We start from the raw sequence: 48,437 nt of genomic DNA, 5'->3' as shown, positions 1-48,437 counted from the left end.
GGCTACGACGATTGATGGGTGTAGCCGATCAGATCGTAGCTTCTAGATTTAGTTCCATCGATTTAAGCAACAAAGCCTACCTTTCCTGTAGGAAATAGGTCGTTTTTACTTTACGGGGATAAATTGATAAGTCTTTTTCTGTCATATGGTTAGACTTTAATAGTGATTTTATTGGGATTTTAGAGGTCGTATACTTTCCAATTATAACGTAAGAAAAATCTGAGTTGGAGTTGAAATTGTTTTTTTTTAATTTAGTTTTGATATCTTTCTATCGTGTTTTATCAGTTACATTAAATAATGCCAATATATAAAATGCAACGAGTTAGTACTTTATAATCAATGTTTAAGAAATTGCTAATTACCATGTATTGAAAACTGGAAAGTTAAACATCAGTTCAAAACACAATGTATGAACTCAGTTAACAAAAATAGTTAATGTTAGTTCGGTTCTTGTTCTGTTCAAACAAATAGGATTAATGGAAATATTATGAAGCTCAATAAATTAGTTTCGATCGTAGGTTCATGTTTATTTACGTCTTCTGTATTAGCAGCATCGGCGAATACCATCACTTTCCAAGGTGAGGTGACAGATGAAACATGTACAGTTTCAGTTAATGGTGAAAATTCTTCTCCAGTTGTGCTTTTGGAAACCGTGCCAAAGTCAGCGCTAGCAAGCAATGGTGACACTGCTGGTGCAACGGAATTTGAGGTCTCTATCTCTGGCTGTACTGGTAATGCTGCGGGTGTGCCAAACATTTCAACAGTGTTTGTCGGCAACCAAGTAACAGGCAACGGTAACCTCGGGAATACGGGCAGTGCGACGAATGTAGAACTGCAAATTTTAGACACGACTGGCTCTGCGATTGACCTCAAAGGCGGCTTTAAAGGTAGCAATGATCTTGCACTTGCCGCTGGCGAGAAAGCAAACAGTGCGACGTACAAAGCTCAGTACTACGCAACAGGTGCATCAACAGCAGGTACAGTAAATGCGTCACTACAGTACGCAGTCTCTTACCAGTAAGTTGTAATTGGAGAGAGGCTCTGTCCTCTCTCCTCGTTGTAAAGTGATGAGGTGATAATGTTTTTACGGTTTTGTGTTGTCTTTATCACGGTAATAATGAGCTTCTTTGCGAATGCCAATATTGTCATGACGGGAAGCCGAATTATATATCCAGAAGGTGAACCGTTCGTTAACGTTTACCTAAAGAACAAAAGCAAAAATGTCTTTATGGTTCAATCTTGGTTTGAGAACGAAGATGGGTCCAAAGCGACACAAAATGATGTGCCATTTGTTGTGTTGCCACCATTGGCGAAAATTGAGCCACAACGGGGTCAAACACTAAGGATAATCAAAGGGGTAGAAAAAGCACTTCCCCAAGATCAAGAATCAGTTTTTTACTTTAACTTCTTACAAATTCCGTCTAATGCCGCCATCGCTGAAGTGGCAGCAAGCAGCAATAAAATTGTGGTAACAGTAAAGCACAAAGTGAAGTTGTTCTACAGACCAAAGCAAGTAGTTAATTACAATAGAAATTGGAAAGAAGACTTTCAAGTTCAGCTCATAAATTATCAAGATGGAATCGCAAAGGTTAGACTTAGTAATAAGCAACCGCTGTATGTATCTTTGTCTGCAAATATGTTCATAGAGCATCTGGGCGAAAAGTGGTTCTCAGAAACTAAAATGATATCACCAAATTCATATCAAGATTTTACGTTCAAAAATGTAAAAGTTAAAAAAGGTGATAAAGCCGACTTGTTAATAACAACGATCAGTGACAAAGGAGCATTAATACCTAAGCGTTATTCCATTCAGTTTTAAATATTAATTTAGCTTTAGTGAGTAATATGTTGTTCGTCAAACGTTCGTATTTTATTTTTTCGCTTATTGCTGTAATGCCTACTTTAGCGAAAGAGCTCGCTTTTGACCCTTCACTATTCCATGGCGATGTGGATATTCAAAAGCACATGTTATCTGGCGATGCATTAAATGGTTACTCGTTTGATGATGGGCACTTAGTTGATTTGTATGTCAATGGCGAAATGGTTCTCCAAGGGAGTGTTGTTTCTTCTCGTTTGAATAAGAGAACTGAGCGCAAAGAGCCTTGTTTTTCTGCCCAACAACTCAAATTGATCGGGCTTAAGTTGGATGACAAAGCGAAAGCAAATCTTGGTTGTCAGCTTTTGTCTGACGTCGCACCAATGGTGAAGTGGAAGTATGACGAATCAAGCTTTCAAATGAATTTGGATATCCCACAAGCGGCGATGGAAAGTAAACCTCGTGGTTACATTGATCCAGAAAAATGGGATGAAGGTATGACGGCGTTGTTTGTGCGCCATAACACGAACTATTACCACAATGAGTACAAACGCGCAGAAGACAGTGATTACCTTTACAGCAACTTAAAAGTTGGGATGAATCTGGGCTTGTGGCAATTTCGTCATGATGGTTACTTTCGCTATTTGGACCATGATACAGAATATACCTCGTTGAATACGTACGTTCAGCGTCCTATTTCTTCAATCCACAGTTCATTGTTGCTTGGCGAGTCGTATACCAATGGCTCCATTTTTGGCAGCTTATCATACAGCGGTATTAAGTTATCAACGGATCAGCGCATGTGGCCGCAAAGCCAGTTGGGTTATGCGCCGGAAGTTCGAGGTGTTGCTGCCACTTATGCTCATGTAGTGATTAAACAGCAAGGCAAAATCATAAAAGAAACCGACGTACCACCCGGCCCTTTCGTTATCAGTGATTTGAACGATACCAAAAGTGATGGTGAGTTAGAGGTGGTCATTCAAGAAGCTGACGGTAGCGTAAGTTCTTTCAACGTACCTTACTCCTCGGTGTCTCTCTCCGTACGCCCTGGACAAATCATCTATAACACGGTTCTCGGTGATGTTAGAGGGTATGAAGACGTTAGCAATTGGTTTGCTGAAGGCTCTATCCAGCAAGGTGTAAACAACCGGATCACGCTTAACTATGGTTTGCGTATGGGGAAAGATTATCAAGCGTATCTGGCTGGTGGTGTCGTTGCGACGCCAATCGGTGCATTTGGCATGAACAGCATCTATTCATTTGCGCGTGTGTATGAGGAAGAAGAATACCAACGTGGGTGGCAAGTCGAGATGAACTATGGCCGCTCGTTTGATACTGGCACCAACTTTTCATTGCTCGCCTACCGTTATTCTTCAGAAAACTACAAAGAGTTGGAAGACGTTTTGGGCTTGAGAAAACAGCGAAAAAACAATAGCGATGAATATCAGTCTCAAACACTCAATCAAAGAAACCGTCTTACTTTGTCTTTGAGCCAATCATTGGAGAAATACGGTACGGTTAACGTTAGTGGTTCTCTAGTGGATTATTACGATGGTGAAGAGAGTATCGATTACCAAGCTACCTACAATAATCATTGGAGAAATGTGTCTTACAATATCAGCGTAGGACGTCAGTTTTATCACGAAGAGTTTGGCGAAGGTGATTATGAAAATACCGTAGCATTGAGTGTGTCACTTCCGTTCGACTTCTATGACCGTTGGTCGACGTTTGGGTTTAACTATACCCATAGTAAATCGAGTGAATCAGCGACGGCCAATGTATCGGGGACGCTCGGTAAAGATGCGCCAGTTTCTTATTCTGCCTACGGGGGGCGAGAAGGGAATAGCAACACTTACGGAGGAAGTTTGTACACTAGAACTCCTTATGGTGGCGTTTCGCTTTCTTCTGCAAATGGCGATGATTACAACCGTGTTTCAGCGGGTATTTCAGGAACGATGCTTGTGCACGATGGCGGTGTCACCCTAGGTCCTTATACCAATGATTCATTTGCTTTAATTGAAGCGAAAGGTGCGAAAGGTGCCAATGTAATGAATGGACAAGGTGCAAGAATCGATGACTCTGGCTACGCGTTATTGCCTTCGTTGATTCCTTATCGTTATACCGATGTGTCCTTGAAAAATAATGGGTTAAGTACTGGTGCGGAAATTAAAACCGGTAGTCGGAAAGTCGTGCCGTATTCTGGTGCCGTCGTAAAAGTGAAGTTTGAAACGTTGAAGGGAAAAGCAGTGCTGATCAATACCGTGCTCGATAAAGGGGGGATTCCTCCAATGGGCGCAGATGCTTTTGATCAGCAAGGGATAAAGATCGGCATGGTTGGGCAAGCTGGTCAGGTGTACGCCCGACTAAAAGAGACCAATAATGAAGTGATTTTACGTTGGGGGGCAGGGAATGAATGCAGCATCAACTATACCCCGCCGAAATCGGACCGAGTACTTCTCTTAACCGAACAAACCTGCATGATGAGGTAATTATGAAATATTCAATATGGAGCCTTTGCCTATCTATCTGGTTTGTGAGCATGTCTGCTTTTGCTACCTGTACAAAGTTGAACACAACGAACCAAGGTTATTTATCAAGCGAGGCAATCAATGCTGGTTATTATGTAAACAATAACTTTACTGGTGCTGCAGATGGGTACTTTGGAAACTATGGTTTACCTGGGGTAATTAATATCAACAGTGGCAGTCTTTTTCAGCCGGATGGCAGCGTTATTGCGACTTCAACGGCTTCGTTTTTAGGCTCAGCAAACCGAACGCCTTATGGCGATAAGCAGGTTTTATTTCGCTGCGACTTAACCGATAAAAACGATCTTTGGGAGTATTACTCAACAAACGGAGACGACAACTATGCTGGACGAAATGAAGTTCCGAGCATTTCAGGAGCATACTATTCTGACTATCGTTATGCCGCCTTTCGTCTGACTAATCTTGCAACAGGTGAGTACTATTCCCGCTATTGGAAAGCGAGAAAGCTTAACCCTGATGACATGTTTCAAGACAGCAATTACATCTATGTACACGCAGGAGTGTTCAGTGATGTCAGCGTAGAAGTCATCAAAGTAACCAGCGGGGCGGGTAATTACGGGTTGAACTATGGTCGTTTTTCTCCCACTCGTAACGGTGTACATGGTTATATTGCATTTAAAGGTGGCGGTCGAAGTTCTGGCTTGACTGTCGGCTGTGACCATGGTGGCGGTTGTTACAGTGGATGGTATGGAGATTATCCGGGGGCATGGGGGTGGGCGAATCAGCTTACGTTTATTCGTGGTGCGTTTTGTCAAGTTTCAGATTACACACCGCACGTACTCTTCCCTACGATGACTGTCGATGCGCTAAATAGTGGTGAATCATCAAGGTTGGCGTTTAGCATCGGTTTACTGTGTGAACTTAATGCTGCATCTGGCACCACATCTAACACAAGTACCAGCCTGACAGCGACACGTCCGATTGCGATCGGCTTATTGGTGAACTCTGCCAACGCAGTCAGTAAAGCTGAGCAACTTGGGCTAAAAACATCTGCGGGCGGTTTAACGTATTTGTTAAGCAATGAATACGGCAATCCAGGCGTAGCTCAGGGGGTCGGGATCAGAATATACGATAACTCTGGGTCTCCAATGAATCTGTTGCCTAGTCGTACGACTGGAACGGGTAATGCTGGCGGATGGTATGGCTTTAAAGAGGTCACACAATTGGAATCATCCAATGCATCTTCTGAATCCTACCGAGGTCACTTTACGGCTTCTCTAGAAAAACTCAGTGGTGAAACTGTTACAGCAGGAACTGTGTATGCCCAAGCGCAAATCATTGTCAGCTTTCAATAAGTTCACTTGGTTACTTCTCAGTATTGTTTTGGTTTTTTCGATGTCTTCTGTTCATGCTGCTGTCGATATAGATCGAACTCGTATTGTCATCAATGCCAATGACTTAGAAAGTGACTTTACCCTCGCGAATTCTGGTGAGGATAACGTACTTCTTCAATTATGGTCGGACAAAGGTGACCTCACTGTTTCTCCATCGGATGAGGAGACACCATTATTCGTTATCCCTCCTATTTTTAAAATGGCGCGGGGAGAAGTGCGATCAGTACGTTTGTTACTGAATCGAGCTGATTTAGATTTTGAGGATCGTGAAAACTTACTTTGGTTAAATATCTTTCAAGTGACGCAGGTATCCGAAGAGGCAATCACTGCCAATACTCAGCAGATTATGTTGCCTTTGAGACTTCGTTTAAAGGTGCTTGTTCGTCCAAAAGGTATCGAAGCCCCAGGAAAAAATGCGTATTCACAACTGCGTTTTGTGCGCGCAGGAGAAGGTTTGAAGGTGGTGAATCCGCTGCCTTGGTTTGCAAATTTTTTATCGATCAAAGTGGGTGATGATATCCATGAAAGAATCACCATCGCACCTTTTTCGAGCGTCAGCTTACCGCTAGGTCAACGTCTAAATTCACAACAAGTATATTTCGACATCATTGGAGATGACGGAAATACAACAAACTATAAAACTACCTTAGTTAATTAGCATTTAAGTGGTGGATTTATGAACTACAACTTTGAAAGGGAGTGTAGTGGTACGGTGAATTTGGCCACCTGATTAAGAGGTGATGTATGATCATCTCGATACTAAAGAAAGTGACATTATGACTAAGCGTGAAAGACGTACTTTTAACTCTGAATTTAAGCTTGAATGCGCTCAGCTGGTCCTTGATGGTTAGGATTCTCAAGGACTTAATCGAAGTAGATGACTCTTTCAGAGGAGCCCGTTTTGATCGACAGGTAGATGCGTGGCGATTTTATAGGCGATTTGGTCGTTCTCTCGCCTGATTTACTTAATTTAAACGGACTTATCCTAGGCTGAGACTGAAGTCGCCGTGATTCACGCATACTCATTCGGCGATGATCTAACAATTCATTATTCTTGGGACTGATGGTAAAGCCAGTAAACACCATTCTCTTTCCACATAACACACTGATACGGGTCATTGTCCGAAAAACCTTTGTACTGTTTGGCATACGTGAGCGGCTCCGCCTGCTTCCGGTTCTTCTTTTTTAACGCTAAGTACACTAGGGGAAGCGTACGTCCTCGTTTTCTGTTGGACAGAAAACCATAGTAACGCACCATTTAAAAATGGTGCTGCAGGATATGGCTCGCGTATCACAATATCATTTCTTCTTGTGTTAACGTTGTTGTTTTGCGCTTCCCGTCTCGATGACTGAGATATTTAAACACAACGGTGTCGCCACTGTAGTGACGTAACCTCGACGTCGATATTGGCAGGCGTTTCTGGTAACGGCTTAGGTGATTCACCGTTTATTTTAGCTTCTGGGTTTTCTTCGCGAAGTGGATGTTTCAGTAACGTTGTTATTGACGCTTTAAGAAGAAGTGCTATTGACGAGAGTCTTGGATGTGATCCGTGTTCGATGTTGATAAATTGACCTCGCCGTACTTTCGTCTGAGTAGTCCGATTAAACACTGACGCCAGTGATGTTTCACATGCTTCTTTTTAAAGTGTATAGGTTGCCAAGTGTTGTGCTTGTCTAAACCACCGCGAGTGACGGATAAATGAATATGCGGGTGCTAGTTTAACCCTCTGCCATAGGTATGAAGTGCGCCGAATAACCCAATCTCTAGTCCGCGCTTTTTTGCTCACTTAAGCAACGTACCTGCTGCGAGTAAGAACCAATCATTAAGCAATGTTGGATTGGCTTCAAAGAGTGGCCCAAGCTCACTCAGCATGGTGAACGTGATGTGTTGATGCTCACAGTCCGGCATGACATCAAGCTGAGTGTTTATCCATTGCTCGGTGGATTTGGTGTTACACGCGAGCATTCGTTCCACGCAAGTGATTTACCATAGGCTGAAAGTCTGAGCATGTTTCCACAGTACCTTTTCCCAAGCACTGTCCTTTTCAAACAGATGTTTTGTGGTTCGCGGAACAAACTCTTTTGGCGTATGTTGGCGACGCTTGCAATGGGAATATTGATCCAAGGGAAGGCCTAAATAGAAGAGAATGATGGTGTAAATAGTCGTCGGGTAAGGGAAGGATAGTGCACTCTGAATGACAATAAAATCAATGAATTATTAACACCCTAGCTCGATGCGTAGCATCGCTATCTTGGTCAAACAGAACAGAAACGTAACTTTTATCCATCTCGCCGACCTTGGTTTGCTAGCGCATCAAGAGACAGCGTTTACAAAACCGATCCTTACCTTTTTCAGCATCTAAAGATCACCGACCAGTCTTATTCGGTACGCAGTAAAGGTGCCGTTATTGGTGTAGATACAGTCCTCTCGTCATTGAGCGAAAAGATCAGTGCCACCGAACTTGGGATGAAGAAGGATGATGGCGTTGAAGCGTTTATATTCAACAACCGTGGTGAAGTGGTCGCGTCCAGCATCAACGTTTTTCACGAAGTAGATATTCCTGATTCATCGCTTTTGGCATTAAGCGAGCAGCAAAAAGCCTTGTTAGATGGCCGTGAGTTTGTGGTTTCGAATCAAAACGACTGGGGACCTTACGACTACACCCAGAGCGGCGAACCAGGTGGTTATGCTGTTGATGTACTCAACCTGGTTTCGCAGAAAACAGGCATGACGTTAGAGTTCGTTAATGGTTTCAGCTCAAGAGAGTTGGAAAAGAAATATCGCAAGGGAGAGATTGATATCCTCCAACCTGTGCTTGGCACACCGCCAGAGTTAGGTGTTAAAAGTGATCCTCTGTTCATAGGGCAGCTTGCGATTGCGACGAAAACTGCCAATCTAATGCCTAAGTCGTTGACGGAATTGGGCGATGACAGTATTGGTGTGGTGGCGGGTTTTGGTATGAAAGAATGGCTACTTGAACGCTATCCGTCACTGAATATTATCGAACAACCGAATCTCGATTTAGCAAAACGAGCGCTGCACATGGGTGACATTCAGTACCTTGTAGACAGTTACTTAACCATGGTTGAGATGAAGCGGTTAGTGAAGCTGACCGATATTCATGTCGGGTTGCTCGACGCGCCACCTTTGGAATTTTCTCTTTTTATGAAGGAGAAAGACAAAGACGTGGTTGCGCTTATCAACCAAGCGATCGCAGCGATTTCACCGGAGCAAAAAGTAGCGTTGCAAGAGAAGTGGTTCAAACCTCATCAATGGAGGGGGAGTTTTGCTCCGTATCCAGAGGTCTACGAGTTGGCGATTCAGAAGGACAAACACGACCTAATGAACAAAGTGACCATTGATGGTGAAAGTCGATTCCTCTACATCACCAAGTTGTATTCGACTCGTGGCACGATCGATTACTTTGCTGTGCTAGTTTCAGAGCAAGTCGTTACTGATGCTGTCACCAGTCGATTATCCAAGGCTATTGCGTTTACCTCTATCGTGATGGTTATTTTATTTCCATTAGCATGGAAGGTTGGCTCACCTATTGTGCGCCCAATTGTTGCGCTGCGAAAAGAGACCATCAAAATCAAAGACCGTCAGTTTGATAAACTCGTCCCGGTAGAAACGCGTATCAAAGAAGTTTCTGACTTGTCTGACTCAGTTACCGAAATGACGCAAGAGATTCAGCATTACGAGCAACAGCAAGAAGAGTTTGTTGAAGCCTTTATTCGCCTTATCGCGCAAGCAATCGATGACAAATCTCCTTATACTGCGGGGCACTGTAATCGTGTTCCAGAAATTGGCTTGATGCTGGCAGAGGCAGTAGAGAAGTGCGACACCGGTAAGTTCAAAGACTTTAAATTCAACAATGACGATGAACGACGTGAATTCCGTATCGCGGCTTGGTTACATGACTGCGGTAAGATCACCACGCCAGAACACATCGTTGATAAAGGCACTAAGTTAGAAGCCAACTACAACCGCATCAATGAAATTCGCACTCGTTTCGAAGTACTAAGGCGAGATGCTGAAGTGGAAATGTGGAAGTCGATATCCACCGGTGAACTGTCAAAAGAAGAAGCGCAAGCCAAGTTCGCTCAACGAGTTGCGCAGTTAGACGAAGACTTCCGATTTGTGGCTAACGCCAACGTAGGTGGTGAGTTCATGAGTGACGATAAGATTGAGCGCATTAAACAAATCGCCCAGCAAACTTGGTTGCGTCACTATGATGATCATCTTGGTCTTTCTCCATTTGAAGAAATGATTAAGCCAAAGTCTGACGTGACACTGCCAGTGGTCGAAAATCTTTTGGCGGATAAGCCCGACCATATTATCGAGCGCGTTCGCCCAATGGAATGTGCACCGGAGCATGGCATTAAGGTGCAAGTGCCAGAACATCAATACAACTTGGGTGAGGTGTACAACCTGACAATTTCGCGCGGGACGTTAACACCAGAGGACCGCTTCAAAATTAACGAGCATATGATTAGTGGTATCAAAATGCTGGGGGCACTGCCATTCCCTCCGGAGTTAAGTAACGTGCCGCGTTATGCTTCAACCCACCATGAGACGCTGAAAGGCACAGGCTATCCACGTCGTTTAAGTGCAGAAGATTTATCAACCCCAGAACGCATCTTGGTGATTGCCGATATTTTTGAAGCGTTAACCGCAGGAGATCGACCTTACAAGAAAGCCAAGCCAGTGAGCGTTGCTGTTGACATCATGTACAAGATGGCACTGGACGAGCATTTGGATATGGACTTGTTCTTGTTGTTCCTAGAGAGCGGGGTCTACCGTGACTATGCCAACAAGTTTATGCCAGCCGAACAGGTTGATGAGGTGGATATTGAGAAGTATCTAAAGTCCAAATCATCAGACGCATAAACCAGAGACCTTAGAGCGTTTAAACCCTACAACTTCAAAGAGTGGTGCATTCGTTGCCACTCTTTTTGTATCAGAACTTGGTAGCGTGTTGGTAAATCAATGTTGCTTGGGGTAGGTAGCAGTTCTGCCGCTTCTTGTAGCGAGAGACCGGCAAAGGGATGTTGATCGTGGCAACTGAGCAAGGTCATTGCTAAGGCATAAAAATCATCGTTCTTACTTGCCTGACCGATACGCAGACAAGGGCGTGTCGCACTGTAGGCTCGGCTAACGGTTGTATGTGAATGCTCTCGATATTTAGCCTCAACTCGAATCACACTGCCAAAGTCGATAAGCCGAACTTGGTTATTTGGCGTCACGATGACGTTATGTGGCTTGATATCGCCATGCAGATAACCCGTTTTGTGTAGATTGAGCAAAGCGAATTCAAGCTTGGTTATTAAATCTTGAGGTAATAAATCAGGTTCTATCGCGTTAAGTGTTTTGCCTTCCAGATATTGACTCATTAACCAGTCGGCGTGGTTTTGCGAGCCATAACCATGAAAGTTTGCCCAGTAATCCGACGCGTATTTGGATAGAAAGTCCGCTTCCGCCATCAAAGCCCGTTTCTCAGCCAAGCTTCGCGCTACCTTGATCGCCACAGTGCCATACAGTTTGTGCTCGCACTGAAAAACGTTTTCGCTCAAAGGCGCTACATAAGTAACGCCACAGGCTCTAAACAGGGTTTGATTGGCGAACGTATTCATCACTAAATGCTCGCAGGTAACACAAAGCCCGCAAAGAAGTTCGGTACGAACGGATTGTTCTGGCCTTGAGTTTTAATCGTCAAGCGAACCTTGTCGCCATTGTAATCAAACTCAAGTTGGGTACTTTGCGAAGAGGTTGAAGTGACGCGCGGCTCAATCAAGCGGAACCATGCCCAACTGCCTTTAAACTGTTCATTGGCAATCGGCGTTGCTTGTTTTTGTAGACGCACCGTTAGTGCATCTTGCGCGACAGAATCACCTTTCCAGCTTTGTTGTGTCCACAGCATTGGACCGTGTTGATAAGTGAAAATCGGTTTTTCAGCCCGAATGGAAAACTCAGTCAATGCCGAGCTCATTTCTGTTGGTTTCATCTGGAATTGAATCGCAACGTTTTTCGGGTCAGCTAAAAACAGGGCAGAGCGAATGTCTTTGGCTTTATCAAACATCAGCCAAATTGCAGGATCTAACGCAAAGCCAGTATTTGGCAGCAAGCCGGACATAAACGGCGCTCGTTGCTCTGTTGAGAAGCCTTTCAACATGGTTTGATAGAAGGTGTCCAACGTGCCATCGGTTTTAAAGAAGGCAGCAACATCTGCCGTGCTTGCGTCGCTGTTGGCACTTTTCTTAAATGGGTAGAAAGCCGCGATGGTGTTTTCATAAGGCTGGTAGACTTCGCTGTTCCACATACTATTAAGGTATTGGTGAGCTAAGTTCATTACCAACTCATTGGTTTGTACTGTCACATAGTCAATCACTTCACCGGATAGCGGTGGTTGGGAATCGGTCAGTGACGCCAACTGCGCGACCGGATTTTGCGCCTTTAAACCTGCAGATAACGTTTCGTAAGCCACTTTGTCTGGCGTGTTAGATTTGTAGAACTGATCGAGCCATTTAGCCGTGTTCGCAAAACCTTCCAGAACGGAATCTATTGGTTTCTTACCCTGATCGTCTGGCGTCACTTGTTTGTGGAAATCATTAAACGTCAGTGTGATTTGGCGAGCGGATTCCTTTTTCTCGTTGTCTTGCGCAGCATTGGCAATCTCTTCATCGGTCTTCTTCTTCGCATCTTTTGGCTCTGGTAGAAGAACCGAAGTGTAGTTGCTGATGGTGGTAAACAGCTTAGACATTGGATTGTTTGAGGCATTGTTGAGCACGTTCAAGCTGGCATTCAACTGCTCAGAACCGGAAATGGTTTTCACCTCGATGCTGTTAATAAAATCGCGCCAGTAATTGATGTAATCGTTCTGATACATGCGTTTTAAATCGTGGCTGATTCTATGCATCTCTAGCGCACTTGGTGCTTGCCCTGCGATGCCCTCATAAGCGGATAACGCTTCGATAAGAAGAGGGGATTCCACCGAAAGATCCAGCTCGTTAAAGCCAGTCGGTGTGTACAAGTAAGGCACGAAGTAACCCACGTAGCCAGGTTTGAATTGGTATATCTGATTGAAGTTGGAGCCAAGTTCTTTACGCACATCGATACGTTTCTCGTACGCATGATCGTTCAAAATGTGTTGGTAGAGTAGCGTCTCGATGTTGGATTGATTGATGACTTGCTTTGCCAACCCTTCAAGCTCTTGATTGGCAGTTGTCGCCACCAAGTGCTGGTTAAACACGTCGTCGAGCAGCACTTTAAGCTGAGCAACGTTGGTTTTGTCTGCTTCGCCTTGGTGCTCTAAGTTTGCTAGGAAATAGCTTTTGAGCTCTTCAATATTGGTACGATTTTTATCAAACAACAGTCGATAGTCATTCAACAGCTCGAGCGTTCTGGCTTGATCTTCCAAGTTCACATACACATACAAGTCGCTCTCAATGGTGTGCGCCATAGAAGGGATCAGCACTTGTTGCAGCTCTTTGGTGTAAGCCGCTTCAACTTCTGGTTTGATGGTCGCATTCGGTAGGAATGGCAATGTATACCAAGGTTCAGGCTCCTGATATAGCGCGTAAATACGATGCATGGTGTACAGGTTTGGAATGTTGCCCACCAGATCTTCTTTACTGTATGGCTGTGCTGCGATCGCTTCTTTGTAACGCTCTAACATGCCATCGGCTTTGGCTTCACGATTGGTTTGATAATCGAAGTCGAGCTTGAGAATCGTCAGTGTACCAATCAATAAACCGAGCCAAATTAGGGTGTAGGCGGTTTGGCTGAACCACAACCAATTCTCTTTATGGCGGTTAACTCCGACTAAAGTGTTTTCATTTAACACGACATGAGACATCAAATGCTGAGCAAACAAGGTTTGTTGAACAGGCATTTGTTGGTGTTGCTGATATTGCTCATTGCCTAGGGACTGATTGACTACGTTCGCCAGTAAATCATGCTGCGCGAAATCACTGCCACTGTGGGTAAAGTAGAAGCCGCGGAAGTTGAGCCCATCTGTGTATTGGTCACCTCGATGCAAACGCTGTAAGAAGTGCCACAAATTCTGTTTAAGCAGACCAAATTGGTATGGCGCACCACAAATGGCATTGCGGAAATCTTGGTTAAGCTGCGCTCCCAACGCATTGCTCATGTTCGAGATTAACTGACCGATGAGGTGGTCGTATTCGTCATTGAACCAATCGGCATCAATGCCACCATGTTTTTGCACTGGGCTGGTGGCGCCGAACACTTCATTGCGTCTCGCTTCATCAAACGCAGAAAAGAACTGACAGAAATCGCTCACTTGGCCCATGTTGGTTAGGACATTGTAGACAGGTAAGTTCAAACCAAATGAACGATTAAATGCTTTGATTTGCGATTTCAATTGGTCGGCTTTTTGTGAAAGTGTTTCACTATTGCCAACTAACTGTTCAATTTCTGTGGTGAGCAACAAGCCGTTAATCGCTTGTCTCGGGCGCCATTTATTGAGGCATTGACACAGTGTTTTTAAGTAAAGCGGTTGTTGATCTTCGCCCATGCTGACGGAAATCAGAATTGAGTGTTCACTGAGCCAAAATAGAATCGGAAACTCAATGTCGTTGCCAAAATCATCCACTTTATAAGCTTCATAACCCATCTGCGTGATGATGCTTTTGTCTTTGCTTGGGTTATCACTGAGTAACAGGTAAATCGGCTGATCGTAACGGCTGGTTAAGCGCTTTTTACGTTTTTGTACGCCGAGCATTTTCTTGAAGTGGAAAGCGAGTAACTTGGAGCGTTTGATAATTAGTGCACGTTCTTGGTCTTGCTCAAGACTCTTTTTCACCTTGCGGTTGATTAACCAAAAGCAAAGCCCAGCAGACAGAAGTGCCACAATGGTTGTCGTGATGACGCCTGTCCACAAGAAATCAGGATACGCAACAAACCAAGTCAGTAAGCCGCCTAAGATTGCCAGAAGCAGAAGGGTAACAAGGCTCCAAATGATTGCCTTTTTTCTTGTCGGTGTATTTGGGTTGTCTTGCGTCATCGTGACTCAACCTCGCTTTGTTTGTTTTTGTTATGCACCACTAAGCCGTTGATGTTGGCATTCTCTCGATACCAATTATTGATGGTTTTAGCTTGTTCTGAGTTGTCACATCGAACGATGACACGAACGTAGGAGTTGATGTTATCCGCAACAGGTTGATAGTTGGATGTCGGCAGTTGGGCGATAAACTTCTCGGCGTTTTTAAGGTTAGAGAAGGTCGCAAGTTGAACTAGCCAATCAGTGTCCGCTGCAGGGCTCGTGACTAGAGCGCTCGTCGTCTCTGGCGTCGAAGTTTTCGCTTGTGGCGTCACGGCTTTTGGTTGGCTCGGCACTGGACGAGGTGGTTGAGTGGTGTTTACCGCGACTTTAATGCCTTTTAAATCGTCGTCAGTGCTGACATAAACGATGTCTTCTGCACGACCAGATTCAATATAGCGCTGGCTGTACTCACCAAGTTGGACAAAATCACGTGCCCGCTGTGGTTTGGTTTTGTTGTACCAGAAATAGGTGAGTGCAACACTCAAACCAATGACCGTTAAGAAAAATAGTGTGGTGACAAGGTAACGTTTCTTGCGCGTAGGCTTACGTGTTTTAGGTACCGAAACCTCAGTATGACAATAGATTCCACTGGCTTGTCGGTACTGACTTAAAATCTGCTCTAAGCGGTAGGTAAAACTCTTTAGCTGTTCGCTGCCTGTTTCGCGGTACTGACCTTTAAACCCGATATTGAGGAACAGGTAAACCACTTCTAATAAGTCGATCAGCTTGTGCGGTTGGCGCGCTGCTTTCTCTGCCACAGTAAAGAAAAGCTCACCACCGTTGCGCATACCAAACAGTTCACTGAGTAAGGTTTTGTTTTCCCACCCACGTTTCTCACCCCAATCGGTGTAGACAATCAACTCATCCAAAACCACGGCATACAGGAAACAGAGCTTGTCGATCACGGCGACTGGGTAGGTCAACTCGGCACCTTTGGTTTTAATTTCATTAATGGAAGCCACCAGTTGATGCCTGAGCGTGGTGATGTCTTCGGGCTCCGGTAAAGTGTTGATCTTGAGTGTGACTGCCAACAACTCAGAACTGATGTTGATCAGCTGATTCTCGGCTTTATCGAAATGATGTAAGAACCCAATATTGGCTTGCGCAGCGTTGACCGAATGCCACTTTACGTCTGGCATGTCGGTGTCTTTACTCACGAAGTCGTTTTCGCTGCTGTCCCAAACTAAGGTATCTTCATCCAAATAGTTCATAACTTACTACCTCAGTGCGTACAGCATCACTTCTAGGTCGCCAACACGTGTATCGACGTGCAGCGCTAGTGCATCGCGGTTTTCAATCATTTCTAACCAATTGCGGTCTGACGTATCCACTTCAAAATACGCTGTGCCTCGTATCGGTTTTAGTTCGCTTGGTGCAACAGGAAGCGGCGTCAGTTGCACGCCGGAAAGAGCATTACGCACAATCTCGACAATCTTGTTATTGCTACTGAGTTTGGCAGCGGCAGGGAACAATTCGTTAAGCTCGGTGCTGCTTATATTGGAACGGACACTGAGAACGAATCGGCGATCGGACAGGTTGTGACCATCTTTTACTAACGTGCGAAGCAAGCGGCGTCGTTCAAACAACGAAGTGTCGAACGCAAACTCAATCACCGAGTCTTGTTGAACCAGCGTGAGCATATTGCGCAGATTCGAAAAAAGCGGATTAAAGCAATCATACAGGCGATGGAAATCTAACGGCTGACACGGTTCTGGAATCGCGGGTGTGGATGCCATGACTTGCGCTTCAAACTTACGTAGCTCCAAATAAAGCTGATGGGTTTGAAACTTTGGATTCGACAACGACAAATCAAACCACGGAAGCCAAGTGTTGAGTGTTTGCAGCCACAGGTAATCCTGCATCATCGACTGTGGACTCTTTTGCCCTTGTCCGGCTTGAATACGTTTGAGCAAGCTGGTGGCGCGGTTGGAGGTGAGGGCATGAATCTCTTTCAAACGTTCAACCAATAACTGTGATGCACCGTAATGCAAACACGCAGGAATAAAGGAGCGGTCTAGCATCACTTCACCTGTTTCGCTGCATTCCAACACTTTGGCGAAAGGAATCAGGGTAAAGCCAGAAGTGTCTTCGCCTTCGAGTTTAATCGCTATATTGAGCTGCGCGACGTCCACTTCAACGCTGGCATTCTCAGAGGTTGAAGTATCAAACACATTGATGGTGCGTGTGAGATAGCGGCTTTGTTCCGATTCATCGTTGGCGTAATCATTATTGCCTTGTAGAGAGACGGGCAGTGCTAAGTAAGCCATTTTCTCAATCGTACCGTGCGGCACATCTCTGGCGACTTCGCGTTTCAGTTCGAAATGCGTGCCATCTGGGAACAAACCCGCGCTAGAAGAGACGGAAAGCTTGCCAATTTTAAGTAGATCGTGATTGATCACTAAGTCGGTCACACCATAGTAAGGGGCATAACCAGCAAGTGTTTCGACGTTTTGTCTGACGTAGTTTTGTGTGTATCTGTCTTGTTGTTGAAAGTGTTGTGGGGCAATGAACATACCTTCTTGCCAAACGACTTTTTTATATGCGTCCACGTGATTTCCCTATCTACTGAATCGAGTTAAAAGACATCCCACCAAGGCGAATCTGGTGTCACGGTTTGCAATGCTGCCTTGTTACCGCTGATCTTTAACTGGATATATTGTTCTTCTTCCTGAGGCGTGGTTGTCACTACCGTCGCCGTGCTTGCATCATATTCGGCAAATTCCACCAATACGCCGATGTACTGGGTGGTTTTATTGATGTCTAAGGTTTGTTTGCTATTGCTGTCTGGCATCACCACAGGCAACACTTGTTTCGATACCAAGTTTGCGCCCAAAAGGCTTACGTCATCGTTGTACAAATCGATAAACGGCAATTGCTTAAACTGTTGGGCATCGGTTAGTTGATACAAGCGCACTACCACGGGATTGGTACTGTTGTTGGCACTTGGGTTAATCGTTTTCTCGGCGCTTACCGCCAGTTGATATTGCGTCACAACCGGTGTTGGGTCAGATGAACATCCCACAAGAGCGAAAGCGAGTAAACTTAGCCAAATCTTCATCAGCTTTCCTCGCTTTGCTTTTGCATGTTTTCCATAAACATCGCTTTGAACTGGCGACGAAAATCACCGTTGTCTTGTCGATGTTGGAAATGTTTGCGGTAGATTTTCCAATACTTCTTGTCTTTGTTACTGAACAGTCCGCCAGACACAAATTCGCTAAATTGATTCTCTAGTTGGTTCGGAGCGAATTCATTGAGGAACTGATCGAGCGTTTTGTCCAACGCATCAAACAAAGCATCATGTGCAAGCGGTGGGTTGCGAAGGTATTGCTGATTCTTCTCGGTAATCGTGATCAGCTTTTTGATGGAGGCTTCCAGCTCTGACGTTGGAAGATGGTCGCTCGGAAGATACTCAATCTCCGTAGACCGTTCCATTGCTTGCTGCTGTTTCGATACTTCATCCACTTCAAAGTGGTCCGCCAGTTTGTCATCGTCGATGTCTTCAAACGGGTCAGAGGAGAAGGGGTCATCGCTCATTACACTTTGGTGAGAGTAATGAACTTCCGATTTCACGGGTTCGACGATGTCACCTTCATCGAGAAAATCGACATTGTCTTCCAGTTGCAGGTCGAACTTGGTCGCAAAGAGGTCATCGGATTGCTCTTCGACAGGCGCTTTGCTCGACGTGAGTGTTGATACCAACATCGAATAGCTTTCGATCTTTAAAATGTCGCCATCGTTGAGTGGGTAATCTTTGTCTCTCACCATAGCTTTATCGTTAAGGCGAGCCGGGTTCTTGCCGGTACTCTTCACCAAATAACCTGTTTCAGTGAGACGAATTTGTCCGTGACTACGCGAGATGCGCTTTGATTGATCGGGCAATGCCACTTCACAAGAAGCAGAACGCCCAAACTGCCCGCCAGACTCGGGCAGATAGATGACTCTTGAAGTCACCACCTCTTCAGAGGGTACAGAAATCAAATGTATGCTGATCGCCACTTGTTATCCCTCGCATTTAGCCAACGCTGTGTTGAAAGCGGTTAAGAAACCAGAATATTTGTCCAAAAAGCGGTTAGAGAAATACACGCCCATTGGCTTGGTTTCGAATACTTGAGAATAGAAGTAATCGCTTGGAAGAGAGGCTTGGTTGATTTCCGTATGGAACACTCGTTCATCTTCCAGTGCGACGTCAATTTCTCTTTGTTTTAAAAGCCTTAGTAAGACCTTAGCATCTCGTGGCTGCTTAACGACGTTGTATCCATTACGTTTCAGCCAAAACCATGTGCTTGAGCCAAATTCTGCCGAGAACTTAAGGTTCAACTTTGACAAATCATCAAGCTTAGGCTTTACACCGGGACCAAAATACCAACGCAGTTTTTGCTCGGTAATGGGAGCAGACAACGTTGCGTAGCTGTCATGTTCTCTGGTTTTCGGCGAGACGAAAAAGCCATGTTGTTGACCACTGTGCACGTGAAGCTGTGCGTCAGACCATTCTGTCATGGTCAGTTGGTAAGGTTGTCCCATTTCGCCCAGCGCGCATTTGACGCGATTAAGCGCAAACCCATCCATGTTTTGATTTTGGTGAGTTTGGTACGGTGCCCATTTGTGGGTCGCAAGCAGCAATCGATCGGGACCAATCCAAACTTGTGCCCATGCTTCGAACGAGAATAGGGCACCAAGCAAAATAAACAGCGATGAAACCAGCTTGGTTATTTTGCGGAAAAAGCTCACCCCACAGCTGACCGCCGCCTCTTGAACAAGAATCGAGGTGGTGACGAGATGGGGTGAATGTACGCTTCTAAACATCATGATTCGTTACTACTGAATATCCAGTTCAAAGCCCTGTGGCGTCGACGCAGCGGTGACCGTCACTTGGCTAATCGGTTGTTGTGCGCTCAGGCGCGCGATGCATTCTTCTGCCAATTTCGGCATCAAAGAGCGGTTAATGATTTGCTCAACCGCACGACCACCTGTCGTAGGGTCGGTGTTTTTGCTGACAACCAAATCCACAAAACCAGCATCCCACGTAAAGCTCGCTTGATACTGTTCTGCCAGTTTTTTGCGAATGCGGTTTAGTGCGATTTCGGTGATCTTCGCTAGTTCATCATCGTTGAGTGGGTAATAAGGCACGATGGTGGTACGCCCTAAGAACGCTGGTTTGAAGTAGCGTTGGAGATCGGGACGAATTGCTTCGAGTAGCTCATCGTTGCTGATGCGTTCGGCGTTTTCATCACACACATCGCAAATTGCTTGATCTGCAGCGTTAGAAGTCATGATGATTAAGGTGTTTTTGAAATCCACCGTGCGACCTTCACTGTCTTTGATGTGTCCTTTATCGAAGATTTGATAGAAGAGGTCATGAACGCCCGGATGCGCTTTTTCCATCTCATCCAAAAGCAAGACAGAGTAGGGATTGCGGCGAATCGCCTCGGTTAACACGCCACCTTCACCAAAGCCAACATAGCCGGCAGGCGAGCCAAGTAGCATTGAGATTTTGTGTTCTTCTTTAAACTCGGTCATGTTGATAACCGTGAGATCGTTGCTGCCTCCGTAAAGCTGCTCAGCGAGCGCCATAGCGGTTTCCGTTTTACCGACACCACTTGGACCACACATCAAGAACACACCGATTGGCTTGCGATTATCTGTTAAGCCAGCGCGTGAGATTCGAATCGCTTTTGCCAGTTCTTGCTTCGCCACGTTTTGACCGATAACGCGTTTATCCAGCTCTGATTCCAGTGACAATAGGCGAGCGATTTCGTCACTCATCATGTTGCCGACGGGAATGCCTGTCCAACCGGAAATGACTTGAGCAATGGTCGCGTCATCCACCATCGCATTAACTAACGGTTCTTCGCCTTGAAGCTCACGTAATTGGTCGAGAAGGGCATTTAACTGGCTTTGCTGAGTGTCGTCCGGCGTTTCACTTTCTGTGATGCTTTGTTGAAGCGCTTTAATCTCATCAACCAAGGTAATCTCTTGCTCCCAACGAGTTTGGTAGTCAGCTAATTGAGATTGGTTGGTGGTGATTTCTTGCTTCAATTCGGCGATCTCTTCTGCGCCTGTGCCAAACAAATCAAACTCTTTCTCCAAAGCAGACTGCTCGTTTTGTTGATAACGAATGGTTTGCTCTAACGCTTCAATCACTTCTGGTTTCGCACCTTGAGTTAATGCAATACGCGCACTAGCCGTGTCTAGCAGGCTGATCGCTTTATCTGGCAATTGGCGAGAAGGTAAGTAACGAATAGATAGGTTGACCGCGGCATCAATAGCGGATTCTGTAATAAATGCGCCGTGGTGGTTTTGCAATGAAGCCGCAATGCCTCGCAGCATTTGTTTGGCATCTTCTGCATTTGGCTCTTCTACCGTGACGACTTGGAAACGGCGAGTCAAAGCTGGATCTTTCTCGAAGTACTTTTTGTATTCTGCCCATGTTGTTGCGGCAATGGTTTTGAACTCACCACGCGCAAGAGCCGGTTTCAATAGGTTGGCAGCATCGTTTTGTCCTGCTGCACCACCAGCCCCGATAAGCGTATGTGCTTCGTCAATAAATACAATGATTGGTACATCGCTGTTTTTCACTTCATTGATGACGTCTTTAAGGCGGTTTTCAAATTCGCCTTTTACGCTTGCTCCTGCTTGTAATAAACCTAAGTCAAGCGAATGGAGTTGAACGCCTTGCAACGCACTTGGCACTTCATCTGCTGCGATTCTCAGCGCTAAGCCTTCAACGACAGCGGTTTTACCCACACCCGGCTCACCAACAAAAATAGGATTGTTCTGGCGTTTACGACAAAGAATGTCGATGGCTTTTCTCACTTCAGAATTACGCCCAGAAATCGGGTCGATATTGCCTTCAATCGCTTGTTGAGTCAGGTTGATGGTGTACTTGCTTAATGCGTCGTTCGCGCTTGCTGTGTTTGCGGCTGAACTTGCTTCACCTGCGCTTTGTTGTGTTGCTCGCTTCACCGGCGTTTTATTGATTAAACCTTGCAGTGACTCGGTCGACACGTTCTGTAGTGATTCGAGATTGTTGCTCGATACGCCCATGACATTCTGTTGCAGCAGCGCTTGAACGAGATGCAGGCTGATGATTTCACCATGACCATAGTTAACGGAGGCAATCATCCAAGCGTCTTTGAGTAGTTCAGTCAGTGCATGGCTGAGCGTTGGTTGGCTGTCTTGTACTTTTGGTAAGCGCTCGATGCGATTTGCTAGTTCACTGGCAAATTGATCTTGGTTGATCTTCTGACTTTCAATCAGAGTTTTTAAATGTGTGTCTTGCTGATTCAATAGCGTGAGCAGCCAATGTTCCGGCTCAATGGCAGCAACGCCTTGGTTCATAGCTGCACCCGCAGAAGCTTCCAATGCACGTTTTAATTCTGGCGATAACTTGGCGACTAAATTTGTCAGCGTTACTTGTGTCATAACCTTATCCTTGTCTTTTGCGCGATAACCTTCTTTGTCGTCGCGGTGTCTACCTAGCTATTTCAGAAGAATACGAATCCGCTCTGTAGGTTTACGTTCTGGGGCGAGGCAATCCACTTCACCCAATTTCGCGGCTTGGTCTGGTTGAGCAGACAGCCTTGGTTTTTCGAGATACGCACGCTTAACGTTGAGATAAATAGAAATCGGCGTAGCGTCTCGTAAATAATGTTGAATGAGCTGGCGCATGTGGCTCGCCAACTGAGTATCTCGATGAATTTGATGCAGTTCTTTGCGGTTGGCAGGCTGGATACTCACCACCAAATGTTGGTTGTAAGTCATGCACGTTTTGCCAATGAGGAAACCCTGTCCGATTCCGCTGTTATAGTCGTCTTTCTGTCCTAAACGGGTAAGAGAACTAGCGGGTAACTGGCGACGTTCATGGCTCTTAGTCGACACATCGATTTGGTAAGGGAAGTAGTCGTTAAGGATCTGCTCTAACGTTTCTAAGTTACGATGCCCTTGAGCGAACAACAGCGAATACTGGAACAGTGCGCCGTGTTCGTGTTTCAGGTTCGCCAGTTGTTTGAGTAGGTCGGTTTTTTCTTTTGCCAACTCTTTCTGCACCAAGAGGTGAGGGGCAAGTTCTAGCTGCGCGGCAAGTTCAAAATGGCGTTGATTGAATACGTCTAAAAAGTCCTTGAGTGCGTGATCGTCGTTATGCAGTGCAAACAACAATTCCTCATAGATGTAGTTTGGGATAACCCCTTGTGCGCCAGATAGTGCTTGCTGCGCAATACGAACTTTGGCGCTATGGTCACTGAACGAAAAGTACTGAATATCGTCGGCATCACCATGAGGCATGGCTTCTGCTTTGAGCTCTAACTTCAGCTTGTGCCCAGAGCGTTTTGCCATTTGCATCAGCAATCGCATTGCTTGAGCAAAGTCGTACTCATGTGGGTTCGCTTTCAAATCGTTAATCAGTGACATCGACATCATCTATCTTCCACGCTACATCGAGCGCTGGCTCCCGTGGATTTTTGGATAACGCCTCGCAATGCCATCTTTGCCATAAAGACGAATTGTGAGCTGAATGTAGCGATCAAAACTACAGAACTGTTGGAAGAAGCGATTCAACACATCGGTGAAAGTCAGATAGTTGCCAGACGTATCGAGAGTGATTTCAATCTCTGTGCCCGGAGAGAAGACATTCTTGCCAAGAATACGCATTGATGAAACCTGCGAGCGCACTTTTACTGACTGAATCATCTGAATTTCATCGCTAACCAACTGGTTGCGGCTACACAATTGCAGCATTTGCTTAAGCTGCTGAGTAGGATCTTCGGAGTGCAAAAGTGACGAGAAGTTACTGTTCAGTAGTCCGATAAATTGCCAGTGCATATTGGCATCAGATTCGCGTTCTATCGGAGCCGACGGCGGGTAGAGAGAATGAAAATCGCCGGGTAAATCGATCGGCTCTAAACAAGTCATCTCACCGTTGATGGTGCATGCTTGTTTGCCATTGGTACAAAGAAGGCGAGTGCCATAGAGTTTATTGAATTCGAGCTCTTGGTTGGCGTTTAGGCTGATCGCCAATCGCAGTTCACCTGTGGAATCTTTTCGGCTTTGCCAGTAATCGCAATGTGGGTCGCTCTGGTAACTGTCTTTAAACAGTGGTGTCAGCAGTTTTTGACCGCTCGACGTAATCTCAAACACATCCAAAATGTCGACCACTTGAATCTCGTTATCGGTATGCGCATCGGCATTAACGGAGATTGTCAAGCTGCGTTGGTCATAACTGGTTGGTTCGCCCGTCTGCTCGAAGAGGTTAACCGCAGGCACGACATTGAGCTTAAACACTTGATTGTCAAAAAGACGGATAAACTCCATCGGCAAAGAGTGCATAAATAGGTTTAATACCACAGTGGCGCAATCATGTTGCTGACAGGCTTCACCAAAGCCTTTAAGACGGAAGAACTGACGTTTCTCTTTGAAGAAGAAAAATTCGTTCATCAAATGGTAGCCAGAAAATTGATTGCCTTTTTGTGGCAGAAATTGAAACTGCTTATCGCTGATTCGGCTCTTTAGCTGATTGGCAGCCAAGACGGCATGATTCTCACCATTGATGTCGGAAATCGATATTGCACGCGCTTCACTGAGCAGCAGTTCAACCAAGGAATCGGCATTGTTCTCGAAACCTTGAACGAAGAAGTCGAGATCTTCTAACGCTAATTGACTGAAGTGCACATCATCATCGCCAGTAGACAAAGTGAGCTGAATAACGGCGGTAGTTTGTTCACTTCCTTGAGGGCGATTGAAGTCAAAAGGCGCGCTGCTTGCCTTGGTGTCAATCAGTGAAAATGGTGTCGTTTTGAGTTCATCCGTTGTGGTGAACAAACATGTTTTTCCTTGCGATTCGGAAGAAAAGCGTGTGCCTTTGGGAAGCGTCGTGCTGTCTGTGGAAGACGCGTCTGTGCTCATTTCTAGATACGCTACACTTGGCACCGTTTGAATGTAACTTGGGTAGAGTACGCCAAGTAGTCCTTCGACAACTTCAGGGATTTGCTCAGATAGACGTTTTTCAACGTTGGCATTCAGTAGTGCCACGCCATCCAATAAGCGAGCCAAACTTGGATCTTCGATTTGTCCCTGATGAATATTGAGGCGTTGTGCGTGTTCTGGATGTTCAGAACCAAATTGACCGAGGGCTCGGCGGACAAAAGTCAGCTCTTGTTCGTAATAACGCAGTAGAGGATCACTCATACAAATCCTCCTTCATATCGGTAGTCATGTCGCTTAATGAAATCTTGGAATCAAAAATCAGCTCTTTTTCGCCCTGTGCCGTTTTGGCTTTGGCGACGATATTGAAAGCGATGGTGTTTTCTCCCGCTTTACGTTCAACAAGTTCAACCATGACTTGGCTTAGGCGTGGCTCGAAATGTCGAATGTAGTTTTCTAGTTTGAGGGCTAATTGCTGGTGGTCGAGACTGGCACTCAATAGGTGCACATCCTCGATGCCAAAACGGTAGTTAGAGCGCTGTACTTCGGTTAAACGATCATCAATGCTCATCAGTGACGCTTCCGAATCGAACAGACGAGTCAGGTGATATTTGATGTCCTCGATATCATCTCGACGAGTCGTAGGGGCAGTTTGCACAAAGGTACGCCAAAAACTCATTACGCCACCTCATCCAATTCTGTTGTCAGCACCACTTCGCCACTGAAATGGTCGTATTGATACTGCGGGACGATACGCAATGTACAGACGAAATTGCCCGGATGATGGTCAGAGTCGCACACGCTGATCTTTGCAAAACTCAAAGGGTATTTTGATAGGGTTTCTTCGTTGGCGTACGCAACGTTACTAGAGAATTTTTCAACCCATTGGGAGAGGAACAACTCACACTCAGCAGCTGTTTTGAAGCTGCCGATCATTTCGCGTACTTGTACTTTGAGATAATGTGCAATACGGCAAGACATCAACGAGGTTTGGATTTGAGTGAGGACTTTCTCGTTATCAGACTCGCTGTTGTGCCAAATCGAATTGTTACCATTGAAGTAAAACTTATCGGTCAAAGGGCTCTTAGTAAGAGGGATAAAACCGCTGCGACTGTAGAAGGTCGACAGTTGCCCAAACAAAGTCACTTTGGTTTGTGGTTGAATCAGAAAATGGCTATCGCTTTGGCTTTGATTGACCACGGCACCTTGGTTGTTGTCGTTCCAGCGAGATTTCAAGAAGCCAAACCAACTCACACGTTGATGTTCTCGCATAATGGTAGATACAAACGCAAAGCCCGCATTGCCCCAAAGCCCGTTTTGCTTCTCGTTGTAGATGAATCCCACTTTGGCGTTTTGATAGTGTGTACGCATACACATTTCTGGCATCACTAAACCGACAAAACGCGCAGAGGACTTACTGCGTAAAGACTGCCACGATTGGTAATCAGGACTAGCAAGGATCTTCTCGATTCGGTTGATATCAGACAGCCAGTCTGCGCCGGATTCGACAAAGAAATCGCGATTAGGAGCAAATAGCATTGGGCATAACGTCGCTTCACCCAAGCGGCTCAATAGCTCGACGGTGAACAAATCATCGTAGTCAGATTCGAAATCCATATCTGCTGCTACTGGCTGTGTGAACAACAAGCAGCCGAATGGATGTCCGCCCAAGGTGTTTAACTCTTGGTTGCCGATCTTGTTGTACAACTCGGACGTTTTGGTGCTGTAGGCTTGATTGACGTCTGAAGACACTTCTTCCCAACTCATATTGAGAAGCTTGAGTTGAGTGCGTTGGTAATTAACGGGCAGGGTGGCTAAGCCTTGAAGCCCTAGCCAATTGGTTTGCAGTGCCTCAAATTCTGGATGATGCAGTAATTCATCCATCTGTTTCGAGAGCTTATAGTCAATCTCTGCAATCAAGCGCGAAACATGTGTGATAAGCGCATCGGAATTGTCTAGCGCGGAGCGAGACACTTGAGACAGTAAAGAGAGCGCCTCTTGTAAAAAGTCGCTGTCTTTATCGTCTAGCTGTGTAAATTGGGTCTGCCAACCTGAGTGATAAATCTTACTCATACTATCCTTGTGACCTAAATCGAATTGGCTTGGTCGAAGCATCCTACTTCGACCAAGCTTTATCATGCGTATACCAATCGTAGTAAATAACTGGTCATTCTAGCTGGTTATAACGCTCGATAACTTCGTTAACTTTTCGTTTAAAGTAAGTTGATTGTAGAATAACTACTTATCAAAAATTTTAGCCTTGTTCTCAAGCATTATTCCTGCGCTAACTCTGACCACTTACTTACTGTGATCGGTATTAACCTGGGATCTTCGCTACCATGCGAACCGACGTAGTCAGTTCTTCAAGTTGTAGCCAAGGTCTTAGGTGAGCAACGGCTGAATACGCGCCCGGTTTGCCCGGTTGTTCAACCACTTCAATACGAGACTCTGCCAATGGTGTTTTCGCTCGTTGATCGTTACCAATTGCACCTGCGTTGGTGTATTGATCGATCCACAATTGCAGTTCACGTTGAATGTCTGGCGCTTCTAGATTCGAACCTAGCTTGTCGCGACCCATGACTTTCAAGTAGTGAGCGATGCGACCACTTGCCATGATGTAAGGAAGACGCGCTGAAATCGCTGCGTTTGCTGTTGCATCTGGATCTGTGTACGTCTTCGGTTGCTGCGTTGTTTGACCGCCGATGAACACGCCGTAGTTTGAGTTCTTGTAGTGAACCAGTGGCAAGAAGCCTAGGTCACTTAACTCTTTCTCGCGTTCGTCGGTTAGGTTCACTTCTGTTGGACATTTCTGAACCAAGTCGCCAGCTTCGGTCTTGTACGTTAGGTTTGGTAGGTTTTCTACTTTACCACCGTTATCCAGACCGCGAATCGCTGTACACCAACCGTACGCTGTGAACGCTTGCGTCATTTTCAGACCCAACTCGTAAGCGGCATTTGACCAAACCAACTCATCATTGCTTGATGGATTCGGGTTGCCATCTTGGTCAGTGTTTAACTCTTCGTAGCTAAACAGCTTGGTGCCAAGACCTTTCTCACCGTAAGGAAGGCGAGCCAGTGTGCGAGGTAGTGTTAGCGTTACGTAGCGCGCGTCGTCACTTTCACGGAACGAGTTCCATGCAGCGTAAGCCGGAGAATCAAAACCAGCCGCGACCGGTTTGCCTTCTTCGAAGGTAGTGAAGTCATTGAACTCAAACATTTCTGCGTTTGCTGCGGCAACGAACGGAGCGTGACACGCAGCGGCTACTTCGCCCATGTAGCGTAGTAGGGCGACGTCTTCATCTTTTGCGCTGAACTCGTAGTCACCGATGAAGGTGCCGTATGGTTCACCACCTGCTGTGCCGTATTCGCCTTGGTATACCGCGTTAAACAGTGGGCTACGGTCGATGGCTGGCGCATCTTCAAATTGATCAAGCAGCTCGTCTTTGGTGTAGTCGACCATTTTAATTTTCAGTGAGCGCCCTAGATCGCTCTCTTTAACCAGATTTTGCAGACCACGCCATGAACCTTCTAGCTTTTGGAAGTCATTTTCTTGCATGACTTTCGATAGCTGTTTAGAAAGCTTTTTGTCGATCTCTACGATGGCATTTTCAATCGTTTTGGTGACGTTCTTGTCCCATGTTACTGTGCCGCTTAGCGCTTGCTCTGCCAATACTGAGAACAGTTCTTTTGTTGTGTCCGCTGGCGTTTGTGTGGTCGCTTCGATTGCACGATCCAGAAAGCTCAACGAAGCTTCAGCCGCTTCTGCTTGTGGTTGGTTTTCAACTTCCGTCGTCATTATTCTGCTCCTTCTTTCTGGATACCTAGCTCATCGGAAAGGGCGTTGATGGTGTCTGCACTTTGCAGCACTTCCTTGAGTAGTTTCTCTAGATCACGAGAACGGTCCGCTTTTGAAAGCAGTACTTTGAGTTGGTTACGAGTCTCAACAAGCTTCTTGAGCGGTTCAACTTGCTCAACGATGGCTTCAGGCTCGAAATCTTTCATTGATGAGAATTTCAGACTCGCTTCGATTTGGCTGTCGTCATCAACCAAAACGTTGTCCACTTTGAGTGATAACTCAGGGCCAACACGCTTCATGACAGTATCGAAGTTGTCTTTGTCGACGTTATAGAAGGTGCGATCTTCCACGTCTTCTTTGTCTTGCTTGTGACCCGAATAATCACCGACGACTCCCACCACAAAAGGGAGTTCTTTGGTTTCTACTGCGCCATTCGTCTCGACATCGTAAGTAATACTTACACGGTTTTTGCTAACTCGCTTGTGTTGGGAGTTCAGTGCCATAATGGTATCTCCTTATTCCATTAAGAAGCTGTCGAAGTAACTTTCGCTGTCGTCGCGTCAAAGCCCACTTCAGGACCTTTCTCGATTTTGCCGCCTTCGCCTTCGATGTAGTACGCTTTCGAAATCTCGGTGTATGTCAGGCTGAACGATTCATTTGGTAGGTGACCATCCGACGCGCCCATGTTGTAGCTCGACATACGTGCTGCGCTCAGTGTCAGGATTAGGTATGGATCTGCACCAGAACCTTCACGGTTTGGCTTAGTCATCACGATCTCGATGGTTTTACCTTCACCACCTGGCGCGTATAGGAACGTTGTTAGGTAAGGCGTTGCACCATCACAGCCACGAGTGATGTTCACTTCACCTAGCGCGACCATGCCTTGGTCTGCGTTGTTCGCGTTACCGACGTCGATGCCAACGCCACGAACGGCACTCCAGTTCACTGTATCAATAGCAAAAAATCCATCTTTGCCACCGATCTTATCCACCGTTGCAGCACCTTTTGGTGTAGTGCCATCAATTCTCATGTAAATAGAAGCCATTTGGTTCTCCTTTGCTTATTAGCATTTTTTGCTTCACCACTCGAAATCGGTAATACCGCTCGACGATTGAGTAGTTTTTACTTCTGGTTGGTTGGTTGTATTAGGAGTGTCGCTTTGCTCTGACGTTGTAGGTTCAATTGACGTTGCACTTTGAGACTCCTCATTAGAGGCAGTTTGAACCTCAGTCGCTGGTGGTACGGTCGGAACCGACTCTGGCACTGATTGTGGTTCAGGAATTGTCTTCAGAATGGTTTGTTCTAAGTTGTCCATTCCGGTGAGTTGATTGATATGACTCAGAACTTGGCTGTTGCCGCCTGTCATTTCTTGGAGTAGTTCTGGCAAGCTTAGATAACCCCATCGAATCGCGCGCTCTAACAAGAACGGAACAGGGCTGTGTGGCTCGGTTTGTTTGAAGTAATCGGCGAGCTTTCTAAGTTCATGAAAAGCGTGGTCGCGATTTTGGATCTGGCCAGCGATATTCATCGTAGTTGGTGCCGCTGGCTGGTGTGTTTCATTTGAAGGAGTCGGCTCTAGCAACGGCGTCGTCGTAATTTGTTCTGCTTCTGGCTCTGATGAGGCTGGTGCTACTTCTGCATTTTCAGTTGCCTGATAGGTTGTTTCAGGAGAGTTTGATACGATGGGGGGAGCCTGGGCTTCTTCGGCAATCAATCTAAATTGATCATCTAGCGGCCATTTAGAAAACTTGTCTTCAGTGAGATAACGGATCGCGTTAATCAGCTCCGCGATGTTTTCTTTGATGAATTTGAAACTTACAGGAGTTGCATTAACGGGTTGGCACTGTTGAGCGATAGCTTGTTCTATAGCATCAAGATTTTGATAGGTTTGCGCCAAATCCATTAAGGTGTCTTGCGTGTCAGCGTTGAAGAGGTTTTGCGCTTTAGTTTTGATTTCGCCAAGCGAACCGTTGCGCTCTGCGCGTAGGTAATCACCAAAGGTGATATCGTCAATCAAGCCAATCAACTGCAAAGGCATATACAGGGCAGTGGTATCGTGAGTTTCGCCGACAAGCTGTAGCAGAGGTTTCATTCGGAACTCGGCTCGTTCTCTTGCGATGCCGGACTCTTCTGCGCTTTTTAGTTTGTCTTCAGGAAGGAACGGATTGAGCGAGTCCCAAAACTGATCCACGGTGCTTAGAAGCACTTGCGTCGCGTCGTCAAGATTTCGATAGGGAGCGTCGGTGAACAACTGACTGGTGATATACCAACCTAGCAGCTCCAAGTCTTTGCTCGACTGGGTGAGGGCGTGGTATGTCGCAGTACGCAACTGCGCCCAGTTGTCATCATTGCTTTCAAGCAGTGCTTGATCACTGGATGCATCAGGAGTTTCAACCAATTGGCGAAACGATGATTGCGCGGCATTGTAACTGTTTCTAAGTGCTCGATAGGCACTTCTATCAAGCTTCAGATAGACACCACTTGGCGAGCCATCTGTGATCGGAGCCAAAAGACTATCAATATTAACCATATTCAATCCATGAATTATTGTTTTATTAAGTCAGAGATAAATCCATTACTCTGGTTTCATAGTTTGTAAACTTGAGTCTAGTGAGAATTTTCTGAAATAGCTGAGAAAAATTAACTATTTAATAAAAAGTAAGATGTTGATCCAAAAAATTGGTCGGAGGAATACATCTATCAATATAATGTCCTGATTTATAAAGGGGTTTTATCCCCCTATAAGCACGGTGGGCATTCCTGCAACGATACTTCCGCCGTGAGACGTCGTGTCTCCCATTCGGGCTGCAGGCTTATTGCTTAATAGCACGGTCGTGCTTCCCATCGCGATAGAATCCGGGGTTCCAACGCAAACACAGACATCACTCATTGTGGCAGCAGGTAAGCTACCGATCAGTACGGTTGGAGCTCCAGGACCGGTGACCGGACCACCCACATGAGGAATTGGTGGGGTTGCTGGTGTCTGCATCGGACATACATGCATGTCAGTGATACGAGCAGCAGGTAACGTCATCGTACTTCTCCTTGTACTGCAGTTTGTGATTGGTTATCTGAAGTGCCTTGACCGCCTGCAGCAATATTCAGAGCCATGGCGATTGCGGCTTGATAGTAAGGTTTAGTTTTGTCCCATTCAGGAAGGGCGGCTGCGTGATTGATCGCTCCTGCAGTCGCTTTGGCGTACAGAAATGGATCAGGCATAACGGGTGGAATATCTGGTGCAACGATGCTGCCAGAACCATTCCAAAATACCGCTTGAGCAAGCCAAGATGGGCCGCAATTAAGTTCCAATCGATGAGAGAGATGTTCGGCTTTGCGGCGCAATTCTTCGGAGGGTGAACGCACCCAAGCCATACACGTTTCGACACTCTGCTTTTGAAGTGGTGACCATTCTTGATTACGTTGATTTAAACACAGTGCTCCCCACCAGATGGCTTCACGGACGGGTAGAGCGTGCGTCAAAAACTGTACGAGATCGTTGTAGAGCTCTTTGTCTGTGAGTGATTGAATTGCATCACTGATGCTGGTTTCTTCGTCGAGTAGCGCTTTAGCCTCGTCACTGGCTTTGAATCTCGGTAGTATTTGCTCTGCCGTTTGGTATGGAATCTTCTTATATTTCATTAGTTAACCTTTACAATTGCGCCTTTCACTTCACCCATTACACCGCCATCAAATGTCGCTTTGAGACCCGATTTAAACTCCGCACTCAAAGAGCCTTCAGCAGAGAGCGTGGTGTCCGCTTTGATGGAAATACTCAGGCCAGAAATGCTGTTTGAACTGGTTGCATCAAGCGCTGTCGTGGTGCCTGAAACCTTGTTGGCTGAAGTGGCTTTGCTGGTGACGTTGGTCCCTTCCAAACTCAGCGCGCTGCTGGCTTTGACGTCGATATTGGTTGCTTCAATGGCAATGGATGATGAGGACAGGGTTATTTTGCTTGAGCCAACTTTGAGCTCGATAGAATCGTCAGCTTCAATCGAAATCGACTTAGCTTTTTCGCTCAGTGCTTTGGTTACGCTCAGGGAGTAGTTGTCTTCTGTCGACACTGATACCGTTTTGGTGACTGTCTGGCTCAATTCACCCTTGATGGTTTCGGTTTGGTTGTTTTCAACTTCTTGTGTCAGGTCTTTGGCTGCATGAAGGTAAAGCAATTCATTGTCTTTTTTGTCATCGAAGTAGAGCTCGTTACTCTGTCCAGAAAGTTGGGTTTTGATGCCAGACTTTGTTGTATTGGCTTCTGCGTATGGCGGTGCATTTTTGCTGTTGTAAACGCTGCCTGTGATGATTGGTCTATCTGGATCGCCGTCGATGAAAGAGACCAGAACTTCTTGCCCGGCACGCGGCACAAATTGAGCACCGTAACCACTTCCCGCAAGCATTTGTGCGACACGAACATAACAACTGGTTTTGTCACCACTTGCGTCTGTATCCCATTGGAACTGAATACGCACACGACCTTGTTCGTCCTGATTAATATCACCCGCGGTTGAGCCAGCAACGACTGCGCTCTGTAAACCCTGAACCACTTGTTTTGAGCGAGGTTGCGGGTAGTGAGGAGTATCTTTTGGAATCACTTTCAGTCTGGTGCTGCTCTGTGCATTTTCAGTGTATTCCACTTCCATACTGATGACAGAAAAGTCACCAAGTTGATCTTTGTCTAGATGGCTTGAGAGCGAGAAGTAAGTACCGAGCTCAAAGAGATCATGTTTTGCGCTGGCAATGACACTTTGGTAATCCTGTTCAACATACTCGATTCGACGTTTGGCCAGATTGCTTGAGAGATCCGTCATGTCACCACTGATACCCAAAGTCGGGTAACGCGTGTTGGCGAGTTTAGTGTTATTGGCAATGGTGTTACTGGAGGTTTTACTACCGCTGGTGATGAGTTTCGTCTGCGAATAATCGTAGCTTGATAGCTCAACACTCGCGCCATGAAAGGCAACGGTAGGGCACCAATCTTCAAGCAAAGGAAGTGAGCCTGTCGGCGTTTCCTTCATATCAAATTTTGCAGTGCTGGCTTTATCAAATGGAGTTTGAGCATCTTGCAAAATCATAGTGTGTGAACCACTCGCATGCTCAAAATAATAATGAACGCCTTCCTCAGCGAGCAGACGAGAAACGAAGTCAAAATCCGATTCGTTATATTGCAAACAATATTCACGCTTGGTCGAAGGCATGCTGGATATTTTATAGTTTCCTTTGAAACCAGCGTTATCGAAAATATCACTGACAATTTCTTGTGTGGATTGATTTTGATAAACCCGGAAAGAATGTGTGTGTTTTAATAACCAAAACCAAGGTTTAAGCGTTATTTCGTATTGGTGGTTCTGCAAATTAGAATCCATTCCTAAATGTTGGATCAATGTCACAACTCCATTGTAGGAACGATTGAGTGTATTGCTGCCAGATTCGTTGAAATAACGGTTTATAGTAAGGAACTGACCTAGTTGATCTTGCATGTCAAAGCCACTGGATACCAGCATTGCTTTGATTTCAAAAGGCTCTGATAAGGCTTGCTTTATTGTTGCATTACTTATGATATGTTCTTGATTACTTGAGTCTTTTGCAGACATCAAACTAGCCGAACTGCTGTATTTATCAGCCATTGCATATCCTTATGCTTGAACTTTTCAATAATAAAAATTTGAAATATAAATACTATTATTAATCGAATTACTCAAAAAATAGCAGTATTAGATCTTATTCGCTATTCGATTTATTAAAAGAAAAGGAGTTCTTTATGGCGAGTCAAAATGCAAAAAAGATGGCGAAAGAATTTTTGCAAAATGTAGAAAAGGACAGTAAGTCATATCACAAAAGTTGGGCGAGGAAATTCGGTAATAAATACCAATCTGCAAAGAACTGGGTAAAACGTGACAAGAAAATGGTCGCGATGGATATTGCGCAAAAAGGGGTAAGGACTGGTATCGGGATGATTCCATTTCCCGGCTCGAAAGAGGGGGCTGCCCTTTTGGAAGTTGCAGGTGGTGCCGCGTTAAAAGCCGCTTCTCTCAAAGCGTGGGAAGAAGGCTCAAAGAAAGGGGTTAAATCTCTTCTTAACAAAAAAATTGAATCTGCTCGCAAGCAACTTAAAACTAACTCGGTAGGAAAAGTCGATCACGAGTTCTTGGCGCTTTCTGCGCGTAAGCGTGATGAACACATTCATGCGATTCGTAAGCTAGTGAAGTACGAGGTGAAGTTGTTACCAAAGCGTTCTGATGAGCTCAGTTTGCGTTTATTCAAGCTTAAAGAGGCGATCAATGAATCCCGTGTGAAACTCAACAAAACCACCATGTCTTCCACATCGGCTATCGATAACATGCAAGCTTGGACGGAGTTCTTTTCTACTATCAAAGAGGTGGAGCACTACCAAGCGAAATTGCGTGAAAGCCTGATTCAAGTGCAAGAAATCACCAAGGATGTGGAGTGGTTCTTGGCGGCTTCTGAAGCAACGACTGATCAGATGAATGCACAAAACTTACCGCAACTAGAAGAAGCGTTTGACCAGATCCGCCGTAGTTACGGCAACATCAACTCGCTCAAACAACTGCAAGATATGATGTTGGAGAGAAACCTCGTTGAATCCGGTTTGTTGGATGAAAAAGACTTAACCTACAAGCTGGTCAACTAGGCAAATCCGACCGTTCGTTAGCAAATTAAACCCAAGTAGGGAGCTGTTGTGCTCCCAAATTCTTTTTACTTGCTGAATTTATTGGTTTTTTATTGTCGACAATTTCAGCTTGCCCTTATCGAACTGAATGTTTTTCACTCACAAATCACTCAATAACACTATACCTTAGTCTAAATTGTCGACAATTTGCTTGATTGTCGACAATCTGATCGTCTATTTTATATTCAAGTTAACAAATTGTTGACACTTTGATTTCTAAATACGAGTGCCTTGAATATGAATACAGAGTTGAAAACTCGTCATAAAGTGATTGTCTCTGAGAAGGAGCACACTAAATCTGAATCGCTGACCGAATCGTTAGTGGAAGCGATTGTGAGTGGTGAGATTGAACCGGGCAGTAAAATCTCAGAGCCTGAATTAGCCAAGAAATATCAAGTGAGTAGAGGTCCTCTACGTGAAGCCATGATGCGTCTTGAAGGACTTGGTTTGATTGAGCGCATTCCGCATGTCGGCGCTCGTGTTATCACTTTCTCTCCAGAAAAACTCATCGAATTGTATTCCGTCCGCGAAGCATTAGAGGGTATGGCTGCCAGACTCGCGGCTCGCTATATCACTCAAGAAGAATTACTGAGTTTGGAAATGCTATTGTCGACACATTCCAAACATATTGACGAAGTCGAAGGATCGTCTTACTTCCACCAGCATGGTGACTTCGACTTCCACTATCGAATCATTCAAGCGAGCCGAAACAGCAAGCTAATCTCTTTGCTTTGTGACGAGTTGTATCACTTACTGCGCATGTATCGTTACCAATCGCCACGTGCGCAATCTCGTCCTAATGAAGCACTCAATGAACACAAATTCATTCTGCAAGCGATTCGCAACCGTGATGAAGAGCTGGCAGAAATGCTGATGAGAAGGCACATCTCAGGCAGCCGAAAACTTATCGAATTACAGATTTTACATTCTGAAAGTAAAGATAGAGAACAAGACTAGAAGGAAATTGTCATGAGCTTATCTCCGGGGGCGAAGTTCAGACTCGCCATTGAGCAAAACAACCCGCTGCAGATCGTCGGCACCATTAACCCATACTGCGCCATGATGGCGAAAAACTTGGGTCACCAAGCTATCTATTTGTCGGGTGGCGGCATCGCCAACGCATCTTACGGTTTGCCAGATCTTGGCATCACAACATTGAACGATGTTTTGGTGGATGTAGATCGCATCACCAACGCGTGTGATTTGCCTTTATTGGTTGATATCGATACGGGCTTTGGTGGTGCTTTTAACATTGCACGCACTATCAAAGCGATGGAAAAAGCGGGTGCGGCGGCAGTGCACATGGAAGACCAAGTGGCGCAGAAGCGTTGTGGCCATCGCCCAAACAAAGCGATTGTTAGCCAACAAGAAATGGTCGATCGAGTGAAAGCGGCCGTGGATGCGCGTAATGACGAGAGCTTTGTCATTATGGCTCGTACTGATGCGTTAGCGGTTGAAGGTATGGACAGTGCGATTGAACGTGCGATTGCATGTGTGGAAGCGGGCGCAGACATGATCTTCCCAGAAGCCATGAATCAGCTCGACCAATATCAACAGTTCTCAACAGCGCTCGAAGACGCAACAGGGAAGCACGTGCCGATTCTTGCCAACATTACTGAGTTTGGACAAACACCTCTGTACGGCTGTGAAGAATTGGCGCAATCCAAAGTGGACATGGTTTTGTACCCATTGAGTGCATTCCGTGCAATGAACAAAGCTGCCGAGATGGTTTACAAACACTTATTAGAAGTTGGCAACCAAGAAGCGCTACTTGATTCGATGCAGACACGAAAAGAGCTGTATGAGCACCTTAATTACCACGACTACGAGAATAAGTTAGACAAGCTGTTTTCGGAGGGTAAATAAGATAAACGAAGAAATAAACGGAAGCCCAAGAAAAGAATCTCTAATCCAATAACGTGAAAATTGTCTGATTCAAAAGAGCCCATTAAGAGAGCCAAATCAGACAGAAAAGGAGTTCAACAATGCCTCATTCTGTAGAAAAGAAAGCTGAGATAGGTGGCGCAGGTCTACGCGGTCAAAGCGCTGGAAGCACAGCTTTATGCACTGTCGGTAAAACGGGGACAGGTCTAACGTATCGTGGTTACGATATTACGGACTTGGCAAATCATGCTCAATTTGAAGAAGTGGCGCATTTGCTGTTACGCGGTCACTTACCTAATCAACAAGAGCTAGACGCCTACAAGACACATCTACTGAGCCTGCGTGGCTTACCAGCGGAGCTTAAGCAAGCGTTAGAGCTGATCCCTGCTGATGCTCACCCGATGGATGTTATGCGCACAGGTTGTTCTATGCTGGGTAACTTAGAGCAGGAAATGGACTTTGAGCAACAGCTTCATGCTACTGAGCGAATGCTGGCGCTTTTCCCTGCGATCATCTGTTACTGGTATCGCTTCAGCCACGATGGTGTGAGAATCAAAACTCACGATAACAGCGAAGACTGCATTGGTGGCTACTTCCTGAAACTGCTTACTGATAAAGCACCAAGTGAAACGCACAAAAAGGTGATGCACTGTTCTTTGATTCTTTATGCAGAGCATGAGTTTAATGCCTCAACATTTGCGGCGCGCGTGTGTGCTTCTACGCTTTCTGATCTTCATTCTTGCATCACGGCTGCTATCGGTACGCTGCGTGGCCCACTTCATGGCGGTGCAAACGAAGCAGCGATGGAAATGATTCAAGATTGGCAAACGCCAGATGAAGCAGAAGCCAACATTCTGCAGATGCTAGAGAACAAAGACAAAATCATGGGCTTTGGTCATGCGATTTATCGCGAAAGTGACCCTCGTAATGCACTGATCAAGCGTTGGTCTGAAGCGTTATCGAAAGAGGTGGGTGACACACATCTTTACGCAGTTTCTGAGCGCGTGGAATCCGTCATGAAGCGTGAGAAAGGTCTGTTCTGTAATGCAGATTTCTTCCATGCTTCGGCTTACCACTTCATGGATATTCCAACCAAGTTGTTTACGCCAATCTTCGTGATGAGTCGACTGACAGGTTGGGCGGCGCACGTGTATGAACAACGCGCGAACAACCGAATCATTCGCCCAAGTGCGGATTATACCGGACCGGATCATCAAGACTGGGTGCCAATCGAACAACGCTAGCGCGTGACGCCTCTTTGTGAGTTTCGTCTTAATGACATTCACAAGGGGCGTCTCTTTCACCGCGAATCCATTTCAAAAACAGTATCGCGGTGCGTTCAGGCACAAGATGTACACTAAAGCGGAAGCAAGCCCATGAGCATCACTACAAACATAAATACTCAATATCGTAAGCCGCTCCCGGGAACCCAACTCGATTATTTTGATACCCGAGAAGCAGTTAACGATATTTCTCCTGGAGCCTATGAAAAGCTCCCATACACCTCACGCGTTTTAGCTGAGCAGTTGGTTCGCCGCTGTGATCCAAATACGCTCACTGATAGCTTAAAACAGTTGATCGAACGCAAGCGTGACCTCGATTTCCCTTGGTATCCGGCGCGTGTGGTTTGTCATGACATCCTTGGACAAACCGCATTAGTCGACCTTGCTGGTTTGCGTGATGCGATTGCCGAACAAGGCGGTGACCCAGCGAAAGTAAACCCTGTGGTTGAAACGCAATTGATCGTTGACCATTCACTGGCAGTTGAACACGCAGGCTTTGACCCAGAGGCTTTTGAAAAAAACCGCGCGATAGAAGAGCGCAGAAACGAAGACCGATTCCACTTTATCGAGTGGTGTAAGACGGCGTTTGAGAACGTCAGTGTTATTCCTGCGGGTAATGGCATCATGCACCAAATCAATTTGGAGAAGATGTCTCCAGTGGTGCAAGCCAAGCAAGGCATTGCTTATCCCGATACCTGTGTCGGCACAGACAGTCACACACCTCACGTTGATTCTCTTGGCGTTATTGCGATTGGTGTCGGCGGTTTAGAGGCGGAGACGGTTATGCTTGGTCGCCCGTCGATGATGCGTCTACCAGACATTGTTGGCGTGAAGCTGACTGGTAAGCGTCAACCGGGTATTACCGCTACCGATATCGTGTTGGCAATTACCGAGTTCCTGCGACATGAACGCGTGGTTTCATCCTATCTCGAGTTCTTTGGTGAAGGGGCGCGAGACCTAACTATTGGCGACCGCGCGACCATCTCAAACATGACGCCAGAATACGGCGCAACCGCTGGGATGTTCTACATTGATGAGCAGACCATTAATTACCTCAAACTGACGGGGCGTGATGAACAGCAGGTCGACTTGGTCGAGAAGTACGCCAAGCAAACCGGCCTGTGGGCAGATGATTTAGATACTGCCGTTTACGAACGCGTGCTTGAGTTTGATTTGTCCCAAGTCGGCCGCAATTTGGCAGGTCCATCAAATCCTCATCGTCGTTTACCTACCTCGGAACTTGCTGAGCGTGGTATTTCTGGCAAATGGCAAGAGAAAGAAGGTGAACTTCCAGATGGCGCGGTGATCATCGCAGCGATCACTTCTTGTACCAACACCAGTAACCCAAGAAACGTTGTGGCAGCAGGTCTTGTTGCTAAGAAAGCGAATGAGCTTGGCTTGGTGCGCAAACCTTGGGTGAAGTCTTCATTTGCTCCAGGTTCTAAAGTGGCTCGACTTTACCTTGAAGAGTCTGGATTACTCCCTGAATTAGAGAAGCTTGGTTTTGGTATCGTCGCCTATGCATGTACAACCTGTAACGGCATGAGTGGTGCGCTTGACCCGAAAATCCAACAAGAAATCATCGACCGAGATCTGTATTCAACGGCGGTACTTTCTGGGAACCGAAACTTTGATGGTCGAATTCATCCTTATGCAAAACAAGCATTTTTAGCATCGCCACCTTTGGTCGTTGCATACGCGTTAGCCGGTACGATTCGCTTTGATATCGAACGTGATTCTTTAGGCACAGACAAAAACGGCAAGCCGGTTTATCTCAACGATTTGTGGCCAACGGATGAAGAAATTGATGCCGTGGTGGGTGAGTACGTTAAGCCAGAGCAATTTAATCAAGTCTACATTCAAATGTTCAAACTGAATGATGAGGCTCGTAACCCGAACCCGCTCTACGATTGGCGCCCGATGAGTACGTATATACGAAGACCTCCTTACTGGCAAAAAGAGGGGGATGGAGCATTGGCTGGTGAGCGAACTCTATCTTCAATGCGTCCTCTCGCCGTTCTAGGCGACAACATTACGACCGACCATTTATCGCCATCGAACGCAATTTTGGCAAGCAGCGCAGCAGGTGAGTACCTCGCGAAGATGGGCGTGCCAGAAGAAGACTTTAACTCATACGCGACTCACCGAGGCGATCACTTAACCGCGCAGCGCGCCACTTTCGCTAACCCGAAACTGTTCAATGAAATGGTCGAGGAAAATGGCGAAGTCGTGCAAGGATCGTTAGCTAGAGTTGAACCTGAAGGCAAAGTGACACGCATGTGGGAAGCGATTGAAACTTACATGAATCGCAAGCAGCCGCTTATCGTGGTCGCGGGTGCGGATTATGGTCAAGGATCGTCGCGAGATTGGGCGGCGAAAGGCGTTCGCTTGGCGGGTGTAGAAGCTATTGTCGCTGAAGGGTTTGAGCGTATTCACCGTACCAACTTAGTTGGAATGGGCGTACTTCCTCTGCAATTTAAAGATGGCGTGAACCGAAAGACGCTCGAATTAGATGGCACTGAACTTTATGACGTTATCGGCGATATCACTCCAGGTGCTGATTTGGCGTTGGTGATTACCCGTGCTAATGGCGACAAGGTTGATGTGCCGGTGACTTGTCGACTCGACACCGAAGATGAAGTTCACGTGTACAAAGCGGGCGGTGTGTTACAGCGCTTTGCTCAAGACTTCCTCTCGCAATAGATAGCTCAATAACGGAGCAAGATATGGATAGCAAGATGCAAAGCCAAATCAAAGTCCCGGCGACTTACATGCGCGGCGGTACGAGTAAAGGTGTGTTCTTCAACCTTGAAGATTTGCCACAGCCAGCGCAAGTTGCAGGGGAGGCAAGAGACAAACTGCTACTTCGTGTGATTGGTAGCCCTGACCCGTATGCCAAACAAATTGATGGCATGGGCGGCGCAACTTCCAGCACCAGTAAAACTGTGATTGTGTCGCGCAGTGAGCGAGCCGATCACGACGTTGATTACCTGTTCGGACAAGTATCGATAGATAAGCCGTTTGTCGATTGGAGTGGTAACTGCGGCAATCTTTCTGCTGCAGTCGGGCCTTTCGCCATTCATGCAGGGTTGATCGACGAAGATCGTATTCCTCAAAACGGCATCGTTACCGTTCGTGTATGGCAGGTAAATATTGGCAAAACCATATTGATTCATGTGCCAATCGTAAATGGTTTCGTTCAAGAAACAGGGGAATTTGAGCTTGATGGTGTGACGTTCCCTGCGGCAGAAATCCAAGTTGATTTTGTCGACCCTGCTGATGGTGAAGGCAGCATGTTTCCAACCGGCAATCTAGTAGACGATTTGGTCGTGCCAGATGTTGGGACGTTCAACGCCACCTTCATTAACGCAGGCATACCGACAATCTTCGTAGACGCAGAAGCGCTCGGCTACCAAGGGGCCGAGCTTCAAGATGACATCAATAACGATGAATCTGCTCTTGCAAGGTTTGAGTCCATTCGTGCACATGGGGCATTAAAAATGGGTCTTATTAATTCGCTCGAAGAGGCTCAAACACGTCAACACACGCCTAAGATTGCGTTTGTTTCCCAGCCTAAATCCTACTTATCGTCGAGTGGTAAAACCGTAGAAGCAGGTAAGGTCGATATTCTCGTCCGAGCTTTATCTATGGGCAAACTTCACCATGCCATGATGGGAACCGCAGCGGTCGCTATTGCCTCGGCGGCATGCGTTCCGCGTACTCTAGTCAACTTGGCCGCTGGTGGCGGAGAGAAAGAGTCTGTGACGTTTGGGCATCCATCAGGAACGCTTAAGGTGGGGGCGAAAGCCAAACAAACAGAACAAGGTTGGGTGATTGAAAAAGCCATCATGAGCCGCAGCGCGAGAATACTGATGGAGGGCTTTGTGCGTGTTCCCTCCAATGTCTTTGAATAACACAATTGCATGGTAGTGATACTCAAGAAAAGCAATGTCAGGACATACTGGAGGAAGCAATATGTCTGCATATCAAAAAGAATACCTTTGGGCACAAAATGAACCGGAAAAATTTTGGCGTGCTCAAGCTGAAAACATCGATTGGTTTGAAGCGCCAAACACCATCTTACAAGCTGACGAACATGGGATTGAACGTTGGTTTCCTGATGGCGTATTGAACACGTCATGGCTCGCATTGGATTATCATTGCGAGCAAGGAAGAGGCGATAAAACCGCACTGATTTATGATTCGCCAGTGACGGGTCAAAAACAAACTTACAGCTATCAAGATTTGCGCGACCAAGTAGCAAAAATCGCGGGCATGCTTTCTAACCAAGGCGTAACCAAAGGCGATCGTGTGGTCATCTACATGCCGATGATCCCAGAAGCAGCAATGGCGATGCTGGCGTGTGCTCGATTAGGCGCGATTCACTCAGTGGTGTTTGGCGGTTTTGCCCCGAATGAGCTTGCTGTTCGAATTGAAGATGCAGAACCCAAAGTCATCATGACGGCGTCTTGTGGCATCGAAATCAATAAGATAATTCCATACAAACCAATGGTTGATAAAGCCATTATGGACAGCCGTTGGAAGCCAGAGAAAGTTTTTGTTCTTCAACGCCCACAGTGCGAAGCGGAGCTTAATCTTGAGCGTGATTTAGATTGGCAACAAGAATACGATCAAGCTTTGCCTCATGCGTGTGTCCCTGTGCTAGCGACAGATCCTCTTTATATTCTGTATACCTCTGGCACAACAGGGAAACCTAAAGGCGTGGTACGTGACAATGGTGGTCATGCCGTGGCGATGAAATATTCAATGACATCGATATATAACATTCCTCAAGATGGCGTGTTCTGGGCAGCATCGGATGTAGGTTGGGTCGTTGGTCATTCTTACATTGTGTACGCGCCGCTGATTCATGGTTGTACAACTGTGCTCTTCGAAGGCAAACCGGTGAGAACTCCAGATCCGGGTGCATTCTGGCGTGTTTGTGACGAATACAAAGTGGACGTGCTTTTCTCCGCGCCAACCGCTTTCCGTGCAATTAAGAAAGAAGATCCAGAAGGCGAGTTCATTAAGCAATACGACTTGTCCAATCTTGATTCTATTTTCATGGCAGGCGAACGCCTTGACCCACCAACGCTAGAATGGGTCGAAAGCAAAGCAGATAAGCCGGTCATTGACCACTGGTGGCAAACCGAGACTGGATGGGCTATCGCAGGCAATCCGACCGGTATCGAGATGATGCCAGTTAAAGCGGGGTCTGCTACCAAGCCGATACCTGGTTATCAGGTCGAGATTCTCAACGAAATGGGCATGCCAGTGGGCGTAAATCAGCAAGGTTTTGTGGCTCTGAAGCGCCCATTACCACCAAGCTGTCTACCGACTGTCTGGTGCAACCACGACCGCTTTGAAACTGGTTATCTAAGTCAATTTCCGAGTTACTACGTATCGGGAGATGGCGGTTACCTAGATGAAGATGGTTACCTGTTTATCATGGGTCGTATTGATGACGTAATTAACGTTGCAGGTCACCGTCTGTCTACCGGCGAAATGGAAGAAATCGTTGGTGGTCACCCAGCGATTGCGGAATGCGCGGTAGTCGGTATCCACGATGAGTTAAAGGGGCAGCTACCACTTGGGTTCGTGGTTCTTAAAGATGGTGTGAAGATTGATGATCTAACGCTAGAAGGGGAGTTGGTGGGTAAAGTGCGCAACGAGATTGGCGCAGTAGCGTGCTTTAAACATGCGCTGGTTGTTGATCGTTTGCCAAAGACTCGCTCAGGTAAAATTCTGCGAAGAACCATTCGTCAAATAGCCGATGGCGAGCAATACGTGGTGCCATCAACCATTGATGACCCAACCAGTCTAGGCGAAATCGAACGCGTGCTTAAACGCGGCTAGTCAAGTACGAGCTTAATAAAGTGCGCTCTTAGGTTACCTAGGAGCAAGCACAAACATCGGAGCCTCTTGCTTTGTCGGCAAGAGGCTTTTGCATTCCTGCTTGCCTAAATGCATGTTTAAACACACACTATATGAATTCCTGTTATTGGCTTCTTTTCCTATGTCTACTTTTGTAATCAAACCAGCGCTTTTTGACGATCTTGAACAACTCAATGATTTGATGTTCGAGCTGCATGATGAGCACCATATCCAATCCCCAGAGCTGTTTAAAACCGCAGAAGAAATCGAACAAGAAAAGAGCATTGCTCGCTATCTCGATAATCCTGAATGTTTGGTGTATGTCGCTAGAGTAGAGGATGAGATCATCGGCTTTGTGTCCGGGCATTTCTGCGAGCTTATTTCTACGGTTAGTAAACCTGTCATGATGGGAAGCGTTGATGAGCTATACGTCTTACCCGAATATCGTAAGCAAGGTACCGCGAAGGCTTTGATTGAAAAGATAGAGGCGACATTCGTTGATTACGGAGTGAAACAGATGTTTGTTGAGGTTTGGGACTTTAACCAGACAGCGATTTCTCTCTATGAGAACCAAGGTTTTGGGCATCATATTCATTGGTTAAGAAAGTCGTTATCTGAACGTTAATTAATGCGTAGCTAAGACGGTAACTTAGTGACTTATGTAATCTGACGGTGCAAAAGTTGAGTCTACTAGTCAGTATTTGCTATTAGTTTCGTCGCAATGTGCGGCGACTCATTCTCATCCAAATTGGTGATGTTGTTTTTGTTTGCTTGTTTTGTAAGTGGCACATGAATAGTGCCTCATAAAACAAGAGGAAAATAACATTGAATCTATCAAAAACCTTACTTGCAACGGCGTTATTGCCAATGTCGGCAAGCGCAGATCAAGTCACGGATACACAAAACATTGAAATTCAGCCGGATATCGTGGGTGGTATCACGGCTAACCCCAATGACTGGAAATTTTATACGCAGATAGTCAGCCGCAATGGTAATCGTTCTTTCTGCGGGGCGAGTTATATTGGGGATGGTTTCGTACTCACTGCTGCTCACTGTGTTGACGGTGACACACCAAATCAAATAGCAGTAAAAATTGGTGGTGTGATTTATAACGGTACTGATGGTGTACGTTCCAACGTCAGCCAGATCTATATTCATCCTTCTTATAATGCTTCTACGCTTTCTAACGACATCGCATTGCTTAAGCTCAGTTCAATTCCCTCTGGTGTTCCGAAAGTGGATATAGCCGCAGGCAGTGTCTCGCAATATGCAGGTGTCGGTGATTGGTTAACCGTCGCTGGCCTAGGCCGAACTTCGGAGGGGGGCAGTTCACCAACCGCGCTGCAAGAAGTGGATGTTCCTCTGGTCTCTGATGCGACTTGTCGACAAGCTGGCGGCAATTACACCACAGTTGGCTCCGTATCATTCTGTGCGGGTGTTCCGCAAGGTGGCATTGATTCTTGTCAGGGAGACAGCGGCGGTCCCATCGTCATTAAGAACAACGGTCTCGTCACTCAGCTAGGTATCGTCAGTTGGGGTATAGGTTGTGCCCGACCGGGTAAGTACGGCGTGTATAGCGACATTGCGGCGTTACGCAGTTTTGTTGATGGCGTAGTAGGTACGACAACGCCTCCGACAGATAATGTTTCTGTTGGTTACACGGCAAATCAGACTTTGAGTTCTTTTAAAGTGGGCGAGCTGAAGCAACACAGTTTCAGTATTCAAAATATCGGTAATGTTGCGTTTACTGTCGAAAGTGTGGGATTGCAAAGTTCTGGAGTCACGAAATCTGCGATGATCACCAGAGACCAATGTGCACAATCGACACTCAATGCAGGCGGCTCGTGTCGTGTCGATGTGGAGTTTGGCGCTTCTCAAGCAGGTGAGGCGAGTGTCGCTTTGGCTTTTGGTATCGATAAAACGAGTACTACATACCAAGCTGTGGCAACAGCTTCCGCGACCAGTGCAACGACACCCCCGTCAGGCAGTTGTGACAATGAGTGGCAAGCGAGTGGTGTATACAACACGGGTGAAACCGTTACTTGGGCTGGTCAATTATGGCAAGCACAATGGTGGACTCAAGGCGATAACCCATCAGAATCTGGCCCATGGGGAGTATGGCAGTCAATTGGCAGCTCAGATTGTTCTGGGACTAATCCTCCTGTAGATCCGCCGACAGACCCGACGCCACCGACTAAACCAACACCTCCGTCTTCTGGTGATGCCTATCAAGCTGGTGCTAACTACTCTGCGGGAGATGTGGTAACAAATAATGGTTCAAGTTATCAATGTAAGCCTTGGCCAAACAATTTATGGTGTGGTTCGACTCCAAGTGCTTATGAGCCGGGTGTGGGCTCGGCTTGGACAGATGCATGGTTAAAGCTGTAAAAGTATAAATGAATCATAAAGAGAGTTTATTTGTTGTCGACAATAAGCTCTCTTTCTTGTTTCAATTCTGAGAAGGCGTAAAATCCACGTAAATTCCTCTGACGTTAACTTAATATAACTGGCAAAATCGGAGCCAATATTTCGAGTTATGTCTGATTTTTGTCAGAACTATTTTGAAGAGTGTCGCAAAGCGTTTTTTGACATGTGTGCTAAATGTACAACTGGTTACTTAATTTATGTCGAAAAATATTGGTAATCCTGCCATCATTGCGCGTGATTCTCTTCTTCATTAAAGGTTGTATTTTGTGCTGAGACAGTTGTTTTTTCTCATCCTGTATTCCATTTCATTGTTTGTTTCTCCTATATCTGCCGCGAATCCCCTTCCTGAAGACGTAAAAGGGGCGCTATGTGTTGTCCGAGCAGATAACAAACTTGTACTTATCCATGAAATATTGACGAATAAAATTTCGCTTCCAGGTGGCACCATTATAGAAGGTGAATCTCCTAAACTGGCCGCGCAAAGAGAAACGTGGGAAGAGACGGGGTTAGTTGTTACGGTTGGAGAGGAGCTCGGCAAAACAGATACGGCGATTTTTTACGATTGCGTCTCTGATTCTGAAGTCATCGCTTTTTCGATGGCTAATGCTATGGATGGGAACGAACTGCCTATATGGTTTGCTCCGCATTATGGCGTCGAAGTGGCGTCTGCAATGTTATTGAACCCAAGCGATATGGCGTCTTCTTTGTATCGCTATTCATCACAGTGGAAAGATGTGGCTGGCTTTTATTCAAAAGCGACCGATCAACCCGTTGTTTATGTAAACCAATTAATTGAGTCAGCACCTAAATTTCGCCAGTTAGAACTCTCTTGGATGGTAGATCTTCAAAGTTGGGTCAGCTCGTTTTCAATGACAAGTCGCGATACGGCATGTGAAATTGCGAAGCTCGTGACGAGTTTAAGTAATCCAACATTTTTGCTGTTTTTGTTCCCGTTCGTCATGATGAAGTTTGACAGTCGATTTGTATATCGATTGTTTTTTGCAATCACTGCGACGTCTTTGATGACGTTAGTTGCTCAGCAAGGGTTCTCTTTACCTAGGCCACACGTCTATATGCCAATGGCGGAGTTAACGCACAGTTTTGGCTTTAGCTTCCCAAGCTTGCCGATCGCTATTTGGTTTTGTGTCATGACATTTATGTTCCAAAGAACAAAAAGCTTTGGATTGAATCGCATCACTTTCTTAGTTGCAGTGGTAACGTTGGCGGTTATGGTATGTAAGTTCTTCTTGGGTACTGCATTCATTCTCGACATGCTAATTGGTGCGTTAATGGGGGCACTTGTGGCGTGGCACATTTTGCGTTTGGAAAGCAACCCAGAAGTTAACGTGGACCACCTATTAAGCTCGAAGGGTATTTGGTTTGTTATGACAGCAATCACCGCAGCTATCGCGGTAATTTGGCCACTCCCTGTATTTACAAGTTGGTTGGCTATTCTGATTACTGCTTCTGCTTTAGTACTGACGTTTAAAGAGTCTGAAATTCGATTTGAGCGCCAACAGATGCTGTTTGTGATTTTGGCATTACTTCTTGTGGACCAGTTGTATTTGTATTCTGAAACGGTTGTGTCATTCAGCGGCTTTTGGTCGTTAGTATTTAAAACCTTCCACTATCCGTTGTTGATGTTGATTTTTATAGTACTTGCGAGAAAGCTCACGACTCGAAGCAAAAACGCTTAAGCAACATTAAATAAAACAAAGCCTCGCTAAGTGCGCTGTCTCTTGATCACAAGTCTAGTGTTCAAGAGACATTGCTAGTTCGTAGCCTTCAAGGATGGTTTGTAGTTTAAAC

General features: G+C 45.9%; 35 protein-coding genes and 1 pseudogene. 16 read left to right on the top strand and 20 right to left on the bottom strand.

The genetic code is table 11. From position 1 onward, the window contains the following. Positions 1-487: 487 nt before the first annotated feature. From OQJ86_RS20590 to OQJ86_RS20570, 5 genes are read left to right on the top strand one after another with little or no spacing between them, the layout of a single operon-like run. Positions 488-1,021, top strand: coding sequence for a fimbrial protein (locus OQJ86_RS20590; protein ID WP_265989860.1), 534 nt, complete (start codon positions 488-490; stop codon positions 1,019-1,021). Between the two features lie 57 nt (positions 1,022-1,078). Further along, complete coding sequence (locus tag OQJ86_RS20585) at positions 1,079-1,819, top strand: molecular chaperone (protein WP_265989858.1); 741 nt, start codon at positions 1,079-1,081, stop codon at positions 1,817-1,819. Between the two features lie 26 nt (positions 1,820-1,845). Then, positions 1,846-4,305, top strand: coding sequence for a fimbria/pilus outer membrane usher protein (locus OQJ86_RS20580; RefSeq protein WP_265989856.1), 2,460 nt, complete (start codon positions 1,846-1,848; stop codon positions 4,303-4,305). 2 nt (positions 4,306-4,307) lie between these two features. Further along, a complete protein-coding gene (gene stbD / locus OQJ86_RS20575) occupies positions 4,308-5,657 on the top strand; it encodes a fimbrial usher protein StbD (RefSeq protein WP_265989854.1) in 1,350 nt (449 codons plus the stop codon). Then, positions 5,623-6,354 (top strand): fimbria/pilus periplasmic chaperone, encoded by a 732-nt coding sequence (locus OQJ86_RS20570; protein WP_265989852.1) that lies wholly within the window; start codon positions 5,623-5,625, stop codon positions 6,352-6,354. Before stbD ends, OQJ86_RS20570 begins: the two co-directional genes overlap by 35 nt. A 341-nt stretch (positions 6,355-6,695) precedes the next feature. Here the strand turns inward: OQJ86_RS20570 and OQJ86_RS20565 are convergent. Next, positions 6,696-7,821, bottom strand: a pseudogene (locus OQJ86_RS20565) (IS91 family transposase); the annotation flags it as partial. 342 nt (positions 7,822-8,163) lie between these two features. Between OQJ86_RS20565 and OQJ86_RS20560 the strand changes: the two are divergent. Continuing rightward, positions 8,164-10,587, top strand: a complete 2,424-nt coding sequence (locus OQJ86_RS20560; protein ID WP_265989850.1) for an HD domain-containing phosphohydrolase — start codon at positions 8,164-8,166, stop codon at positions 10,585-10,587. Positions 10,588-10,613: 26 nt separating this feature from the next. On the opposite strand, the gene OQJ86_RS20555 is transcribed toward OQJ86_RS20560, so the two are convergent. The 19 genes from OQJ86_RS20555 to OQJ86_RS20465 form a co-directional block, all read right to left on the bottom strand. Then, positions 10,614-11,330, bottom strand: coding sequence for a protein kinase domain-containing protein (locus tag OQJ86_RS20555; RefSeq protein WP_265989864.1), 717 nt, complete (start codon positions 11,328-11,330; stop codon positions 10,614-10,616). 2 nt (positions 11,331-11,332) lie between these two features. Next, positions 11,333-14,722, bottom strand: coding sequence for a type VI secretion system membrane subunit TssM (gene tssM, locus OQJ86_RS20550; protein WP_265989848.1), 3,390 nt, complete (start codon positions 14,720-14,722; stop codon positions 11,333-11,335). Next, on the bottom strand, positions 14,719-15,972 hold the full coding sequence (gene icmH, locus OQJ86_RS20545; protein WP_265989845.1) for a type IVB secretion system protein IcmH/DotU: 1,254 nt from the start codon (positions 15,970-15,972) through the stop codon (positions 14,719-14,721). Before icmH ends, tssM begins: the two co-directional genes overlap by 4 nt. A 6-nt stretch (positions 15,973-15,978) precedes the next feature. After that, positions 15,979-17,310: a type VI secretion system baseplate subunit TssK gene (gene tssK / locus OQJ86_RS20540; RefSeq protein WP_265989844.1), complete on the bottom strand. Its 1,332-nt coding sequence runs from the start codon at positions 17,308-17,310 to the stop codon at positions 15,979-15,981. Between the two features lie 26 nt (positions 17,311-17,336). Next, a complete protein-coding gene (gene tssJ, locus OQJ86_RS20535) occupies positions 17,337-17,819 on the bottom strand; it encodes a type VI secretion system lipoprotein TssJ (protein ID WP_005442151.1) in 483 nt (160 codons plus the stop codon). Beyond that, positions 17,819-18,757, bottom strand: a complete 939-nt coding sequence (locus OQJ86_RS20530; protein ID WP_265989841.1) for a type VI secretion system-associated FHA domain protein — start codon at positions 18,755-18,757, stop codon at positions 17,819-17,821. The genes tssJ and OQJ86_RS20530 overlap by 1 nt, the downstream gene beginning before the upstream one ends. 3 nt (positions 18,758-18,760) lie before the next feature. Continuing rightward, positions 18,761-19,564, bottom strand: a complete 804-nt coding sequence (locus tag OQJ86_RS20525; RefSeq protein ID WP_265989862.1) for an ABC transporter substrate-binding protein — start codon at positions 19,562-19,564, stop codon at positions 18,761-18,763. 12 nt (positions 19,565-19,576) lie between these two features. Continuing rightward, a complete protein-coding gene (tssH, locus tag OQJ86_RS20520; RefSeq protein ID WP_265989839.1) occupies positions 19,577-22,183 on the bottom strand; it encodes a type VI secretion system ATPase TssH in 2,607 nt (868 codons plus the stop codon). A gap of 57 nt (positions 22,184-22,240) precedes the next feature. After that, positions 22,241-23,179 carry a type VI secretion system baseplate subunit TssG gene (locus tag OQJ86_RS20515; RefSeq protein ID WP_196298582.1) on the bottom strand — a complete coding sequence of 313 codons (939 nt, stop codon included), beginning with the start codon at positions 23,177-23,179 and terminating at the stop codon, positions 22,241-22,243. Positions 23,180-23,191: 12 nt separating this feature from the next. Then, positions 23,192-24,943 carry a type VI secretion system baseplate subunit TssF gene (gene tssF, locus OQJ86_RS20510; RefSeq protein ID WP_265989836.1) on the bottom strand — a complete coding sequence of 584 codons (1,752 nt, stop codon included), beginning with the start codon at positions 24,941-24,943 and terminating at the stop codon, positions 23,192-23,194. Further along, positions 24,936-25,358 carry a type VI secretion system baseplate subunit TssE gene (tssE, locus tag OQJ86_RS20505; RefSeq protein ID WP_005451929.1) on the bottom strand — a complete coding sequence of 141 codons (423 nt, stop codon included), beginning with the start codon at positions 25,356-25,358 and terminating at the stop codon, positions 24,936-24,938. Before tssE ends, tssF begins: the two co-directional genes overlap by 8 nt. Then, the gene (locus tag OQJ86_RS20500; protein WP_265989834.1) at positions 25,358-26,752 is read right to left on the bottom strand and encodes a type VI secretion system contractile sheath domain-containing protein; all 1,395 of its coding nucleotides are present in this window, start codon (positions 26,750-26,752) and stop codon (positions 25,358-25,360) included. The genes tssE and OQJ86_RS20500 overlap by 1 nt, the downstream gene beginning before the upstream one ends. 244 nt (positions 26,753-26,996) lie before the next feature. Continuing rightward, positions 26,997-28,475 (bottom strand): type VI secretion system contractile sheath large subunit, encoded by a 1,479-nt coding sequence (gene tssC, locus OQJ86_RS20495; RefSeq protein ID WP_265989831.1) that lies wholly within the window; start codon positions 28,473-28,475, stop codon positions 26,997-26,999. Then, entirely contained in the window at positions 28,475-28,978 is a 504-nt protein-coding gene (gene tssB, locus OQJ86_RS20490; protein WP_005443648.1) for a type VI secretion system contractile sheath small subunit, read from the bottom strand. The genes tssC and tssB overlap by 1 nt, the downstream gene beginning before the upstream one ends. A gap of 20 nt (positions 28,979-28,998) precedes the next feature. Then, complete coding sequence (locus OQJ86_RS20485) at positions 28,999-29,520, bottom strand: type VI secretion system tube protein Hcp (RefSeq protein WP_005443647.1); 522 nt, start codon at positions 29,518-29,520, stop codon at positions 28,999-29,001. 33 nt (positions 29,521-29,553) lie between these two features. Further along, the gene (locus tag OQJ86_RS20480) at positions 29,554-31,005 is read right to left on the bottom strand and encodes an ImpA family type VI secretion system protein (RefSeq protein ID WP_265989828.1); all 1,452 of its coding nucleotides are present in this window, start codon (positions 31,003-31,005) and stop codon (positions 29,554-29,556) included. Between the two features lie 201 nt (positions 31,006-31,206). Further along, positions 31,207-31,509 carry a PAAR domain-containing protein gene (locus OQJ86_RS20475; protein ID WP_265989826.1) on the bottom strand — a complete coding sequence of 101 codons (303 nt, stop codon included), beginning with the start codon at positions 31,507-31,509 and terminating at the stop codon, positions 31,207-31,209. Beyond that, positions 31,506-32,114 (bottom strand): DUF6931 family protein, encoded by a 609-nt coding sequence (locus OQJ86_RS20470; RefSeq protein ID WP_265989824.1) that lies wholly within the window; start codon positions 32,112-32,114, stop codon positions 31,506-31,508. The genes OQJ86_RS20475 and OQJ86_RS20470 overlap by 4 nt, the downstream gene beginning before the upstream one ends. Then, positions 32,114-34,096, bottom strand: coding sequence for a type VI secretion system Vgr family protein (locus tag OQJ86_RS20465; protein ID WP_265989822.1), 1,983 nt, complete (start codon positions 34,094-34,096; stop codon positions 32,114-32,116). Before OQJ86_RS20465 ends, OQJ86_RS20470 begins: the two co-directional genes overlap by 1 nt. Before the next feature lie 134 nt (positions 34,097-34,230). Between OQJ86_RS20465 and OQJ86_RS20460 the strand changes: the two genes are divergently transcribed. From OQJ86_RS20460 to OQJ86_RS20415, 10 genes are all read left to right on the top strand, one after another. Then, positions 34,231-35,121 carry a hypothetical protein gene (locus OQJ86_RS20460; RefSeq protein WP_265989820.1) on the top strand — a complete coding sequence of 297 codons (891 nt, stop codon included), beginning with the start codon at positions 34,231-34,233 and terminating at the stop codon, positions 35,119-35,121. Between the two features lie 276 nt (positions 35,122-35,397). Beyond that, positions 35,398-36,117 (top strand): GntR family transcriptional regulator, encoded by a 720-nt coding sequence (locus OQJ86_RS20455; protein WP_009696948.1) that lies wholly within the window; start codon positions 35,398-35,400, stop codon positions 36,115-36,117. Between the two features lie 12 nt (positions 36,118-36,129). Further along, positions 36,130-37,026 carry a methylisocitrate lyase gene (gene prpB / locus OQJ86_RS20450; RefSeq protein ID WP_009696947.1) on the top strand — a complete coding sequence of 299 codons (897 nt, stop codon included), beginning with the start codon at positions 36,130-36,132 and terminating at the stop codon, positions 37,024-37,026. Positions 37,027-37,145: 119 nt separating this feature from the next. Beyond that, a complete protein-coding gene (gene prpC, locus OQJ86_RS20445) occupies positions 37,146-38,288 on the top strand; it encodes a 2-methylcitrate synthase (RefSeq protein ID WP_009704402.1) in 1,143 nt (380 codons plus the stop codon). Positions 38,289-38,420: 132 nt separating this feature from the next. After that, on the top strand, positions 38,421-41,030 hold the full coding sequence (acnD, locus tag OQJ86_RS20440) for a Fe/S-dependent 2-methylisocitrate dehydratase AcnD (RefSeq protein ID WP_265989815.1): 2,610 nt from the start codon (positions 38,421-38,423) through the stop codon (positions 41,028-41,030). A gap of 23 nt (positions 41,031-41,053) precedes the next feature. Then, positions 41,054-42,241 (top strand): 2-methylaconitate cis-trans isomerase PrpF, encoded by a 1,188-nt coding sequence (gene prpF / locus OQJ86_RS20435; RefSeq protein ID WP_265989813.1) that lies wholly within the window; start codon positions 41,054-41,056, stop codon positions 42,239-42,241. A 61-nt stretch (positions 42,242-42,302) separates the two neighbouring features. Then, entirely contained in the window at positions 42,303-44,183 is a 1,881-nt protein-coding gene (locus tag OQJ86_RS20430) for a propionyl-CoA synthetase (protein WP_265989811.1), read from the top strand. Positions 44,184-44,343: 160 nt separating this feature from the next. Further along, on the top strand, positions 44,344-44,826 hold the full coding sequence (locus OQJ86_RS20425; protein ID WP_005443631.1) for a GNAT family N-acetyltransferase: 483 nt from the start codon (positions 44,344-44,346) through the stop codon (positions 44,824-44,826). A gap of 200 nt (positions 44,827-45,026) precedes the next feature. Further along, positions 45,027-46,589: a trypsin-like serine protease gene (locus OQJ86_RS20420; RefSeq protein WP_265989809.1), complete on the top strand. Its 1,563-nt coding sequence runs from the start codon at positions 45,027-45,029 to the stop codon at positions 46,587-46,589. Positions 46,590-46,894: 305 nt separating this feature from the next. After that, positions 46,895-48,325 (top strand): bifunctional NUDIX hydrolase/phosphatase PAP2 family protein, encoded by a 1,431-nt coding sequence (locus tag OQJ86_RS20415; protein ID WP_265989807.1) that lies wholly within the window; start codon positions 46,895-46,897, stop codon positions 48,323-48,325. Positions 48,326-48,437: the final 112 nt, after the last annotated feature.

This window comes from Vibrio sp. Sgm 5, assembly GCF_026241575.1.
GTDB lineage: Bacteria > Pseudomonadota > Gammaproteobacteria > Enterobacterales > Vibrionaceae > Vibrio > Vibrio jasicida.
This window is presented reverse-complemented; position numbering and strand designations above follow the sequence as displayed.

Excerpts from the sequence above, each read along its gene's own strand:
- OQJ86_RS20590 (WP_265989860.1), top strand. The coding sequence starts at position 488 with ATGAAGCTCAATAAATTAGTTTCGATCGTAGGTTCATGTTTATTTACG.
- OQJ86_RS20585 (WP_265989858.1), top strand. The coding sequence starts at position 1,079 with ATGTTTTTACGGTTTTGTGTTGTCTTTATCACGGTAATAATGAGCTTC.
- OQJ86_RS20580 (WP_265989856.1), top strand. The coding sequence starts at position 1,846 with ATGTTGTTCGTCAAACGTTCGTATTTTATTTTTTCGCTTATTGCTGTA.
- stbD (WP_265989854.1), top strand. The coding sequence starts at position 4,308 with ATGAAATATTCAATATGGAGCCTTTGCCTATCTATCTGGTTTGTGAGC.
- OQJ86_RS20570 (WP_265989852.1), top strand. The coding sequence starts at position 5,623 with ATGCCCAAGCGCAAATCATTGTCAGCTTTCAATAAGTTCACTTGGTTA.
- OQJ86_RS20560 (WP_265989850.1), top strand. The coding sequence starts at position 8,164 with ATGAAGAAGGATGATGGCGTTGAAGCGTTTATATTCAACAACCGTGGT.
- OQJ86_RS20555 (WP_265989864.1), bottom strand. The coding sequence starts at position 11,330 with ATGAATACGTTCGCCAATCAAACCCTGTTTAGAGCCTGTGGCGTTACT.
- tssM (WP_265989848.1), bottom strand. The coding sequence starts at position 14,722 with ATGACGCAAGACAACCCAAATACACCGACAAGAAAAAAGGCAATCATT.
- icmH (WP_265989845.1), bottom strand. The coding sequence starts at position 15,972 with ATGAACTATTTGGATGAAGATACCTTAGTTTGGGACAGCAGCGAAAAC.
- tssJ (WP_005442151.1), bottom strand. The coding sequence starts at position 17,819 with ATGAAGATTTGGCTAAGTTTACTCGCTTTCGCTCTTGTGGGATGTTCA.
- OQJ86_RS20525 (WP_265989862.1), bottom strand. The coding sequence starts at position 19,564 with ATGTTTAGAAGCGTACATTCACCCCATCTCGTCACCACCTCGATTCTT.
- tssH (WP_265989839.1), bottom strand. The coding sequence starts at position 22,183 with ATGACACAAGTAACGCTGACAAATTTAGTCGCCAAGTTATCGCCAGAA.
- OQJ86_RS20515 (WP_196298582.1), bottom strand. The coding sequence starts at position 23,179 with ATGATGTCGATGTCACTGATTAACGATTTGAAAGCGAACCCACATGAG.
- tssF (WP_265989836.1), bottom strand. The coding sequence starts at position 24,943 with ATGAGTGATCCTCTACTGCGTTATTACGAACAAGAGCTGACTTTTGTC.
- tssE (WP_005451929.1), bottom strand. The coding sequence starts at position 25,358 with ATGAGTTTTTGGCGTACCTTTGTGCAAACTGCCCCTACGACTCGTCGA.
- OQJ86_RS20500 (WP_265989834.1), bottom strand. The coding sequence starts at position 26,752 with ATGAGTAAGATTTATCACTCAGGTTGGCAGACCCAATTTACACAGCTA.
- tssC (WP_265989831.1), bottom strand. The coding sequence starts at position 28,475 with ATGACGACGGAAGTTGAAAACCAACCACAAGCAGAAGCGGCTGAAGCT.
- tssB (WP_005443648.1), bottom strand. The coding sequence starts at position 28,978 with ATGGCACTGAACTCCCAACACAAGCGAGTTAGCAAAAACCGTGTAAGT.
- OQJ86_RS20485 (WP_005443647.1), bottom strand. The coding sequence starts at position 29,520 with ATGGCTTCTATTTACATGAGAATTGATGGCACTACACCAAAAGGTGCT.
- OQJ86_RS20480 (WP_265989828.1), bottom strand. The coding sequence starts at position 31,005 with ATGGTTAATATTGATAGTCTTTTGGCTCCGATCACAGATGGCTCGCCA.
- OQJ86_RS20475 (WP_265989826.1), bottom strand. The coding sequence starts at position 31,509 with ATGACGTTACCTGCTGCTCGTATCACTGACATGCATGTATGTCCGATG.
- OQJ86_RS20470 (WP_265989824.1), bottom strand. The coding sequence starts at position 32,114 with ATGAAATATAAGAAGATTCCATACCAAACGGCAGAGCAAATACTACCG.
- OQJ86_RS20465 (WP_265989822.1), bottom strand. The coding sequence starts at position 34,096 with ATGGCTGATAAATACAGCAGTTCGGCTAGTTTGATGTCTGCAAAAGAC.
- OQJ86_RS20460 (WP_265989820.1), top strand. The coding sequence starts at position 34,231 with ATGGCGAGTCAAAATGCAAAAAAGATGGCGAAAGAATTTTTGCAAAAT.
- OQJ86_RS20455 (WP_009696948.1), top strand. The coding sequence starts at position 35,398 with ATGAATACAGAGTTGAAAACTCGTCATAAAGTGATTGTCTCTGAGAAG.
- prpB (WP_009696947.1), top strand. The coding sequence starts at position 36,130 with ATGAGCTTATCTCCGGGGGCGAAGTTCAGACTCGCCATTGAGCAAAAC.
- prpC (WP_009704402.1), top strand. The coding sequence starts at position 37,146 with ATGCCTCATTCTGTAGAAAAGAAAGCTGAGATAGGTGGCGCAGGTCTA.
- acnD (WP_265989815.1), top strand. The coding sequence starts at position 38,421 with ATGAGCATCACTACAAACATAAATACTCAATATCGTAAGCCGCTCCCG.
- prpF (WP_265989813.1), top strand. The coding sequence starts at position 41,054 with ATGGATAGCAAGATGCAAAGCCAAATCAAAGTCCCGGCGACTTACATG.
- OQJ86_RS20430 (WP_265989811.1), top strand. The coding sequence starts at position 42,303 with ATGTCTGCATATCAAAAAGAATACCTTTGGGCACAAAATGAACCGGAA.
- OQJ86_RS20425 (WP_005443631.1), top strand. The coding sequence starts at position 44,344 with ATGTCTACTTTTGTAATCAAACCAGCGCTTTTTGACGATCTTGAACAA.